This is a genomic window from Labedella phragmitis (genome assembly GCF_004078635.1).
GTDB lineage: Bacteria > Actinomycetota > Actinomycetes > Actinomycetales > Microbacteriaceae > Labedella > Labedella phragmitis.
On sequence record NZ_RZNB01000003.1, the window covers coordinates 115,344 to 173,014 of the forward strand.

Below are 57,671 nucleotides of genomic sequence, written 5' to 3' on the forward strand. Positions count from 1 at the left end.
TTGCTCGCGACGCCGGCCTCGTTCCAGCCCCACCACTCCTCGGTCGGGGCGAACCGCGCCGCCGTGTCGGAGGTGCCGCCGACCGCACCTGTCGCACCCTTCTCCACGAGTCCGGTGTACGTGCCCGGGTTGCCGAACGGACCGGAGTCCACGGCGACCGAGCCGCCCGACTCACCGAGTCGGTAGTACAGCGTCGGCTCGAGGTTGAAGACGGAGGCGCCGTAGGCGTCGGTCGGAGCGACAGGGATCGTCGACTGACGGCCGGAAGCCACGAAGTGCTCGTCGATCTGGCGTCGGGTCAGCACGGTCGGGTAGACCGCGACGTCGTCGATCGTGCCGGCGAAGAACCTGCTGGTCGGCTGGTTCGGCCAGCCGCCGAGATTGTCGCCACCCACACGCCAGGAGCCGTTGAAGGCCTGTCCCTGGGTGGTGTCGGTACGCGCCGCGACCTTCTTGGAGTCGACGTAGAGCTGCATGCCGTCCGGGCCCATGCTCGCGACGACGTGGTGCCACTGATCGTCGTTGTAGCTCGCGCCGCTCGTCACGACCTGCGTGTTGCCGGTATAGACGCCGAAGTTGATGCGGCCCGCGTTGTCCATGTAGACGTGACGGTCGTAGGAGGACGAGTCGCCGGTCTTGTTGTTGCCGAAGCCGATGATCTTGCCGCCCGACGTGCTGGTGGTCTTGATCCAGGCCTCCGCCGTGAAGGTGTTCGGACCCGGCTGGACCGCCGTGGACACCGCGAACGTGCCGTCGCTGCCCGCGAAGGACGTCGCCGTGTTCGCCGAGGCTGCTTCCTGGCCGGCGGTACCGCGGGTGACGGTCCCCGCGATGGTCAGGTCGTCACCGGCGACCCAGTCGTGACCGGCGGTGCCGGACGACTCGCCGAGGGGCCAGAACGATGCGGGGTTGTCGTCGAGGACACCCTGAGCGTACTCGCCGATGGTGCCCTCCTCGTTGGCCGTCACCGTCACGGGGTTGCCCTGTGCGTAGTTGCCGTACGGGTCGATCGCGCGGATGCGGTAGTTGTAGGACGCGCCCGGCGTGAGCCCCGTGTCCGTGAAGGACATGATCGGCCGCGTGTAGAAGTTCGAGGAGGCCGTCGTCGTGTAGACGGGCGTCGCGGTCTGGTTGTTCCGGATCACCTGGTAGGTGAGGAGCGCGTTGTCACGGTCGTGGTTCGCCTGCCAGGCGATCCGGGCCGTTCCCCGGCTGAACGACACGACGTTGGGCATGAAGTTCGTGCTGTTGAGGCGGGGGCCGTCATCGTTCGGGGCGATGTCCTTCGCCGCGAAGCGGACGAGGCCTTGCTGACCCCTGTTGTTCACGGTCGTGAACTCGCCTCCGTACAGGACGTACTTGCCCGCCACGAGGACGTCCCACGGTCCCTGGTTGCTCCCGGACGCCGCGCCCGTGTTGAAGGTCGGGAACCAGTCGAGGAGTGTCGGGGAGGGAGTACCGGCGAAGTTGTAGTAGCCGTGCGGGTCGGCGGTGAGGGTGCGTGTCGTCGCCTTCGTGAAGGCGATGGCGCGCTGGAAGCCCCACGGCTCGGTCTGCGGGTAGCCGCCGAGGTTGCCGCAGTAGTGCGCGTGCCCGGCCGTGTAGATGACGTCGGACCCGGCGGAGACCGAGTAGGTGTCGCCGTGGCAGTCCTCGACCCACTGCAGGGTCCCGCCGTTCCAGTCGGCTTTGAAGGTTCCCTCGAGGTTCCCGCCCTCGCCGTAGTGGTAGCCGGTGCCGTAGACACTCGTGCCGTCGGACGTGAGCGAGAGGATGGCCGAGTTCACACCGCCGTTGCGAATGAGCGAGTTGATCGCCCACGGCATGAGCTCGCCGGCCGTCGCGTCCACCGCGGCGAGGCCGTAGCCGGGGTTGCTCGATCCGTTCATCGTCGTGAACGATCCGCCGAGCACCACCTTGGATCCGTCAGGAGACACGGTGAGCGCGCTGACAGCACCGTCTCCGGCGCGCGGGTTCCACGGCGTGAGCTGACCGGCGCGCGTGAAGGACGCTGCTTTGAGGCGTTCCGTGGTGCCCACGGACGAGAACGCACCGCCCGCGAACACCGTGGAGTTCGTCGCCACGAGGGCCTCGACGCGACGCGTCACGTTGGGCGCGAAGGAGGACAGCGCCTGGCTCGGGATGTCGAAGGCCGCGATGTAGGAACGCGAGACGTCGTTGACGGTCGTGAAGAAGCCGCCGACGTAGAGGCGGGTTCCGTCGGGCGATGCCGCGAGGGTACGGACCTGCTGGTTGAACCGCGGCGCGAAAGGCAGGAGGGCGCCCGTCGTCAGGTCGTAGGCGAGGAAGTTCCTGCGGACGACCGTGTTCGTGCCGGCAGCGGCGCCGGAGGGACGGGCGGTCTCGAACTTGCCGGCGACGTAGACGGTGTTGCCGATGACGGCCTGATCCCAGACGACGCCGTCGATCTGCGGAGCGGGGAGCGGATCGCTCGACACCGTCTCCGGAGTCCCGGCCGGCGGCACGGTGTCCGCGGCGGCCGGCTGCAGGGAGAGCATGCTGAGCACGATCGCGGACACCGTGACGCCGACGAGCGCGACGAGCCGCGCTCCCCGTCGGGTACCGGGCTCGGATTTTGCAGTTTCGGGGACCGACAGCGATGGGGTCATGAAAATCTCGTGTCTCTGGGGGGTATGCGGGTGCACCAGCCAGCGGGGCGGTAACTCGAGAGGAACTGAGGGCCACTCACATCGGGTGATGCTAAATGGTAGCTTTCCTCACGTTTTTTTCCTTCCCCCCCATTCGGGGCGGTTTTCGCCCCGTGTCCGGGGACGGGACCACGCCGTCGGATCCGAGGGGATCCCGCGCGTTCCCGACGACGAAGGGCGGGCGGCGTCGACGATCGTCGACGCCGCCCGCCCTTCCGAGACGGTCCTCCGCGCTACTTCGGAGCGCTTCCCTCGAACACGACGGCCGGGTCGGCGGCGGCGTAGTCGACGGTGATGCGCACACGATCGCGTTCACCGGTCGGGACGTTGTACACGAACGTCCCCGTCGCACTCTTCCCCGGGGCGACCTCGGTCGGAAGCGCCTTTCCACCCGGCTCCGCCAGTTCGATCGCGGGGATCTGGTCGTCGCCGTAGTAGACGTTGGTGACGGCAGCGACGAGCGAATACGCCTCGTCACCGTCGTTCGTGAAGGTGACGGAGAACCGCAGCGAGGGACCGGCGATCTCGCCCGGCATCGACGCCTCGCCGTCGACCGACTCGAGGTCGGACACCGCGACCGTCACACCCTCGGCGACCGGCGCCTCGTCGTCGAATTCGAGGATGTCGTCCTCGACCTCGCCGGCCTGTGCCGGCACTTCCTCGTCCGGGGTCGGCGACGCCTCGGGATCGGCTGACGCATCCTCCGAGGGCCCGGCCGACGACGTCGGTTCCGAGCCCGGGGCCGACGAGTTCGCCGACGTGACCGACCAGATGATGAGTGCGGTCACGAGGGCGAGCACCACGACGGACACGAGGATGACGAGCGCTCGGCGCCGCGAGTGCGCCTCGGGCGCATCCGCGACCTCGGCGCCGACGGGGACGGGATCGACGGAGTCGTCCACGGGGGCCTTGTCGCTCATCGCGCATCTCCGATCTGCGGGGCGTCGAGTGCCACCATGTCCTTGAACCATTTGACGGCGGCGAGCAGGAGGAAGCCCGCGTTGGCCGCGAAGAGGAGGGCGTAGACCCCGAAGAAGACGAGGGGTGCGCCGAGGAGCGCGAAGACGAGGCAGAGGAACCCGTAGTCGGTCGGGATGACGAGGAACGACCGCAGGCGGGAGCCGCCCCCCGCCTCCGCCGTTCCCTTCCGTCCGCGCACGTACTTGAGCTGATCGTTGAGGATCATCGCGAAGAACGTGACGTTCGCGACGATCGAGAAACCGATCGGGACGAGCAGCCACGCCGCGGTGGAGAGGTCGAAGAACCGGAACGCGGCGATGAGCACGGCGAGGTGCAGGCTCGAGATCTTGAGGGCGTCGACGACGTGGTCGAGCCACTCCCCCGCGGCCGAGCCGCCGCCGCGCAAGCGCGCCACCTGGCCGTCTGCCGAATCGAAGGCGTAGCCGACGGCGAGCAGCAACCAGACGAGGACTCCGGACCACCACACGGGCGGGACGGTCGCGATGATCGCGATACCGGAGAAGGTGAACGCGGCACTCACTGCGGTGACGGCGTTCGGCGTCATGCCGGCCCGGTACGCGGCCGCGGCGATCAGGCGGCCGACTCGCCGGTTGACGTAGATGGAGTAGGCGGGCGCGCCGCGGGCCGCGCCCTTCTGGGCGGAGGCGAGTCGCGCGACCGTCGCACGGTATCCCTCCACGGGTCGCTCTGTCGTGGTCATGATCGCTCCCTCATCCGTTCCGCAGCATGGTGATGCGCCGATGGAGGCCAGACTACCGGCGCGAAAAGCGGTTTAACGAGGATCCCTCATTTCATACTCCCCCCAGTTCACGGGGTTTCTTCCCCGATCGGAGCCCGCGTCGCTATCATCATGAGTGTCCCTCACCTGAGGAACACTCGACTTTCCGGTGCGCTGTCCGCTGCACCGTCGTCCCACTAGAGCAGGGGGTGCAGCGTGGTCCGAATCGGATACGCGGCCGGTGCGTTCGACCTCTTCCACGTCGGCCACCTCAACATCTTGAAGCACGCCAAGAGTGCGTGCGACTACTTGATCGCCGGAGTCGTCAGCGACGAACTCCTCATCTCCCGCAAGCGCGTGACGCCCGTCATCCCCCTCGCCGAGCGCATGGAGATCGTCGGAGACATCCGGTACGTCGACCAGGTCGTCGCCGAGGACCTGCCGTCGAAGATGGAGATGTGGGAGCGCTTGCGCTTCACGACCTTCTTCAAAGGCGACGACTGGCGCGGCACACCCCAGGGTCTCGAGCTCGAGCGCCAATTCGCCGAGGTGGGCGTCGAGGTCGTCTACTTCCCCTACACGATGTCGACGTCGAGCACCGCGCTGCGCCGCGCCCTCGCTTCGCTGGAGGCCGGAGCCATCGTGTCCGAGCCGGTCGCGGCACGCGGCTGACGATCAGGTCGCGACGCCGCCGTTGACGGCGAGCCGACCGCTTGTCGTTCGCGGTAGGCGTTGACGTTCATGCGGTTACCGCAGTTCCCTACGTCGCAATAGCGCTTCGAGCGATTGCGCGACAGGTCGATCAGGACCGCGTCGCAATCGGACGCCTCGCACACGCGCATCCGCTGCCATTCATCCGCGCGGATCACGTCGACGAACGCCATCGCCGCCTCCACCTGCAGTCGCGTCACGACAGGCGCCTCCGCCTCGGTCGCGTGGATGTGCCAGTCGAAACCGTCATGGCGCCGCAACTGCGGAAGCGCCGAGCCCTCACTCAGGAGGGCGTTGATCTCATCCACAGCGGCGTCGCGTTCGCTCGTCCAGATCGCGCGGAGCCGCGGACGGAGCGCGCGAACCGCGTCGATCTCCTCCTGCGTGCCCGACCGCGACCCCGTGAATGCCTGCCCGTCGAGGAACGCGAGCAAATCGGCGCTCGTGGCGAGCTCGTCCTCGCCGGATTTGGACGCCGACGGCACGGTGTTGACGAGCGCGGCGGCGCAACTCAACGACAATTCCGTGTCATGAGTGAAAATCATGTTGACTCCTGACAGCTCGCGGACATAGTGTCAGGATCATCATAGCTTTTGACTCCTGACAGGACCCCTCATGCGCTCGACGACAGCACCCACGGCCGGAATCCTGATCGGGATCGTCTCGGCCCTGGCGTTCGGGGCGAGCGGCCCCTTCGTCAAGACGCTCCTCGAGGCGGGTTGGTCCCCCGGGTCCGCCGTGTTCCTGCGGACCCTCGGAGCGGCGGTCGTGCTCGCGCCGATCGGTCTCCTCGCGCTCCGCGACCGCTTCACCCTTCTCCGCACCGAATGGCGCCTCATCGTCGGGTTCGGACTCGTCGCGGTCGCCGGAGCGCAGCTCTGCTACTTCGCCGCTGTGTCACGGATGCCCGTCGGGATCTCGCTCCTCATCGAATACCTCGCGCCAGTACTCCTCGTGATCTGGGCCTGGGCGCGGAGCCGTCATGCTCCGACGCGGCTCACGACGCTAGGTTCGGTCGTGAGCATCGGGGGGCTCGTGCTCGTCCTCGACATCGCCGGCGCCACTCCCGACCTCCTCGGAGTGATCTTCGCCCTCGGCGCGGCCGTGTGCCTCGGCGGATACTTCGTCCTCTCGGCGAGGCCGACCGAGCTCCCGCCCGTGGCGCTCGCGGCCGGCGGGCTGCTCGTGGCATCGCTCGCGCTCGGCACCGCCTTGCTCGTCGGCGTCCTGCCGGCGTCCGCCCCGCTCGTCGACGTCGACCTCCTCGGCACGATCGTGCCGTGGTGGGTGCCCATGCTCGTGATCGTGCTCGTCGCGACGGCCTTCGGCTACGTGTCCGGGATCATCGCGGCGAGCCGGATGGGTGAGCGGCTCGCGTCGTTCGTCGGGCTCTCCGAGGTCCTCTTCGCCGTGCTCATCGCCTGGCTGCTGCTCGGGGAGGTGCCGGCCCCCGTCCAGGCCGTCGGCGGAGCGCTCATCGTGGCGGGAGTCGTGCTCGTGCGCCTCGACGGCGGGCGGGCCGCGACGACCCGTACGGCGGAACCGGTCCCCGCCGCTCGAGCGCGCGCCTGACGCTCCCCCCGGCCGGCAGCCACGGCGACGGGCGACGTCCGATCAGGACGTGAGGCTCGGGCGGCCCGGCTTCGCGAGCGACTTCTCGTCGACCGGCGCGTCCCCCGATTCGCGCAGGGCGCGCTGGTAATCGCGCGCCTCGTTCTGGCGGTCCGCTTCCGCGCCCGACGTGATGGCGGCGCGGACATGTCGCTGCTCGTAACCGAACGCGTGGACGAGGTCGAGGGCGTGCGGGCGGAGCCTCGCCACGAGACGGTTGATGTAGGCATCGACGGCGGCGGCGCGCTGCGGCGAGAGCCGGCCGTGGATGAGGTACCACGCGAGGTGCTTCTCGAGCAGCGAGAGCCCGAACAGGTCGCGCAGCCACGTGAGCACAGTCTTCGAATCGGGGTCCTCGATCTTCTCGACCGCCTCCGTGAAGGCCTCCCACTCGAGCAGCTCACCGTGCGCGCGAGCCGCCTCGATGAGCTCGTTCTGGTGCGCGTTGAAGAGAGCGGCCGCCTCGGCCTTCCCGAGCTTGCTCGCCGGCCGGAGCTGTTGCGCGACCTCCGCGATCATCGTCTCGACGCGATCGGTGAGGAGCTCGCGCTGCACTTGCGTCTCCCGCAACTGCCCGACGGACCGACGTACGCGGCCGAAGTCCTTGAGGGTCTGTCCGAGCGACCGCAGGCCGGAGCCGTGGTACGCGCGATCGGCCGCCTGCTCGACGACGAAGCGCGCGAGGGCACCGGCGTCCGCCCCCCGGAACCGCTTGGAGTAGTCGGAGAGGAGACGCTTCGCGACGAGTTGGAGGAGCACGTTGTTGTCGCCCTCGAACGTGACGTACACGTCGAGGTCGGCCCGGAGTCCCGTGAGGCGGTTCTCCGCAAGGAACCCGGCTCCGCCGCACGCCTCGCGCGCCTCCTGGATGGTGTCGAGCGCCGCCCAGGTGGAGAGCGGCTTGAGAGCGGCCGCGAGGGTCTCGAGATCCTGTCGGTCGACGTCGGTGTCCGCGGCTCCGCTGAACACCGCGTCGAACTTCACGAGCAGTTTGTCGTGCGCGAAGGTGTGGGCGTAGGTCTGGGCGAGTCGCGGGAGCAGCCGGCGCTGGTGGCGTTGGTAGTCGAGCAGCACCTCCTCGTCCGTGCCGGATCCTGCCGTGAACTGCCGCCGCTGCGAGCCGTATTCGATCGCGATCTGGAGCGCGAGCGCCGAAGCCGCCGTCGCGGCACCGTCGAGCGAGACGCGCCCCTGCACGAGCGTGCCGAGCATCGTGAAGAAACGACGTCCCGGACTCTCGATCGGGGAGCTGTAGGTGCCGTCGGGCGCGACGTCGCCGTAGCGGTTGAGGAGGTTGGTGCGGGGCACCCGCACGCCGGAGAAGTGAAGTCGGCCGTTGTCGATGCCGTTGAGCCCGCCCTTCAGCCCATCGTCCTCGCCGCCGATGCCCGGGAGGAACGCACCGTCCTCGCCGCGGATGGGGACGTAGAGGGCGTGGACGCCGTGGTTGACGCCCTTCGTGATGAGTTGCGCGAACAGCACGGCGGCCTTGCCGTGCACCGCCGCGTTGCCGAGGTAGTCCTTCCACGCGCCACGGAAGGGCGTATCGATCACGAACTCCTCCGTCACGGGGTCGTACGTCGCGGTCGTCCCGATCGAGGCGACGTCGGAGCCGTGTCCCGTCTCCGTCATCGCGAAGATCCCCGGGACCTCGAGCGACATGATGCCGGGCAGCCACGCGTCGTGGTGCGGTCGCGTGCCGAGGTGGAGAACGGCGGCGCCGAAGAGTCCCCACTGCACCCCCGACTTGATCTGGTGCGAGGGGTCTCCGACGACGAGTTCCTCGAACCCCGCGATGTTGCCGCCGTGGTCGTCGCGCCCGCCGAGGTGGGTCGGGAACGCGCGGTGCACTTGCCCGTTGTCCACGAGACGACGCAACTGGTCGAGCGCCCGCTCGCGGTGCTCCGGATACGGGAGACCCTCGATCTTCTGCATCTCGGGGGTCGCCGCGAAGTCGCGCGAGGCGATCCGCTCCTCCGGCCACGTGCCGAGGAGCAGTCGTCGGACGGCCCCGATGTCGATGCGAACGCCGTCGCGGTCCTCGACGGGCCGCGTGTCGATGGGACCCGTGTCCACGCGCTCCGTCACGTCCGCGACCTCGGCGGCCTCGGCGTTGGTGTCCGTTCGACCGACGGTGTTCGACATCGACTCTCCCTCAGGCTCTCATCGCGCCGACGCGGCCGGATCGCGGTCGGATCGACCGCACCGTCGCCGCGTCGCGTCTCGCGTCGATTCCACGGTACGAAGCTGCGGCGTCGACGGGAAATGAGCCGTCCGCCGCTCACAAACCGTGCGCCTCGGACACCGTCGACCTTTGTGTGAAGCCACAACGCGACGCGAACGGGGCGTCAGACGGCGTCGGACACCGGCCCGTGCGCGTGGGCCTCCACTACGGCGATGAGTGCGTCTCCGAAGCTCGCGCGCTTCTTCTCCCCGATGCCCGAGATGCCGTCGAGTTCCGCGACGGATCGCGGCTTGGCGAGCGCGACGGCCCGCAGTGTCGCGTCGCCGAAGACGATGTACGCGGGGACCCCCGCGCTCTTCGCCTCTTCCCCCCGCCAGGCGCGGAGCGCCTCGAAGAGCTCGCGGTCCGCGACGTCGAGATCGGCGGCGGCGGGTCTCGCGGCCTTCGACCGCGTGACGCGAGCCGTCTCCGTGCGCATCGAGACCCTGCGCCCGCCCGAGAGCACATCGCCGCTCGCCTCGGTGATGACGAGGGTGCCGTACTCGCCGTGCGTGGCGAGCAGGCCACCCGCCAGGAGCTGACGGACGACGCTGCGCCACTGCTGATCGGAGAGATCCGCTCCGATCCCCCACGTCGCGAGCGCGTCGTGGCCGTGCTGGCGCACGCGGGGCGTCTCGTTGCCGCGCAGGATGTCGATGAGGTGGCCCGCGCCGAACTGCTGGTTCCGCTCGCGCTTGAGGCGGACGACGGTGGAGAGGAGCTTCTGCGCAGGGACGGTCCCGTCCCAGACCTCCGGCGGAGTGATGCACGTGTCGCAATTGCCGCACGGGGTCGACTCCTCGCCGAAGTAGCGGAGCAGGTTGACCCGACGGCAGTCGACGGTCTCGCAGAGCGCGAGCATCGCGTCGAGGTGAGCGGAGAGCCGCCGGCGGTGAGCGAGGTCTCCGGGGGACTCGTCGATCATGCGGCGCTGCTGGACGACGTCGTTGAGTCCGTACGCGAGCCATGCGACGGACGGCTCGCCGTCGCGCCCCGCTCGACCCGTCTCCTGGTAGTAGCCCTCGACCGACTTCGGGAGGTCGATGTGGGCGACGAAACGCACGTCGGGCTTGTCGATGCCCATGCCGAACGCGATCGTCGCGACGATGACGACGCCATCCTCGCGGAGGAACCGCGACTGGACGCGTGCCCGCTCCGACGCCTCGAGACCCGCGTGGTACGCGAGGGCGTCGACGCCGTTCGCCCGCAGGAACTCCGCCGTCTTCTCGACCGTGTTGCGGCTGAGCGCGTAGACGATCCCGGCACTGCCGTCGCCTTCGGTGCGGATGAACTCGAGGAGCTGCTTCCGCACCTCGTTCTTCGACACGATGCGGTATTGGATGTTCGGTCGGTCGAAACTCGAGACGAAGTGGCGCGCCCCGCCGAGCGAGAGGCGCTCGGCGATCTCTCGGTGCGTCGCGGCCGTCGCCGTGGCCGTGAGGGCGATGCGTGGGACGTCCGGCCACCGCTCCGCGAGCTCGCCGAGCGCCAGGTAGTCGGGGCGGAAGTCGTGACCCCACTGCGAGACGCAGTGGGCTTCGTCGATCGCGAAGAGCGAGACGCGCCCACGTTCGAGGAACCGCTTCGTCTGTTCGGACGACAACCGCTCGGGCGCGATGTAGAGGAGATCGAGCTGGCCGGCGACGTAGGCGCGCTCGACCGCGTCGCGCTCGTCTCGGCTCTGGCTGGAGTTGAGGAATTCGGCCCGGACGCCGACTGCGCGGAGCGCCTCGACCTGATCGTGCATGAGGGCGATGAGCGGGGACACGACGATGCCGGTGCCCGGACGGAGCAGCGAGGGGATCTGGTAGCAGAGGCTCTTACCCCCACCGGTGGGCATGAGGACGATCGCGTCGCCGCCGACGCTGACGTGCTCGACGATCGCCTGCTGATCGCCGCGGAACGACTCGTAGCCGAACACCCGGTGCAGCACCTCGCGAGCGGTCGGCGCCTCGGGCATGATCGTCGTCTCCACGCCCTGCACCCTACCCGCCCCCGCCGACATCGCCGAGCCGACCGTGTCCGATCGATCGCCCCGAGTCGTCACCGCTCGCGCGGTGGACGACGGATTCACGACGTCCGCGCACACCGCCACGTAGGCTCGTGCCCGTGCTCACCGTGATCCTCGGGCTCGCCGGAGCCCTCGTCTACGGCGCCGCCGACTTCCTCGGGGGACTCGCCGCCCGTCGGATCGACGTGCTGCTCGCCACGGCGATCTCCGCCGTCGCGGGACTCGCCGCCCTCGCGGTGTTCTCCGTCGTCGTCGCGGGCGAGTGGTCGATCGAGGCCGTCGTCTGGGGCGCGCTCTCCGGCCTCGCTGGCACCGTCGCGGTCGCCCTCCTCTACGCGTGCCTCGCCATCGGGCCGATGAGCATCCTCTCTCCCCTCACGGCCGTCGTCTCGGCGATCGTGCCCACGACGTGGGGACTCCTCGGCGGGGAGCGACTCGGAGTGCTCGCGATCGCGGCCGTCGCCGTCGCGCTCGTCGCCGTCGTGCTCGTGGGATTCGTCCCCGAGAAGGGCGCCGTCCGACCGTCCGTGAGGGGACTCGCGATGGCCGTCGGTTCCGGTCTCATGATCGGAACCTTCCTGATCCTCGTGGACCGGTCGCCCGTGGACTCCGGGCTCGTGCCGCTCCTCGTCAACCGCGTCGTCAGTTCGATCGTGATGTTCGCCGCCTTCGGCGTCGCCGTCCTCCTCGTCCGCGCCCGGTCCGGCTCCCGTCGGGTGGCGGGCGTCCCCGCCCGAGCCACTGCTCCGAGCGTCCGTCGCGCCGGTCTCGCGCTCGCGGTCTCGTGTGGAGTGCTCGACGCCACGGCCAACGCCGTCATCCTCTTCGGCCTGCGGATCGGCGAACTGAGCGTGATGAGCGTGCTCGTGGCGCTGTACCCGGCCGGAACGATCCTCCTCGCGGCCGTCGTGCTGCGGGAGAGGGTCGCGCCCGTCCAGTGGATCGGTCTCGTCCTGGCCCTCACGGCCGCGGGAATCCTCGCCGTCGCGTGAGCGTTCCCCCCGACACGACGCGGTGCGAGAATCGGACGACGAGGCCGACGCGGGCGTCGGGAGACGAGGACGACGTGAGCAACCACACCACCGACGCACCCGACGAACGACGCATCGTCGACGACGAGAGCGCGCGACGCTACGAGTTGTTCGTCGGCGACGACCGCGTGGGCTACTCCGCCTATCGCCGCGAACCCGGGCGCGTGACGTTCACGCACACGGTCGTCGATCCGGCCTTCGAGGGCCACGGCTACGGGAGCGCGATCGCGCGCGCGGTCGTCGCCGACGCCGTCGAGCGCGGTGAGACGATCATTCCGCGCTGCCCCTTCATCCGGTCCTGGCTCGAGAAGCACCCCGACGCCGCGACGGGCATCGAGTGGCCGGACGCGCCGTGAGAACGGCGATCGAGTCCCGATGAGGGCCGGCCGATGACGACGCGCCGACGATGACGCGCCTCGATGCAGAGGTGGAGGACGCACCGCTCGCGCACGATGGCGCACCCGGGCCGGTGCTCGAGCTCCTGGACGCCCGGGAGGTCCCGCTCGGCGGGGTGCGCGGCATCACCGTCCACCGCACGCTCCCGCAACGAGCCCTCCCGATGGTGGGCGCGTGGTGCTTCCTCGACCGGTTCGACCACGACAGCGCGGTGATGCGCGTGCTTCCCCACCCGCATATCGGGCTCCAGACGGTGACCTGGCCGATCGACGGTGAGATCCGGCATCGGGACAGTGTCGGCAGCGACGTCCTCGTCGCGCCCGGGCAGCTCAACATGATGACCGCAGGATACGGGATCTCGCACTCCGAGTTCTCGATGCCCGAGATCCCCGCCGAGATGCACGGGCTCCAACTCTGGACGGCCCTCCCGGCGGCCGACGCCCACGTCGCGCCCTTCTTCGAGCAGCACACCGACCTGCCCGTTCACCGCACGTCCGGCCTCGCGGTGACCGTCATGCTCGGAAGCGTCGCGGATACCACCTCACCCGCCACGATCTTCTCCCCCCTCGTCGGCGCCGACGCCGTCCTCGAAGCCGGTGCGCACGCCACCATCCCGCTCGATCCGGGCTTCGAGCACGCGGTGCTCGTGATCCGCGGGTCCCTCACGGTCGCGGGCACGGCGCTCGAGTCGGGTCCCCTCCTCTATCTCGGGACGGGACGGGACGACCTCGAGGTCGCGAGCGACACCGGTGCCCGCTTCGTCCTCCTCGGCGGCGAACCGTTCGACGACGACCTGGTGATGTGGTGGAACTTCGTCGGCCGCAGCCATGACGAGATCGTCGAGGCGCGCGAGGAGTGGGAGGGCGCGAGCGATCGCTTCGGCACCGTCTCGGGGCACGGCGACGCGCGCATCCCCGCTCCGCCGCTCCCCACGGTGCGACTCACACCGCGGCGTCGACGCCGCGGCTGACGGTGTCCGCGCGTCCCCGTCCGAGGACGAGGACGGCGATCGCGAGGAGGACGCTCCCGAGGATCGCGATCGGCAGGTCCATGTACCACTCCATGACCGCGAACGGCGGGACGAAGGCGAGCACGGTCGCCGCCGCGACGACGACGGTGCTCGGCGTGGCGCCGAGCATGCGCGGCGCCTCCCACCGCGCGACGACGAACGACACCGCGAACACGAGGGCGAGCACGACGACGAAGGCGATCGGACGCGACCACCACCACGCCGGGCTCGCGGGCGCCGGACTGGCCACGGGCACGAGGAGCGCCGCTCCCGAGACGATGAGGATGACGGGGAGGTGCCACAGGTACACGGTCATGAGCCGTGTACCGAGCACGAAGACGACGCCCCGCGCCGCGTGCGTGTTCATGATTCGGGCGAGCACCGGCCGGAGCAGTCGGAGGACGCACGCCTGCGCGACGGCCAGCGCGACGAGCGGGAGGGTCGGCGGGTTGAGGTTGCCGAGCATGTCGATCGAGTACGGCCCGGCGTCGGTGAGGGGGACGAGGGCGGCGTAGGCGATCGCCGCCATGAGAACGAGGGTCCACCAGCGCCGCGCGGCGAACCAGCCGTCCGCGTACCAGAATCCGATCTGCTGGACGAGCAGCCAGACGAAGAGGAGATTGAGCAGACCGATCTCGGTGACGGCCGTCGAGTACCGGGCGGCGTCCACGACGACGACCCCGACGAGGAGCACGCCGAGCGTGGCCCGAGGGGCCCGCGTGTGCCACCCGGCCATCCACGGCACGAGGGCCTGACAGAGCGTGTAGGAGGCGAGGAACCAGAGGGGCGAGGCGGCACCGACGACCGCGACGTCGACGAGCGACGGGTCGACATCGAGCAGTCGAGCGCCCCCGATGACCACGACGTAGAACACGAAGAGGGGAAGTGCCGGTTGCGCGAGCCGCAGCACGCGGTTCCGCACGTAGTCGGTGCCCGAGCCGCCCCTCCTCACGAGACTCCGCCATGCCGTGATCGAGGCGAAGCCGCCGACGACGAAGAAGAGCGGCATGATCTGACCGGCCCAGGTCGCCGGCGCGAACCACGGCTGCGCCTCGAGCGGTCGCGAGACCTCGATGGCCCCGTCGCTCCCCGCCCCGACACCGACCATCAGCAGATGGATGACGACGACGAGCAGGACACAGAAGACCCGCGCGAGGTCGAGTGTGAGGTCCCGCTTGGAGACGTCGATCGACGAGGCGCTCGCGGCGGCGGTCGGTCTGGTGGTCGACGGTCGGACGTCGGCGGCCTCGCTCATGCAGTCAGCATAGGAGGAGCGCAGGACGCTGCGCGCAGATCGCGCACCCCGTTCGGGACGGGGTCTCCCGACTCGCGTTCTAAGGTATGCCTTACTAAACTCGATACCGGACCCGCCCGAGCCGACGGACCCGGATCATCACACGAACCCGGAGTACACCGCGACATGACCTTCTTCAGCACTCGACTGCTGCTCACGTGCGCCGCGATCGGCGTCGGCGGCGGGCTCGCCTTCGGGGTCGTCGGGTATCTGCATCCCGTCGTGCTCCTCACCGCCCCGCTGCTCTACGGCGCTCTCATCGGCGTCTACTTCTTCCCCGGCGTCGTGGCGCAGAGCCTCCTCCGTCGCGGCGGCGTCGCCCTGATCACGGGCACGATCGCGGGGCTCGCCGCGTCGGCCCTCGACCCGGCGAACCTCTGGCGTCACGTCGGCGCCGGCCTGCTCATCGGCGCGCTCCAGGAGCTGCCGTTCCTCCTCACGCGCTACCGGTACTGGAAGGGGTGGATCTTCTCGCTCGCCGCGATCGTCGCGGGCGTCGTGATGGGCGGGCTCGTGCTGCTGGTGTTCGATGTCGACAAATTCGCCGCGGCGGCGAAGATCGTCTACATCGCCCTCTTCGTGCTGAGCCCGCTCCTCGTGACCTGGCTCGCGCGCCTCGTCGCGCGCGGCATCGACTCGACCGGCGCTGCGCGCGGCGTGCAGGGCGAAGTGGACCGCCGACGTCCGCGAAGCGAAAGCGGTCTGCCGCTCGTCATGGCGGCAGCATGACGGCGCCCGACACGTCGACGTCGGGATGACGGCGGAGACGACCCAGCCAGGTTCCGCCGTCCTCGACATCGACTCCCTCCGGATCCGGCACCACGACCGGGACGCTTGGACCCCTGACGGGGTCTCCTTCTCCGTCGCCCCCGGCGAGGTCGTGCTCGTCCTCGGACCGAGCGGCTCCGGGAAGTCGACGCTCGCCCTCGCGCTCGACGGACTCGTCCCCCACGTCGTCGCGGCCGACGTCGAGGGCGCCGTGCGGGTGGGCGGGATCGACACGGCCGACCGGACCGTCGCCGAGTTGAGCGAGCGGGTCTCGATCGTCTTCCAGGACCCGGATGCGCAGATCGTCACCGCAAGCGTCCTCGACGAGGTGTGCTTCGCTCCGGAGAATCGCCTGCTCCCCGTCGAGGCCGTGCTCGCGCGCGCCGAGGACTCCCTCCGCCGCGTCGGGTTGTGGGAGCGACGCCACGACGATCCCGGCGTCCTCTCTGGCGGGGGCAAGCAGCGTCTCGCGATCGCCGCGGCGCTCGCGTCGGGGAGCGATGTGCTCGTCCTCGACGAACCCACCGCGAACCTCGACTCCGCCGGTGTCGAGGACGTCTACGACGCCCTGCGCGAGGTCGTGGCCGACGGTTCGCGTTCCGTCGTCCTCGTCGAGCACGACCTGGACGCCACGGTGTCGCTCGTCGATCGCGTCGTCGTCCTCGACGGAACCGGCTCGCTCGCCGTCGACGGGCCCGTGCGCGACGTCCTCGCCGGGCGGGCCGCAGACCTCGAGCGACTGGGCGTCTGGCTCCCCACCGCGACGACCGCCGCTCTGCGGCTCGCACGTGCGGGGGTCTCATTCGACCGCCTGCCGCTCACGGGCGGCGAACTCGCGCTCGCGCTCGACGCCGTACCCGAGTTGCCACGGCCGGTCCAGCGGGCCCAGGCGTCGACGCCGGTCGAGTCGGAGGCGGCCGTCGTGGTCCGGGGGCTCTCGGTCAGCCGCGGTCGGGGACGCCGGGCGCGATCGATCCTCGCAGAGGTCGATCTCACGATCCACTCCGGCGAGTTCACCGCGATCGTCGGCACGAACGGCGCCGGAAAGACGACGCTCGTCCAGGCCATCGCCGGAGTCGTCCGTCCGCCCCGCGGCGCGGTCCGGGTCGCGGGGCTCGATCCCGCGACGGCCACGGCGGGTGTTCTCGCGGGCCGCGTCGGATTCGTCTTCCAGAACCCGGAGCACCAGTTCGTGACCCAGTCGGTGCGTGACGAGCTCGCGTACGGACCGCTCTCGACGGGGATGGATCCCGCCCTCATCGACGAGCGCGTCGACGGTCTCCTCGAACGCTTCGGGTTGACGGAGGCCGCGCACGTCAATCCGTTCCTCCTCTCGGGGGGCCAGAAGCGTCGGCTCTCCGTGGGGACGGCGCTCATCGGCGGAGCCGACGTGCTCGTCCTCGACGAGCCGACGTTCGGGCAGGACCGCGCTCGTGCCGACGAACTCGTGGGTCTCCTCAGCGACCTGCATCGGTCGGGGACGACCGTCATCGTCGTCACCCACGACATGCAGCTCGTTGCCGATGCGGCGACGAGCATCGCCGTCGTGGCCGAGGGGCGACTGCTCGCCCATTCGCCCGCTGAGACGGTTCTCGGCGACGATGAACTCCTCGAACGCGCAGGTCTGCGCCTCCCGCCCCTCGCCCAGGCCATGCGGCGCGTGCGACGGCACCCGGAGTGGCGCTCGGTGTCGCGGCTCTCCCAACTCCCGGGGGCGGCCTCGTGAGCAGCCTCGGCGTCCCGCGCCCCGGATACCTGCACGGGCTCAACCCCCTCACGAAGATCGCCGTGGTGATTCCGGCGATGGCGGCCGTGATCGTCTCGCGCGAACCCGTCATTCCGCTCGCCCTGCTCGCGCTCGCCCTCGTGACCGTATTCACGGGCACGCGGCTTCCCGCCCGGACGGTCGTGCTCCTCCTCGTGGCCCTCCCCGTCGGCGTCGCGATCGGTGCGATCGGATTCGGGTTGTGGACGGACCCCGCGCGAGTGGATCGCGCGATGGTGCTGCTCCAGGTCGGCGACTACCGGCTCTACGTCGGGTCGCTCGTCGCGGGGCTCACGGCGTCGCTGCGTCTCGCCGCCCTCCTCATGCTCGCCCTCGTCTCGGGGCTCACCACGAGCGGACCCGACTTCGTGCGCTCGGTCGTCCAGCACCTCCGCGTGCCCTACCGGATCGGGTACACGGCACTCGCGGCGTTCCGGTTCATCCCGCGCTTCCGCCATGATCTGGACCTCATCCGGCAGGCGCACCGCGTCCGGGGCACCGGGGGTCGTCGGGGGCCCCTCGCCGCGATCGGTCGACTCGCCGGCGCGATCGTCCCCCTCCTGGCCGGCGCGATCCGTCACGCGGAACGGGTCGCTCTCGCGATGGACGCTCGAGCCTTCGGCGCCCATCCGACGCGGACGGAGCGGCACTCCGTCCCCCTGCGCCGCCGGGACGCCGTGTTCGCTGTCGTCTTCCTCACCGCATCCGGGGCGATCGTCGTCGCGATCGTCGTCTCCCGCTGACCATCGGACCGACGGGTCCGGCCGTCGTCAGATCAGGTCGTCGCGGCGGTTCGCGAGAACGGGGAGCGTCCTCCTGGCGTCATCGACCGCGGTCACGTCGAGGTCGACGACGAGCAGTTCCGGTGCCGGCCCCAAGCGGTGCAGCACCTCGCCGAACGGTGAGACGACGAGACTGCCGCCGACGCCCGTGGGGGCTCCGTCGACGACGTCGACGCCCGCGGTGATCGGGTCACCCTGGCCCACAGCCAGGACGATGCTCGTCGTGTCGAGAGCGCGCGCCCGCGCGAGCAGTTCCCATTGCTCGAACTTGCCGGGACCCGCGCCCCACGAGGCAACGACGACCTGCACGACCGCGCCCGCTCGAGCGGTCGCCGTGAACAGATCGGGGAAGCGGATGTCGTAGCACGTCGCGAGGCCGAGAGTGGTGCTCCCGACGTCGACCGTGACGACCTCGTCGCCGGGCGTGACCGTGCGGGACTCGGCGAATCCGAACGCGTCGAAGAGGTGGAGCTTGTCGTACGTCGCGGTGCCGGCCGGACCGGCGACGAGCAGCGTGTTGCGCACACGACGCCCGTCTCCCGGCGTGAACATGCCGACGATGATCGTGATGCCGAGTGTCTCGGCGAGACGTCGGACGGCGGAGGCCCACGGCCCGTCGACCGGCTCGGCGATCTCGCGCAGGGGATGCCCGAAGGCACGCATCGTGGCCTCGGGGAAGACGACGAGTTCCGCCCCACGCTCCGCCGCTTCCTCGGACTGCTCGGCGACGAGCCGCAGGTTGGCCGCGGGATCCTCCGAGCTCACGATCTGAGCGAGCGCTACGCGCATGTCGACCTCCTCGTTCCTGCGGGCAACGTTACAGCGGCATCCCCGGGCGAGTGGAGATGGGGTGCACGATATTCGAACGTATGTTCTAATGGACCGCATGAGATGGAGTGAGCAGGGACTTCGAGTCGAGGAGCCGTCGACGCTACCCGGTCTGGCTCGCATCAACACGGTCGTCCGCAGTGTCACGACTCCGGAGTTTTCCGGGGTCACGTTCCACGAGATCCTCGCGAAGTCGGCGCTCAACAAGGTCCCGACGGGATCGGGCATGCCGTTCGGGTGGACCATCAATCCCTACCGGGGCTGCAGTCACGCGTGCGTGTACTGCTTCGCACGGCCGACGCACACGTACCTCGATCTCAACGCCGGCACCGATTTCGACACCCAGGTGATCGTGAAGATCAACGTCGCGGAGGTGCTCGAGCGCGAGCTGCGAAAACCGAGTTGGCAGCACCACCCGGTGGCGCTCGGCACGAACACGGACCCGTACCAGCGCGCCGAGGGTCGCTACGAGCTCATGCCGGGCATCATCGGAGCCCTCGCCTCCTCTGGCACTCCGTTGTCGATCCTCACGAAGGGAACGCTCCTCCGTCGTGACATCCCGCTGCTCGTCGAGGCCTCTCGGCAGGTCCCCGTCGACGTCGCGATGTCCATCGCCATCTACGACGACGAACTGCAGAAGTCGATCGAACCGGGCACGCCGAGCGCCGCGGCACGACTCCGCACGGTCACGGCCGTCCGCGATGCGGGTCTCGATTGTTCCGTCTTCCTCATGCCGGTGCTGCCCTGGCTCACCGATTCGAAGGCGCACCTCGACGACGCCCTCCGCCGCGTGAAGGCGGCCGGGGCGACCTCCGTCCTCTACTCAGCGCTCCATTTGAAACCCGGCGTGAAGCCGTGGTTCATGCACTGGCTCGAGCGCACGCATCCAGAACTCGTTCCGCGTTACCGCGAGCTCTACTCGGCGGGCACCTACGCCCCGAAGGCGTACCGGCAGTGGCTCTCGCACCGCATCAGACCTCTCATCCGCGCCCACCGGCTCGACGAAGGCACCGAGGCGCCCGCCACCGGCGGCGTGCGGTCGAGCGCCCTCGGCCAGTTCCGTGACGGGGACGGCGAACGACGGCCCTCCCGGTTCACGAGCGAGGATCGTCGGCCGGCGATCTCGGCAGCCCCGCCGGCCGACCGCGCGCCGACGGCCGTTCAGTTCGAAACGGCCGACGAGCCGACCCTGTTCTAGAGCATCCCCGACCTACGCTCGAGGCATGGATCGGGTGCGAGCCGCCGAATCGCGCTGACTCCGGCGGAGCAGGTCTCTTGAGCCTCTCCTCAGCACACCCTCGTAGGCTGACCCGAGACCCCAGGAGGAACCCATGCAGTGCCCCACAGACGGCTCCACTCTCGTGATGTCCGAGCGCAGCGGCGTCGAGATCGACTATTGCCCCACGTGCCGCGGCGTCTGGCTCGACCGTGGCGAACTCGACAAGATCCTCGATCGCGCCGCCTCCGAGATGGCCGGGCGACCCGCTCCGGCGACCCCGGCCGCACCCTTCGTCGGCGACGGTTTCAGCGGTCCCGCGTCCGGCTTTTCCGACAGCCGTGGCTACGACAACCGCGGGTACGACAGCCGGGGCTACGACGATCGTGGATACGGCGACCGCGACCAGCGCGACGGACGCGACCGATCGGATCGGGACGGCTACGGCCGGGGAGCGTATGGTCGCGATGGCGACGCTCGGGGCCGCAAGAAGCGCGAGAGCTGGCTCAGCGACCTCTTCGACTGAGCGATCCGCCGTCGCGCATCACGACAGCGGATCAACGACGCGTGGAGACGAGCCGCCCCTCGCGGCGGCTCTCCACCGGGAACCATGCTCGCGGCTCCAGCAGCCAGCGCAGCCGCGATCCGAGGATCCAGCCTCCGACGAGGCGACACGCGATGATCACGAGGATCGCGGCGACCGGCGGGACGATCGTTCCCCACAGCTGTGGGTTCTCGCCGAGGACGGTGTCGAGGCCGACGATGCCCACGACGCCGCTGATCGCCGAGATGGCGAAGATGTGGAAGATGTAGACGGGTAGAGTCATCCGGCCGACGGCGCCGAAGCCGCGGAGCACCGGAGTGCGCATGTCGAGGAGCGCGAGAGCGTTGAGGGACACCCACAAGGCGATCACGGCGAGCACGAACCTGCCCGGTCCGAGGAGCCCCGTCGCGGCGAGGAGCGCATAGACGGCGGCATAGCCGACGACTCCCCCGGCCAGACGAAGCACGCTGGCCCGCTCCATCGCGGCGAGCCAGAGCGGCCGGCCGACGACCCCGAGGACGAACCAGACGGCGTTCTCCGCGACCGAGCCGAGCTTGAGCGCGTCCATGGGATCGGTGAGGACCCCGAGCGTCGCGTCCTCGATCGACTGACCCTCGATCGAGAGCACGGCGAGCGGCACGAGCGCCCAGGCCGCGTGGCGACCGAGCACCTTCTGCAGACCCCACGCCAGGAGGAAGAACGCCGGCAGCGCCCAGAGATACCAGAAGGACGTCGGCAGGATGAGGCTCAACGCGAGTTCGCCGGCGGTGGGGGCGTCTCCACCGCCGCGCGCCGCGGGGAGGAAGAGACGCGAGAGGAAGAGGAACGTCCACAGCGCGTAGACGACGTAGAGCCCGATCGTGCGCGCCTGGCTCGAACGCAACGGTCGCGACAACGCCCGGACGGCGAGGAAACCGGAGAGGAAGAAGAACAGGGGCATGCGGAGCGGCGAGAGGATCTCGCTCACCGTCCACCAGATCGCGGCGGAACCGCGGTTGATCTCGCCCTCGAACCAGAGGGAGAAGTGACGAAGCACGACGAGGGCCATGCAGATGCCCTTGGCCACGTCCACCCAGAGGTAGCGCGCTCCGACGACACCCGCCTGTTGCTCGCGCATGGACCCTCCCGCCACCCGACGGTCGGGCTACCCACACGATACGCGACGATCCCTCACGTATCCAATCCCCCGCTCGGGGGCCGAGCGGGGGAACGGACGGGGTTCAGCGGGTCGCGAGTTCCTCGAGCAACTCGTCGCCCGGCTGCGTCTCCTCGAAGTCCGCGTCGATCTCCGCTCGCTCGAGCAACTCGCTCATGCGACGCTGACGACTGCGAGTGATGAGGGTGACGACGGTTCCCTCCTTACCGGCGCGGCCCGTGCGCCCCGACCGGTGGAGGTACGTCTTGTACTCGTCGGGAGCGTCCGCCTGGACCACGAGGGTGATGTCGTCGACGTGGATACCTCGCGCGGCGACGTCCGTCGCGACGAGCACGTTGACGCGACCGGAGGTCAGCTTCTCGAGGTTCCGGGTGCGGCGGGCCTGGTTGAGGTCGCCGTGGAGCGCGACGGCGAGGATGCCGGCGTCCTCGAGCTGGTCCGTGAGACGCTCGGCGTACGCGCGGGTACGGGCGAAGACGAGGGTCTTCTCCTCGCGGCTCGCGAGCCGCTCGATGACGGCGTCCTTGTCGCGGTGCTCGATCACGAGGACACGGTGGTCGATCGTCGACGACGCCTGGTCCTCTCCCGCGACCTCGTGCACGGTCGGCTCCTTGAGGAACTCGTCGACGAGCGCGGCGACGCCGCGGTCGAGGGTCGCCGAGAAGAGCAGTTTCTGGCCGCCCGACGCCGTGCGACGGAGGATGCGCTGGACCGGCTCGAGGAACCCGAGGTCGCACATGTGGTCTGCCTCGTCGAGGACGGTGAGAGTGACCTCGGAGAGATCGAGTCGCCCCTGCTCGATGAGGTCCTCGATGCGTCCCGGCGTGCCGATCACGATGTCGACGCCACGCTGCAGCGCACCGACCTGTCGTCCCTGCGGCACTCCGCCGTAGATCTGCGTCGTGAAGAGGCCGACGCTGCGGGCGATCGGCTGCACCGTTCCGTCGATCTGGAGCGCGAGTTCGCGCGTCGGTGCGAGGATCAGGGCGCGAGGCTTGCGGCCCATCTGGCGCTTCTTGCCGCCACCGTTCTCCATGAGCTTCTCGACGAGAGGAGCGCCGAAGGCGATCGTCTTGCCGCTGCCCGTGCGTCCGCGCCCCAGGACGTCGCGACCCGCGAGCACGTCGGGGATCGTCGCAGCCTGGATGGGGAACGGCGTCTCGGCGCCGAGTTCGACGAGGGCACGCGTGATGTTGCCGCCGAGGCCGAGGTCCGAGAAGGTCACTCCGTCGACGTCTGCCGCCTGGATGGCCTCGGCCTCGAGGCGCTCGAGCACGACGTCGTCGGTCGGCGTGTATCGGTGCGCGTCGTCGCGGCGAGGCACTGACGAACGGTCGGAGCGACCGCTCCCGCGGTCGTCGCGGAACGAACGGTCGTCGCGACGGGGACGCTCGGTCCGCGCGAAGCGGTCGTCGCGACGGCCCCGGTCGTCGCGACGGCCCCGGTCGTCGCGCTGGGGACGGTCGTCCGTCGAGAACCGGCTTGTCCGACCGGTCGGGCGCTCCTCGCGGCGCGAACGGTCGTCACGGGAGAAGCGGTCGTCACGACGAGGGCGCTCCTCACGGGAGAAACGGTCGTCACGAGCGGGACGCTCGGAACGACTCGGACGCTCGTCACGGGAGAAACGATCGTCACGACGCGGACGGTCGTCACGGGAGAAACGGTCATCACGCGACGGACGGTCCGAATGCGCCGAACGGTCATCCCGACGCGGACGGTCACCACGAGCGAACCGGTCGTCCCGCGCCGGGCGGTCCGAACGGGCCGGACGCTCGTCACGCGAGAAGCGATCGTCACGACGCGGACGGTCGTCACGGGAGGAGCGGTCATCACGCTGAGGGCGATCCGAACGTGCGGGACGCTCGCCTCGAGGCGAGCGGTCGTCGCGGCGGGGACGCTCATCGCGGGAGAACCTGTCGTCGCGAGCGGGGCGATCCGACCGGGAGCCGCGCTCCTCGGCACGAGCCGCACGCTCGTCGGCGTTCCACCGGACCTTCGTCGGCACCTCCTCCTCGCGGAAACCGCGGTGCTTCGGGCTGCGACTGCCGGGTCGGGCGGTCGAGCGCTTCGAGGCGTAGGAGGGATCGAAGTTGCGGGCGGGGCGACCGCCGGCGGGCTTCTTGTTCTTGGGCATCGTGTGCCTTCCAGGGTTGTTCGCGTCAAACAGCGTCGTCGCACCGTGGCGGAACGCCACGCTCGAACACCCGGGCTGCCGATGGCCGGGGACCGTTCACTCGATGTGATCTCACCAGCGTTTTCGCTGGGAACCGGTCCTCCGGACGAACAGTGACGCACGCGGGGGTAGAGAAGCCGCGCCGTCCAGAAACCGACCTCCCAACGTTACAGCATGGAGACGCGAAGGTCACGCGCCCCTCCGTATCGACATACCGCGATTCGTCCGCTTCCCGCAAGGCCCCTACCCGTGTACCCGGGTACCCCTAGGTTGGGTGGCGCGGTCGAGGTTCGACCGCTCGCGGTGGTGCCACACGACGGACCGCCGCACCAACATGGAGGTGTGACACATGGGATTCCTCGGATTTCTCCTGCTCGGATTGATTGCCGGCGCGATCGCGAAGCTCATTCTTCCCGGCCGTCAGGGCGGCGGATGGCTCATCACGCTCGTCCTCGGAGTCGTCGGAGCTCTGCTCGGTGGCTTCATCGGTAGCCTGCTCTTCGGCCGCGGTCTCGAAGAGTTCTTCGACATCGGCACCTGGCTCCTCGCGATCGGTGGCGCGATCATCGTGCTCCTGATCTACGGCGCCGTCACGGGCCGCAAGCGCGCCTGACGCGTCTGACGTAAACGACAGCGCCTCCCCGGTTCTCCGGGGAGGCGCTGTCGCGTTGTGCTCGGGGTCGACGCAGCCCGCGGGGCCGACACGACCGAGAGAGTCAGCGCGCTCCGACGATCGCCTCGACCTCTGCGGCGTCTACCTCACCGACGAACCGGGGGCTCCAGGCGGGAGCGAAGTCCTTGTCCACGACTTGAGCGCGAACCCCTTCCGCGAAGTCAGGCCGTGCGAAGAGCGCCATCGATACGGAGAGGTCGCGGGCGAGAACACGCTCGAGGTCGTCGTCGAGAGCTGCTCGTTCGATCGAACGCAACGTGACGGCGAGGGACGTCGGCGACATCCGCTCGATCGCCTCAGCGGCTTCCGCTGCTCCTGGCTCCGGCCGCGAACGCAGGTTGTCGAGGATCGTGCCGACGGAGTCCGCGTCGTAGGAGGCGTCGATCCAAGCGCGTTGCGCGGCGAGGTCGGACGCCGGAGCACCGACCGCGACTCGCGCAACGACTCTCGCCGCGTCAGGGCCGGGGACGATGAGCCCGTCGACGAGCTCCAAGAGATCGCGCGAGGGGACGAAGGCGTCGGCGAAACCCGTCGCGATCGCGTCGGCGCCCGTCATCGTCGCGGCCGTGAGCCCGAGGTGGAGACCGAGGAGTCCGGGAGCGCGAGCCAACAGAAGCGCTCCCCCGACATCCGGAGCGAGTCCGATGCGCACCTCGGGCATCGCGACGCGCGACCGTTCCGTCACGACGCGGATCGCGGCGTGGCCGCCCAGGCCGACGCCCCCGCCCATGGTGATGCCGTCCATGACGGCGACGACGGGTTTCGGGTAGCGGGCGATCTGCAGCACGGTGGCGTACTCGAGTTCCCAGAACGCTCGGGCATCGTCGGTACCGCCGTCGGCGATCAGACGCACGTCTCCACCCGCGCAGAAGGCGCGGTCGCCGGCGCCGTCGAGGAGCACGGCCTCGACGGCAGGATCGTCCTGCCAGGTCGTGAGCGCGTTCGACAGCCGGGAGAGGATCGCGGGCGTCAGTGCGTTCAGGCGCGAAGGCCGATCGAGCGTGATGTGGCCGAGGCGGCCCTCCACGCGGATGTCGACACCGTCGTCTGTCATGTGCCCAGAGTATTGCCCCGGGCCGGTGGGACGAAAACGGGCGTCGTTACCCGCCGGAAACGACCGTGCACGATGCTGGAGACATGGCACACCAACCGATCACGGTCTCGATCGAGCGAGCGGTCGATCCCGCTCGCATCACCGAGGCCACAGCATGGGTCCAGACCGGGATCCAGCTCGCGAACAAGTACCCCGGGTTCCTCGGCTCCGGCTGGGTGAGGGCCGGAGAGCAGTCCGCCACGTGGCACATGCTCTACCGCTTCACCGACGAGGCCACCCTCACGGCGTGGGAGGACTCCCCCGAACGACAGTGGTGGCTCGGAACGGGCCGCGACTTCGCCCGGGAGTCGCGCGTCGAACGCCGGACCGGCATCGAGGGCTGGTTCGACACCCCCGTCGAGCGATCTGTCGAGCTCGAGGGTGCCCCCGAACCCGTCGAGCGCATCGTCCCGCCGCGGTGGAAGCAGGCGGTGAGCATCTGGCTCGGGTTCTTTCCCGTCAACCTCGCGTTCAGTCTCCTCGTGGGCCTCGTCCCCGGCTGGGACGGGGTCGCGGTGTTCTGGCGGGTGCTCATCACGACCCTCGTCCTGACCCCGATCATGACCTTCTGGGTGCTTCCCGCGGTCACCCGGATCATCCGCCCCTGGTTGCACGCGAGCTGACCGCCACGGGCCGGGGCGCGAGCACCGTGCGGACTAGGATCGCTCCATGGATGCGATGTCGCGCACGCTCGAGCGACGGACCGTCGCGGCGTACGCGGTCGGATCGATCGCGACGGGCGGCTTCGCCACTCTCCCCGGCCTCGTCCTGGTCTATTACCTGACCGACTCCCTCGGCGTCGCGGCGATCGCGGCCGGCGCCATCGTGACCGTCGCCAAGGTGTGGGACGTGCTCATCGATCCCGTCATCGGCGCGCGCAGCGACCAGAGCCTCGCACGCACCGGCAGCCGACGGCGCTTCATGGTGTGGGGCGCTCTCACGATCCCCGCGTTCTTCGCATTGACGTTCGCGGCCCCTCCGGACATCGGCCCCGTTGCGGGCGGCTCGTGGGTGCTCGTGGCCTTCGTGCTGTGCGCGACGGCGTTCAGTCTCTTCCAGGTGCCCTACGTCGCCCTGCCGGCGGAACTCGTCGCCCGCTACGACGAACGCACGCGGCTGCTGACCTGGCGCGTCGTCGTCCTCACGGTCGCGATCGTGCTCTTCGGCGCCGGTGGTCCCGTGCTCCGCGGGCTCGGATCCGACGTCTCGTCCGGCTACCTGCTCATGGGCTGCGTCGCGGGGGTCCTCATCGGCGTGGGCATGTTCGTGGCCTCCCGCGTCGCCCCGACCGACGTCCCGCGCGCCCACGTGCGGCCGACGGCGTCGCTCGCCCAGAACTACTCCGGCGGGATCGACGCCCTCCGGCGCAGCCGGGCGTTCCGGAGCCTCCTCGCGACGTACATGCTGCAGGGGCTCGCGACGGGACTCATGCTCGCGGGAGCGCAATACGTCGCGACGTGGGTGCTCCGGTCCGAACTCGCCGTGACGCTCCTGTTCGTCGCGCTCATCGGTCCGGCCATGCTGCTCACGCCCGTGTGGGGAGCCCTCGCCCGCCGCATCGGAAAGGAACGCGCTTTCGTGCTCGCGAGCATCGTCTTCGCGATCGCGGCCCTGCTCCTGCTCGGGCTCCTGTGGATGCCGGGTCCGTGGGTGTACGGCCCGATCGCGATCGCGGGCGCCGCGTACGCGGGGATGCAAGCCCTCCCCCTCGCGATGCTGCCCGACGTGATCTCGGACGACGCGCGCCGTACGGGCGTCCGTCAGGCCGGTGTCATCGGGGGCCTCTGGACCGCCGGTGAAACGGCCGGCATGGCGTTCGGCGCGACCCTCCTCACGGTGACCCTCGCGGTCACCGGTTACGTCGAATCCACGGCAGGCGTGAGCGTCAACCAGCCCGGGTCTGCGGTCGTCGGCATCGTCGTGGCGTTCAGCCTCGTGCCCGCGGTGGTCGTCGCCGCGAGCCTCGTGACGCTCCGGCGCTACCCGCTGCGACGCATCGACGTCGACGGGCCCATGGATGACGGGGTCGACGAGACGCCGACCCCGGCACGGGAGCACGGCACGTGACGGCGGCGGACGCCCTCGACGACGGGTCTCGGGCGGTCCTCGAGCACTTGGGCCGCCTCCGATCGGCGGACGCTCCGACACACGGCGGGCATGTCCTGTCCTACGTCTACGACTCCGGTCTCGCCGAGCTCGACGCGCTGGCTCGGGAGGCGGGGGCGGCGGTCCAGCCGATCAACGCCCTCGATCCCACGACCTTCCCGTCGGTGGCCGCCCTCGAGCGCGGCGTCGTCGGGTTCGCGCGCGACATGCTGCGCGGCGGCGACGACGTCGTCGGAACCGTGACGACCGGGGGCACCGAGAGTTGCCTCCTCGTCGTCAAGACGGCACGCGACCTGTGGAGGGCGGCAGGAGGGGACGGCGTCCCGACCATCGTGGCGCCCGCGACCGTGCACGCGGCGTTCCACAAGGCGGCCCAGTACTTCGGGCTCGACCTCGACCTCGTTCCCGTGTCGGCGGACGGCAGCGTCGACGCCGGTGCCGTGGTCGACCGACTCGACGCACGGACGGCCATCGTCGTCGTCTCCGCACCGTGCTACCCGTTCGCGACGCTCGATCCGATCGAGGAGATCGCGAGCGCCGCCGCGGTCCACGGCATCGCGTGCCACGTCGACGCGTGCATCGGCGGTTGGGTCCTGCCATGGTGGGGTGACGACGTGCCGCCATGGGACTTCCGCGTCGCCGGCGTCACGAGCATCTCCGCCGACGCGCACAAGTACGGCTACGCCCCGAAGGGCGCTTCCGTCCTCCTCCACCGCGGTCCCGACCGGCTCGCGTCCCAGTTCTTCACGACGACCGACTGGCCGGGCTATCCCGTCGTGAACGCCACGATGCTCGGCTCGCGCTCCGCCGCGCCGCTCGCCGCTGCCTGGGCGATCACCCAGCGGCTCGGAGCCGACGGATTCGCGGACCTCGCCGCACGTTGTCGCCGCGCGTCCGAGACGCTCGTCGATACCGTTCGGGCCATCGACGGCTTGCGTGTCGTCGGATCGCCGACGGGCCCTCTCGTCGCGGTCGCCACCGATGACGCCGTCCCGGCGGCGCGGCGCGTCGACCCCCATCACTGGGCGGACGAGGCCCGGAGCCTCGGGTGGGTCCTGCAGCCGCAACCGGGACACGTCCAGTCGGACGGCCCGCGGCTCGCGGCGACGACCCACCTCACCGTCACGCCCGTCACGGCCGACGTGCTCCCCGAGTTGATCGCCGCACTGGTGGCCGCAGCGGACGCCGTGCGCGGCGTCCCCGCTGCCACGGCGACCGATGCGCTCGGCACCCTCTCGTCCGATCTGCTCTCGGCGGGCTCGCTCGACGCGGCCACCGCCGACGCACTCCTCGGCGCCCTCGGGCTCGGCGGCGCTTCCCCGCTCCCGGACGGGATCGCGCCCGTCATGGCGCTCATCGAGGCCGTCCCATCGTCGCTCGCGGAACGGCTCCTCATCGCGCTTCTCACGCGGCTGTCCCGCCCGTGACCTCCTCGTCGTCCCATCCGGACGACGACGACTCAACCGGCGATGGCCGTCGGCAGCGCGACCGCAGAGAGGTCCTCGACGACGCCGCGATAGTCCTCGACCATGCGGTCACGACCGAAGCCGGGGCCCGCGGCGACGGCGGCCTGGCGCAGGTCCGAGCGGCGAGCGAAGACGTCGTCCCACGCCGATGCGATCTCCCTCTCGTCATGGCTCGTGACGACCCCGATCCCCGCGACCCGACGAGCGGCGTCGCCGACGTCGGTCGTGACGGGGGTGGCTCCACACGCGGCCCCCTCGACGAGGCACAGCGGTGACGCCTCGCCGAAGGCGCTCGTGAGCGCGACGATGTCCGCGATCCGATAGAGGGAGGGCATATCGTCGCGGATCCCGAGTGCGTGGACGCGACGCGACGCGACGACACCGGATTCCGCGGCGAGCGACCGGAACGCGGCGTTGTCCCACGTCATGCCCGCTCCGCAGAGCACGTAGTGGGCGTCGGGGCGACGAGCGGAGTGCTCGGCGACCACGCGGAGGAAGAGGCCCGGGTCCTTCATCGCGTCGAAGCGGGCGGCGAAGACCACGACGGGTGCACCCGCCTCGATGCCGAGCAGTGCGCGCGTCTCGGCGACCTCGTCGGGCGTTCCCGGGCGGAAGCGCTGCGTGTCGATGCCGTTGTCGATGACGTAGCGGCTCCCGGCGCTCACGCCGGCACGAGCGTAAGCCTCGCTCGTGGACTCGGCGCAGGAAACCGTCGCCGTGACCAGTCCCGTCGCCGTGGCCTCGACGAGCCAGCCGAGCGCCGGGCCCGAGTGGAGCGGGTCCGATCGGTGCAGGCACGCCGCAACCGGCACGTCGGGCATGAGGCCGCGATCCGCGAGGGCGAGCAGCACACCGATCGGCTGCTCCTTGAGGGAGAGGACGACGTCGGCGTTCGCGACCGCCGCGCTCGCGATCCGCAGTTCGTCGTCCGTGAAGGACGAGCGCTCCGGAGCCTGAGCGCCGGCGACCCGGCCGAGCGCCTCGATGGCGACCCCGCGCTCGGAGAGCCGGCGATACCGGAGGTCGTCCTCCATGCGCTGGATCGTTCCCTCGCGCTCCGCCGCCGAGGCGATCGACAGGACGCTGTGCTCGTGACCGCCGGTTCCGTGGAGTCCGGCGACGACATCGGAGTGCAGGATTCGGGCGCCCCCCGCGAAGAAGCCTTCGTAGAGCGACAGAACGCGGAGGGGACGGGTCATCGAAGGGCCTCTCGGGTCGGGGAGCTGCGCGGCGGCGACGCCGAGTTCCCCTTATGCTCCGATCCCGCGCTTGAGATATCGATAAACGGCATGTGTGCAGCGGGTGAACAGCTCCGCGCGAGCCGCGAGCACGACGACGGAGCGCCGGGGCTCTCGAGCGACCGAGTGCCTCGGCGCTCCGGCCGCAGGATCGCCGATCAGGCGGATCGGGCTGCCCGCCGCGCGGCTCGCCGATCCCGCGCTCCCTCGACGAGGTTGTAGAGGCTCGGGAGCACGATGAGCGTGAGGAGTGTCGACGAGACGAGACCGCCGATCACGACGATGGCGAGCGGCTGCGAGATGAAGCCGCCGTGGCCCGTGATCCCGAGCGCCATCGGCACGAGGGCGAAGATCGTCGCGAGCGCCGTCATGAGGATCGGGCGGAGCCGTCGGACGGAACCGTGCTCGACGGCGTCCGGGACACTCATGCCTCGGCGACGGTACTGGTTCACGAGGTCGACGAGCACGATCGCGTTCGTCACGACGATGCCGATGAGCATGAGCACACCGATGAGCGACGGCACACCGAGCGGAACGCCGGTGATGACCTGCAGGCCGATCGCCCCGGTCGCCGCGAACGGCACCGAGACGAGGAGCAGGAGGGGCTGACGCAGCGAGCGGAACGTCGCGACCATGACGATGTAGACGATCAGGATCGCCGCGAGGAGCGCGAGGCCGAGCTGTGTGAACGCGCTCGACTGGTCGGACGCGACGCCGCCGAGGCTCGCGGACGCGCCGCCGTCGAGGTCCGCCGCGTCGACGACCTGCTGCACCTCGGCGCTCGCGGTGCCGACATCGTCGCTCGACGGCGTGACACTCACGGTCGACGAGCGGAGCCCTGAGACGGTCGTGATCGACGCGGGGCCGTCCACCTCCTCGACCGTCGCGAGCGTGTCGAGGGCCACGACGCCCGTGGGCGTCGGGACCTCGAGCGCGGCGAGCTCGTCGCGCGTCGCGGGCGGGTCGTCGCTCGCGATGTAGATGGAGAGGGTCGTCTCGTCGATGACGATCGAGCCGACGGTCTGCGGCTGCATCGCGCCCGAGACGATCGCGCCGAGCGCGACCTCCGAGTAGCCGGCCGCCGCTGCGTCCTGACGGTCGACCGAGACGGCGATGTACGGCCGCGTCTCGCTCAGGTTGTCGGTGACCTCGGACACGACGTCGAGCTCCCGGACGGCGTCGGCGATCTCGTCGGTCGCCGTGAGCAGCGCGTCCTGGTTCGGGGCCGTGACGTCGACCTCGATGTCGCTCGATCCGCCGAAGCCGCTCGAGACCTGGACGCTGATCTCCCCGACGCCGTCGATCGCGTCGAGCTCCTCACGGACGTCGGCTTGGAGGGCGTCCTGGTCCGCGTCCTCGTCGGTCGTGATCGAATACGTGATCGTGCCCTCGCCGCCTCCGCCGAAGAGCGCCTGGATGCCGCTGCCGGACGAGCCCATCGAGAGCTGCACCGTCTCGACGCCCGCGGTGTCGACGAGCACCTGCTCGACGTCCTGCGACGCCGCGTCGAGTTCCGCGAGACTCGTGCCGACCGGCAGGGTCTGCGTGACGCTGAACGTGTTCTGGCCGGCGCTGCCGAGGAAGTTCGTCTTCATGAACGGCACGGCGAAGCCGGTGCCCACGAGAACGAGGAGCGCGAGCACGAGCGTGATCGCCGAGTGCTTGAGGGTCCAACGGATGATGGGGATGTAGCCGCGCTGGAGGAGCGTCGGGCGCTCGACGTCGTCGTCCGCGATACTCTCGCCCCGGCGAGCGCGGCGGCTCACGGGGGCTGCACTGTTCCCGAGGACGGGCTCTCGCTCCGGTCGGGCCCGCTGATCCGGGGACGACGCGGTGTCGGCCGCCTCGGCCTCCGGTGCGCTCTCGTCGACGACCGCGACGGGCTCCGGGACCACGACGGCGGCCGGAGCAGCGACGGGGGCTGACCCGGCGACGGGCTCTCCACCGGCGGCCGACGAGTGCTCGGGAACCGAGTCCGAGGGGAGATCCGTCGTGCCGGCGGCGTGCGCGTCGAGCTCCGCAACGGGCTCGTCGTGACGAGCGGGGCCCACGATCCATCGGGGCTCGACGATCGCGGGCGCCGCCGCGACGCCCGCGGGCGGTGAGGTGGGGGACTCGGTGATCTCACGGTCTCCGGTCGCGGGCTCGGCGCCGTCGTCGGCGGTGCCGTCGCGCTCCTCATCGTGCTCGCGCACCTCGGGAGCCGGCTCGGCCGCGGCCGCGGTCGCATCGACGGGCTCGAAATCGGCCGCGTCGTCCGAGCGTCCGGGCTCGGGAGTCGGGCCGGTCGAGGGGAGTTCGCGGGCGCCGTGGTGCTCGTCGGAAGAGGTGGCCACGAGGCCGGGAGCCGTCGCCTCGGGGCCGACGGCCGCGGGAGCGTCGGCGGAGGCGCCGTCCGCCCCGGTGACCGCCTTCTCCTTCTTCGGCTTGGGCGCGCGCAGGAACCAATAGGCGAGCACGGGCACGATCGTGAGCGAGACCAGGAGCGACGCGAGGAGCGCGATCGTCACGGTGAGCGCGAACGGTCGGAAGAGCTCGCCCGAGATGTCGCCGACGAAAGCGAGTGGGAGGAAGACGGCGACCGTCGTGATGGTCGAGGCCGTGATCGCTCCGGCGACCTCACGGACGCCGCGCAGAATCGCGGCGGCACGGCCGTCGGCGCCGCTCTCGCGCCCGACGATCGCGAGGTGGCGCTTGATGTTCTCGATCACGACGATCGAGTCGTCGACGACGCGACCGATCGCGATCGTCAGGCCGCCGAGCGTGATGATGTTGAGCGTGTAACCGGTCGCCTGCATCCCGATGAACGTGATGAGCACCGACGTCGGGATGGAGATCGCCGTCACGAGGGTCGCGCGCACCGACAGCAGGAAGACGAGGATCACGATGACCGCGAAGCCGAGCCCGAGCAGGCCTTCGGTCGCGAGGGCCTCGATCGACTGCTGGATGTAGGGCGCCTGGTCGAAGACGATCGTGAGCGTCGCGTCGGTCCCGAGGGTCTCCTCGAGATCCGGGATGAGAGCGCGAACGGCGTTCGAGACGTCGACCGTGTTGGCGTCGGGGAGCTTCGTCACGGCGATCGTGAGGGCCGGTTCGCCGTCGACCCGCGAGATCGACGTCACCGGGTCGTCCGTGAGGTCGACGGTCGCGACATCGCCGATCGTGAGCGGCGCGCCCGCGGCCGTCTGGCCGACGAGCGGGATGCCGGAGACGTCGTCGACGCTCGAGAGCCGCGATCCGGCCTGGACGGCGAGGGTGCGACCTCCCTCGGTGATCTCGCCGGCGGGGATGAGCACGCCGTTCTGGTCGAGCGCGTCGGTGATGTCGGTCTGCGTGAGACCCGCGGCGAGCAGTTCCGCCTGGTCGGGGACGATCGTGACGCGCTTGCCCGTCTCACCGGAGAGCGAGGCGTCGCGCACGCCATCGAGTTCGCGGATGTCGGCGAGGACCGAGTTGTTGATCGCGGCGGACAAGTCGTCGGTCGTGCCGCCGCCGGTCGCGGCGATCTGGATGACCGGGAAGTCGTCGATGCCGCCCGTCAAGGTCTGGGGATCGACGTCCTCCGGCAGCTCGGACGACAGCCGGTTGATCGCGAGGGTGACCTTCTGCTCGGCGCTCGCGAGGTCGGTCCCGTAGGCGAAGGTCACGGAGACGAGGCTCAGGTTCGTGCTCGACGTCGCGGTCGTCGACTCGACGCCCGAGACACCCTGGACGGCCGTCTCGATCGGGGTCGAGACATCCTCCTCCACGACGGCGGGGGCCGCGCCGGGATACGTCGTGACGATCGCGAGCTGCGGGAACTCGACGCTCGGAGCGAGCTCCTGCTTGAGACTCGTGAGCGCGATCCCGCCGAACACCGCCGCCACGATCGTGACGAGCGCGATGAGCGCGCGGTTCTTCATGCTGAGGACGGCAAGGATGTGCACGGAGGTCCCTCGATACGGCCTGGATCAGGCGAGTGCTGTGACAGCGGTCGATGCATGTCCGCCGACGTGTGGAGGGCGGACGGCGGCGCTCGGGCCGCACGCTCCCGATTCTTCCACAGGGATCGTTCAGCCGACTGTGGAGCGGCTGTGCAGGAGCGCGCGTCAGACGACCGCAGCGAGGTCCGGCATCACGGGGACCGGATCGCGGACGAGCGACCCCCACGCCCGGCGCAGTGCCTCGACTCCGCGCTCCGTCTCCGCGAGCGAGTAGGTGATCGGGATGCGGAGGAAACGCTCGAAGGCCCCGTCGATCCCGAAGCGGGGACCCGCGGCGATCACGAGCCCCTGCGACCGGGCGGCGAGCGCGAGTTGCGAGCTGAGCGGAGCGCCGATCCCCGCCCAGACGGCCAGGCCGCCGCGCACGTGCGGGACCTCCCACCGCGGGAAGTGCTCGGCGAGCAGCTGCTCGAGGCGGAGCCGGGTGGCACCGAGTTGCGACCTGCGCAGGTCGATCACGTCGTCGAGCCGCGGGAGGAGCTCGAGGCTCACGAGCTGCTCGAGGATCGGCGTGCCGAGGTCGCCGACGGACCGCGCGACGACGAGCTTCCGGATGGTCTGCCGATCCGCCCGGATCCAGCCGACACGCAAGCCGCCCCAGACCGTCTTCCCGAGCGACCCGATCATGATGATGCGCGCGCCCTCCGAGTTGTCGGTGGCGAACGGACGGTGGGCCTCGGTGCGATCGATCGACAGGTCGGCCGTGGTCTCGTCGATCACGAGGATCGTGCCCGTGCGTGCGGCGGCCCGCCGCACCGCCGCACGCGTGCGCTCCGACATCGAGGCGCCCGTCGGGTTGTGGAAATCGGGCATGAGATAGGCGAGCACGGGATTCGTACGCTCGAAGGCCTGGGTGATCTCGGCGTCGTCCCAGCCGCCGTCGCTCGTGACGGTCACGGGGACGAGGCGCGCGCCCACCGCACGCAAGGCGTCGTGCGCGTGCGGGTAGCTCGGCATCTCGAGGAGCGCACGGTCGCCTCGGGCGACCATCGTGCGCGCGAGAAGACCGATCGCGTGCTGGGCGCCGAGGGTCACCATGATCTCGTCGGGCGACGTCGGCAACCCCTTGTCGCTGTAGCGCTCGGCGATCGCGCGGCGGAGCTCCGGGAGTCCGACCGGGTCGTAGTCGAACTCGCTCAGGTAGCGCGGGAGACGCGCGGCCGCCGCCACGGAGGCCTCCGCGACGATCGCCGAGGCGGGCATCGCCGCCTTGCTGAAGTCGAGGGCGCCGTTCTCCCGCAGTGGCACGACGTCGGGCGACGCCCCGGGGAGGCGGGCGACGCTCCCCGAGCCGCGCAGACTCTCGAGGTACCCGCCCTCGCGGAGTTCCCGGTAGGCCGCCGTGACGGTCGTGCGGCTGAGGCCGAGCCGTTCGGCGAGGTCGCGCTCCGCCGGCAGTCGCGTGTCCGTCGGGACCCGACCGTCGAGGATGAGCAGTCGCACGCGATCGGCGAGGCCGCGGTAGGCGGCGTCGGGGCCGCGCCAGTCGCCGAGGAGTGCGGAGAGGGCGCGCGCGGTGATGTGAACATCGGCCATGCGGCCACCGTAGTCCGATTGGACTCTTGATCCAATGCCAAAATCACAATTGGATACTCGATATGACCCGACGCATCGTCCAACTGCTCGTGGGGCTCGTCCTCTACGGCATCGCCGGCGCCCTCATGATCCGCGCCGTGCTCGGCGTCGACCCCTGGACGGTGCTCGCGCAGGGCCTGTCCGTCCGGACGGGACTCGGGATCGGCATCCTCACGAACATCATCGGTGTGCTCGTCCTGCTGTTGTGGATCCCGCTCAAGCAGAAGCCGGGCGTCGGCACGGTCCTCAACATCCTCATCATCGGCCCGTCGATCGAGCTCGGGCTCTGGCTCGTGCCACCGATGACGGTGCTGTGGGCGCAGATCCTCGTCTTCGCCGCGGGCCTCGTGCTGCTCGCCGTCGCGAGCGGACTCTACATCGGTGCCCGAATGGGACCCGGACCGCGCGACGGTCTCATGACCGGCCTCAACCGACGGTTCGGCGTTCCGATCTGGGTGGCCCGGACGAGCGTCGAGATCACCGTCCTCACGATCGGCTGGATCCTCGGCGGCAACGTCGGCTTCGGCACCGTCGCGTTCGCGCTCCTCATCGGACCGCTCTGCAACATCACGCTGCCGCTCTTCGCGATCCGCGACCCGAGGGACCGCGGGGCCGCCGCCGACGCGGCGGTCGACCGGACGCCAACGGCGCCCCTCCCGACGGCGACCCCACCCGGAGCCTGAGCGGGTCGCGCACCGACATCGAGTCGCCGACCCGAGCCGCTCGGTGCCGTGCGGTGCCCAAGCGTCGAGGTCGAGGTCGTCCTGACCGGCATCAGCCGGGAGTAACGCGATATATCTTGACTGCGCCCACGTCGCGACATATCGTGAGTGTCACGGCAGTGATCCGAGACGGAAGGCGGCACGACCATGGCACTCGAGAAGTGGCTCATCGGAGCAGGAGAGACGCGCGTGATCGACCTGGAGGTCGTGAGATCGCTCAAGGTGAGCCTCATCGGCGGCCAGATCGACATCATCGGGCACGACGAGCCCGGTGCTCGCGTCGAGGTCCACTCGGTCACCCACCGCGAGCTCAAGGTCGCCATCGAGGGTGATCGCCTCGAGATCGACCACCCGCAGTTGCGGTGGGACAACGTCGTGGACCTCCTCGGCGCCTTCGGGCGGAACTCCGCCAAGGCGTCCATCAGCGTGCTCGTGCCGCGCACGGTCGCCCTGACCCTCGGCTCGGTCTCCGCCGACGCCCTCGTCACGGGACTCTCGAACGACATCCGCCTCAGCACCGTGAGCGGAGAGATCCAGACGGACGGACTCGAGGGGGACCTCGTCCTCCACAGCGTCTCCGGCGAGCTCAGCGCGCAGAACCACCGCGGCCCCGTCTCCGCGGATTCCGTCTCGGGCGACATCACGCTGTCCGGCGCACTCGACCGCATCAAGGCCGACACCGTCTCGGGCGACGTCTTCGCCGACGTCGACGGCCGCTGCAACCGCATCCGCGTCAACAGTGTCTCGGGTGCACTCACCGCACGCATCGACCGTGAACTCGGCGCCGCCTACACCGTCAACACCGTGAGCGGCACCCTCCAACTCGACGGCCGGGTCATCCGCGGAATGCGCGGGCGCGGATACCAGGACACCATCCCCGGCGACGGCGACGGCGACGTCACCGTCGAGGTGCTCGCCAACACCGTCTCGGGAAACGTCTCCGTGATCCGCCGCGAGGCGCGCACCGCGAGCACACCGGCGGGCACGGCCTGGACCCCGCAGGGGACCACCGGCGACGACAGGGGCCCGATGACCGGTGGCACGACTCCCGGCGAGGACGACGCACGATGACCCCGCCCGTCTTCTCCCACGGCAGCCTGCGGCTGTACCTCTTGAAGCTCCTCGCGGAGACGCCGCGTCACGGCTACGAGATCATCCAGGCTCTGACGGACCGTTTCGGCGGCACCTACAGCCCGAGCGCCGGCACCATCTATCCTCGTCTCGCGAAGCTCGAGGAGGAGGGGCTCGTCACGAAGTCGAGCGACGGCCGGAAGACCGTCTACAGCATCACCGACGCGGGCCGGGCGGAGCTCGCGGAACGCGAGGACGAGCTCGGCCGCGTCGAGTCGGAAGTGACCGACTCGGTGCGTCGCCTCGCCCACGAGATGCGGACGGACGTGACGACCGCGATGCGGAGCCTCAAGGCCGACCTCGCCTCGGCGGCTCGCGATGCACGGCTGTCAGCGACACGCGTCCCCCCGGTGTCGACGACGCCGCCCGACGACCGCAGCACCTCGCGACTCGCGCTCCACGAGGCCGAGCTGCTGCTCAACGAGTTCCGTCACAACGCGAGGACGGCGCTGCGCACCCACATCGCCTCGGGCCGGTCGTTCACCACGGCGCAACTCGCCGAGGTCCGGACGGAACTCGATCGCGCGGCGACAGCGCTGCGCGACCTTCTCTGAGCCCCACCCCAGGAAGCGCCCGCCCCCGCGACCCTGCGAGGACGGGCGCTTTCGTTCGTTCCGGTCGGGAGCCGGCCACAGGGCGTCAGGGCGCGAGGTAGAGCTTCCGGAGGGTGGCCGTGACCGTCCAGCGCGTGCGGGTCCCCGCTGCGAGGCGGACGAGATCCCCCGGCGCGATCTCGAGCGACCGATCGGCGTCGAGCAGGTCGATCCTGCCGGCTCCCGCGAGCACGACGAAGAGTTCGTCGGCCTCCGTGTCGGTCGCGACCCCCGGCTCCATCTCCCAGACCCCGATCTCGACGGATCCGAACGATCCGAGTTCGCGGAGCCACGTCGGCGGGGCGCCGGCTCCCGCGTCGATCGCGTCGAGGGCGACGGTGTGCAGCGAGAGCACCGAATCGGGATCGAGATCGAGATGGGGCACGGGCAACCTCCGGGACCTTCGGACACGTCGGAGTAACGGTATCAGTGGCGGGATGGCACGTTCGCAAGCGTTTCCGTCGAATGGTGGCAATTCGTTTACCGTTTCGATTGTGTAAATCTCTCCGTCGGGGGTATTCCCTTTCCGGCACGCAGCCAACAGAATTCCGGTACTGCGCGAAACGCACGATCCACGCGTTCCGCCGACGGAAAGGTCTCGCATGCACCACGGTCGCACTCCCGACGCGATCCTCATCACCGGTGGGCGGGTGTTCCTGGACGGTCATGTCCAGGAGGCGCCCGTCGCGCTCGTCGACGGAAAGATCGCGGCGATCGGCGGCGACGCCGTCGACGCGCTCGCCACCACGCCGTCCGAGACGATCGACGCGGCCGGCGGCCTCGTCGTGGCCGGCTTCCAGGATTCGCACATCCACCCCCACCACGCCGGCAACACCCTCGTCACGTGCGATCTGTCGGAGGAGGACTCCATCGAGGGGTACCTCGACCGGATCGCGGCGTACGCCGCGGCCCACCCGGAGCGCGAATGGATCACGGGTGGTGGCTGGGGCATGGATCAGTTCCCCTCCGGTATCCCGACGAAGGAGCTCCTGGACCGGGTCGTCCCCGACCGGCCCGTCTACCTGCCGAACCGCGACGGCCACGGGGCGTGGGTCAACTCCCGCGCCCTCGAGCTCGCGGGGGTGACGCGCGACACGATCGACCCGATCTCGGGACGCATCGAACGGGACGCCGACGGCGAGCCCATCGGCTGCCTGCAGGAGGGCGCGATGGAGCTCGTCTCCGCTCACGTCCCGCCGCTCGGCGACGACCTCGTCGACGAGGGCTTCCTCCTGGCCCAGCAGCAGCTCTTCGCCTGGGGTGTCACGGCGTGGCAGGACGCAATGGTCGAGTCCGGCGACCGCGGTCTCGACAACCTGGCCTCGTACCGCCGGCTCGACGCAGACGGCCGGCTCCTCGCCCGCGTCGTCGGAGCGCAGTGGTGGGAGCGGGAGAAGGGCCTCGACCAGATCGAGGCCTTCGTCGCCCAGCGGGACGCGGTCACCGGCGAGCGCTTCAGCGCGGGCAGCGTCAAGATCATGCAGGACGGCGTCGCGGAGAACTTCACCGCCGCGATGCTCGAGCCCTACCTCGACGGCTGCGGGTGCTCCACTCAGAACACGGGCAAGAGCTTCGTCGAGCCCGGGATGCTGACGGAGGCGTCCGCCGCCCTCACCGCCGCCGGGCTGCGCGTCCACTTCCACACGCTCGGCGACCGCGCCGTGCGGGAGGCTCTCGACGCGATCGAGTCGACTCCCGGGATGGTGCGCCCGCTGCTCGCGCATCTTCAGGTGATCCACCCCGACGACATCGCACGCTTCGCCCCGCTCGACGCCGTGGCGAGCATCCAGCCGCTGTGGGCGCGCCACGAGTCGCAGATGGACGAGCTCACGATCCCGTTCCTCGGAGCGACCCGCTCCGCGTGGCAGTACCCCTTCGCGAGCCTGCGTCGCGCCGGCGCGACCCTCGCCCTCGGCTCGGACTGGCCCGTCAGCACGGCGAACCCGCTCGAGATCATCCACACCGCCGTCACGCGCTGCCCTCCCGGCCTGAGCGCGAACCCGCTCGGCGGTGAGCAGGCCATCTCCCTCTCGGACGCCGTCGTCGGGTACACCGAGGGCAGTGCCTATGCGAACGCCGACGAGCACCGGACGGGACGCATCGCCGTCGGCTACGACGCCGATGTGACGATCCTCGACCGCGACATCTTCTCCGCCTCGACAGCGGAGATCGCCGACGCCTCCGTGGCGTACACGATCGTCGGCGGACGCGTGGTGTTCGAAGCACCCACGACGGGCGGGAACGCCTGATGGAAGGACGACGATGACGACACACCTGGTCGACGAGGCCCGAGCCGGAGAGGTGACCCTCCGCGGCGTCTCCCGCGTGTACGGGAAGAACTACGCGGTGCGCGACCTCGATCTCCACGTCGAGGCCGGCGAGTTCATCTCGCTGCTCGGACCGAGCGGGTGCGGCAAGACCACCACGCTCCGCATGATCGGCGGCTTCGAGTACCCGGACACTGGCTCGATCTCGATCGCGGCCAAGCCCGTCGAGGCGCTGCCCCCGTACAAGCGCCCCGTCAACACGGTCTTCCAGGCCTACGCGCTGTTCCCGCACCTCTCGGTCGCGCAGAACGTCGCCTACGGGCTCCGCTATCAGAAGACGCCGAAGAACGAGGTGCGCGAGCGGGTCTCCGAAGCGCTCCAGATGGTGCGCATGGGCTCCTTCGCGGAGCGGATGCCGGCACAGCTCTCCGGTGGGCAGCAGCAGCGCATCGCCCTCGCGCGGGCACTCGTCAACCGCCCGGCCGTCCTCCTGCTCGACGAGCCGATGTCGGCGCTCGACCGCAAGCTCCGCGAGGAGATGCAGATCGAGTTGAAGCTCCTCCAGCAGCAGCTCGGCACGACGTTCGTCTTCGTGACGCACGACCAGGAGGAGGCCATGACGATGAGCGACCGCATCGCCGTCATGAACCAGGGTCGCCTCGAGCAGATCGGTCCGCCCGACGCCGTTTACGACGCCCCGACGAGCGCGTACGTCGCCGGCTTCATCGGCCAGCAGAACTTCTTCACCGGCGAGCTCTCCGGCGGGCCGGGCGCGTGGAGCGTCACGATCCCCGGCGGCACGGTCGTCTCGACGCGTGAGCCCGCCGGCTCCCCCGTCGTGGGCGGCGTGACGGAGGTCGCCGTCCGGCCGGAGCATGTGACGGTCTCGGCAACCCCCACGGGTGGACCGAACGAGGTCCGCTCCACGCTCATGAGCGTCAGCCAGCTGGGCTCCGCCCTCCAGATCGTCACCATCACGCCGGAGGGCCTCAAGATCATGGCCCGCTCACCGCGCGGAATCGACCTGCCGATGACGCCAGGAGTCGACGTCTACTGCTCGTGGCCGTCCGACGCCGTTCACATCTTCCCGACCACCACAGCAACCGAAAGCGAGTGACCATGTCCGACAAGCCCGTACGTGTCCTCCTGCCAGAAACGATGGCGAGCGCCTTCTCGAAGGGCCTCTCGCGCCGAGCCCTCCTGGGCGGTGCACTCGGCCTCGGCGTCACCGCGACGCTCGCGGCGTGCTCGACCGGTGGAGGCGGAGGCGGAGGCGGCTCCGCCAGCGGCCTCAACATCTACACGTGGGGCGAGTACGACGACCCCGCCGTCCTCAAGGACTTCACCTCCGAATTCGGGCCCTCGATCACGATCGACAGCTACGGATCGAACCAGGAGATGATCTCCAAGCTCGTCACTGCGAGCGGCACGAGCGGCTACGACCTCTGCGTCCCGACCCACCAGTACATCCCACAGATGGCCGCGTCGGACCTCCTCGAGGAACTCGACCACTCGAAGCTGCCGAACATGAAGAACCTCGACGCGGCGTACATCGACCAGGAGTTCGACCCGGGCAACACGTACTCGGTGCCGAAGGACTGGGGTTCCACGGGCTACGTCTACGACACGACGGTCATCACCCGCGAGCTCACGAGCTGGGCGGACTTCTGGGACGCTGCGCAGAACGAGGCGAGCGGCAAGCTGTCGCTGCTCGAGGACCCGGGCGAGATCGCCTACTCCTACTTCCTCGCGAACGGGATCGACCCCAACACGACCGACGAGGGACACCTCGAGGACTACCGCGTCTTCATCACGGAGACGATCGCTCCGCACGTGCAGGCGTTCGAGTCGTACCCGAGTGGCACGATCGCGCAGAACGGCCGCGTCCTCGCCCACGCGTGGAACGGGGACGCCCGACAGGGCATCCTCAACAACGAGGACCCCGCCCGCTACAAGTACGTCACGCCGACCGAGGGCGGCAACCTCTGGCAGGACAACTGGGCCATCGTGAAGGGCGCGCCGAACGCCGACGCCGCTCACGAGTTCATCAACTACGTCCTCGATCCCGAGGTGTCTCTGCAGGAACTCATCTACATCGGCTACCACACGGCCGTCCAGGGCATCGAGGAGGCGGCGACGGAGGCGGGCGTCGAGCTGCCCGAACTCATCTTCTTCACGCCGGAGCAGGTCGACAAGCTCGTATTCGCCAAGCTCACCGACGCCGAGCAGACGATCGTCTCGATCTACGACGAGCTGACGGCGGCGGCGGGACAGTGACGGCGGTCGCCACGGCTCCGCCGCGTGCGCGACGGCGGTTCACCGGATCGGTGGGGCTGCTCGCCCTGCCGATCGCGGCGTGGCTCGTCTTCTTCTTCATCGTGCCGTTCGGCCTCATCCTCTGGTACAGCTTCGGGGAGAAGCCGAGCCTCTACGTCACCCACTCGAACGACGTCCTGTCTCTCGCGCGCTACGTCGAGGCCCTCGATCCCGCGTTCCTCACGACGTTCTGGCGGACGACGCAGATCGCGATCGTCGGCACCGCACTGTGCCTGCTCATCGGCTTCCCGATCGCCTATTGGATGGCCGTGAAGCTCTCGCCGCGGGCGCGAGGGATCGTCCTCGCCCTCGTGCTCGTGCCGTACTGGACGAACTTCCTCGTGCGCACGATCGGGTGGCAGATCACACTGAGCCCCGAGGGCTTCCTGTCGGACTTCCTCAACGGCATCGGCGTGCTGAACGGACCGCTCCAGGTGCTGTACACGCAGCAGGCCGTGCAGCTCGGTGTCGTCTACAACTACCTGCCGCTCATGATCCTGCCGCTCTACGTCGCGCTCGAGCGGATGGACCACCGCTTGCTCGAGGCGAGCCGCGATCTCGGCGGCAACTGGTGGTCGAGCTTCTGGCGCGTCACGATCCCGCTCGCCCTCCCGGGGATCATGTCGGGACTGCTCCTCGTGTTCGTCCCGCTCATGGGCGACTACATCACACCGAGTGTGCTCGGCGGGGCCTCGGGCAGCATGGTCGGTCAGATGGTCGCGGGCCAGTTCCAGCGCGCGCAGAACTGGGCGCTCGGCTCGGCGATGGCGATCTGCCTGATGCTCGCGATCCTGCTCGTCGTGATCCTGTTCGGCGTGCTCTTCAAACTCATCGGCGTCGCGCTCGCGCGATTCCGTCATCTGGGCGACCTGGACAGGGCGGGGGCGATCTCATGACCACGACGGTGGACCGGCCGACGGAACGCGCGGCGGAGACGCGCGACGAACCCGTGGCGCGCAAGCACCGGACTCCGCTCGGCGATGTCGTGCTCGGCATCTGGGGTGTCGCGGGGCTGCTGTTCCTCTTCTTCCCCGTGCTCGTCATCGTGGCGTACTCGTTCAACACCGGGCGGCAGTTGCAGTCGTGGGACGGCTTCGGCCTGGACTCCTACGCGAATGCCTTCAACAACCCGACGATCGTCGCGACGATCCAGGTCTCGTTGATGGCGGCGGCCGGTTCGGCCGTCGTGTCGACGATCCTCGGCTCGTTCGCCGGCGTCGCGCTCGCGCGTCGCGGTGGGCGGTGGGCCGTGTGGCTCGTCGCGCTCCTCGGTCTCGCGATGGTGACGCCCGAGATCGTCAACGCCGTGTCGCTCCTGCCCTGGTTCGTCACGCTCGGCGCCGATTGGGGGCTGTCGATCTTCAACCTCGGCCAGGTGCGGCTCGTGATCGCGCACTCGCTCTTCGCATGCGCCGTCGTGACGTTCATCGTCCGGGCGCGGATGGCGGGGCTCAACGAGTCGCTCGAGGAAGCGGCTGCCGATCTCGGCGCTCCGCCGGTCCAGCGGTTCTGGACGATCACGTTCCCGCTCATGCGGCCCGCGGTCATTTCGGGTGCCCTGTTGTCGTTCACGTTGAGCCTCGACAACACGGTGCTCTCGAGCTTCGTGTCCGTCGCGGGCTCGACGCCGTGGCCCGTCTACGTGTTCGCGTCGCTGCGCTCGACGCTCAGGCCGGAGATCGCGGCGATGTCGACCGTCATGCTCCTGCTGACGCTCGCGGTGCTCGCCCTCGTGGCGATCGTCCTGAGCCGGGCGAGCAGGAAGACGGGCGACGGCAGCGGACTCGCCCAGACCCTCGCCGGCGGCTGACCTCCCCCTCCCCCCATTAATTTGGCGATGGTGCACGCAACTACGCGCACCATCGCCGAATTGATGGGGTCAGGAGTCGAAGCCGAGGCCGAGGGCGTCGAGCGTCTTGAGGAGGACGTTGCGCCGGCCGCCGTTGTGGTCAGCGCGGTCGAGCGACCATCGCGTCGCATTGACACCGATCGCCGCAGCGGGCTCCGGGGGGAACGGGAGCGGCTTGCGGCGCACCATCTCGAGTCGCGTGCGGTCGGTCTCCTCGCCGGAGAGCAGGTCGAGCATGACGTCGGCGGCGAATCGCGTCGCGCCGACTCCGAGACCTGTGAAGCCCGCGGCGTATGCGACACGACCGCCGTACGCGGCTCCGAAGAACGCGGAGAACTGCGTGCTCGTGTCGATGACGCCGGCCCACGTGTGCGAGAACCGGATGCCCTCGAGCTGCGGGAACGTCGTGAGGAAGTGCGACGCGAGCCGCTCGAACGACTCCGGGCGGCGCTCGTACTCTGGGCGGATCCGACCGCCCGCGTGGTACACGGCGTCGTACCCTCCCCATAGGATGCGGTCGTCGGCCGACTGCCGGTAGTAGTGGAACTGATTGGCGAGGTCGCCGACGCCCTGACGACCGTCCCAGCCGATGTCGGCCTTCTGAGCCGCGGTGAGCGGCTCCGTCATGAGCACGTAGTCGTAGACGGGAACGGTCATGAGCCTGTTGCGCACGAGGAGCGACGGGAACGCGTTCGTGCCGAGCGCGACCTGCTGCGCACGGATCGTGCCGCCGGCCGTCCGCACCTCGACGGCATCGGTCGAGCGTTCGAGCCCTCGGACCATGGTGTGCTCGTGGATCGTGCCGCCGAGTTCCACGACGACGCGGGCGAGTTCGGTCGCGAGCTTCGCCGGATTGACGAGCGCCGAGTCACGCGGCGGGACGACGAGTCCCGCGAGGTAGGTGGGCGAGTTCACGAGCGAGCGCATCTCGTCCTCGCCGACGAAGCGCGCCCCGCCCTGACCGTCCGACTCCGCGAGCCACGGCACCTGGTGCGGTTCCACCGCGACCGAGAGGTATCCCGTGCGCTCGAATTCGCACTCCATCCCGTATCGCGCGACCGTCTCCTCGATGCCGTCGAGGTTCTCGACGCCGAGACGTTCGAGCTCTTCGAGCTCGTCCGGCCAGCGGCGTTCGCCGTTCTCGCGGCCGTGGGTGAGGCTCGCCTCGCAGAATCCGCCGTTGCGGCCCGACGCCGCCCACCCGACGGTCTTGGCCTCGACGACGACGACGCGGAGCGACGGCTCGCGCTCGAGGGCGCGGAGGGCGGTCCACAATCCGGTGTAGCCACCGCCGACGACCACGAGGTCGGCCGTCGCATCGCCGACGAGGCGCGGGTACTCGACACGCCGACCCAGGTCATCGAGCCAGAAGACCGCGTGACGACTTTCCGACAGGGAGTGCTCGACGACCGAGCGGTGCGGAGGTCGTCTCTCGAAGACGGTGGATCCCATGGCCGCTTGCCCTTCCCTTCCCCACCCGCGACGGGGCTCCTGCTGTCATCCCCGTCCCGCCCACGACGGGTCGGGATCACGCCGCCCGCGGCAGGGGGAAGAGAACTCGGTCGCGGAGTCGGCTGTCAGCAACTCTAACGATTTCCGCCGTGCGGTGCGATGTTTCCTACGGATTCGCTTGCCGAGGCATCAGTAAGCTGACAATATGGCGGGATGAGTGCGCGAGACGGCCGGACGTCCCTTGATGACACGTCGAAGGCCATCATCGAGCAGTTGCAGGACGACGGCCGACGTTCGTACGCCGAGATCGGCAAGGCCGTCGGCCTCTCGGAGGCCGCGGTCCGACAGCGCGTGCAGAAACTCGTGGACGGCGGCGTCGTGCAGATCGTGGCGGTCACGGATCCCCTGCAACTCGGTTTCCTCCGGCAGGCGATGATCGGCGTCCGCGTATCGGGAGACACGCGCGAGATCGCCGACACGGTCGCCGACATCCCCGAGGTCGACTACGTCGTCCTGACGGCCGGCAGCTTCGATCTCCTCGTCGAGATCGTCTGCGAGGACGACGAGAAGCTCCTCGACCTGCTCAACGAGAAGATCCGCAGTCTCGACGGCGTGCTCTCCACCGAGACGTTCGTCTATCTCAAACTCCGCAAACAGCTCTACAACTGGGGGACCCGATGACACTGTTCCGTTCCGAGACGCGCACCGACCCGACGGGAGACCTCGTGACCTTCGACACCGACGCGCTCAACGCGAAGGCCACGGACCACTTGTGGATGCACTTCGCGCGCCAGTCGTCGCTCGCGAAGGGCACGGTGCCGATCATCGTCAAGGGCGAGGGTCACCACATCTGGGACAGCAACGGCAAGAAGTACTTCGACGCGCTCTCCGGCCTCTTCGTCGTCGCAGCCGGTCATGGCCGCCGCGAGCTCGCCGAGGCCGCGGCCAAGCAGGCCGAGACGCTCGCGTTCTTCCCCATCTGGGGCTACACGCACCCCGGCGCGATCGACCTCGCCGACCGGCTCGCGGACTACGCTCCCGGCGACCTCAACAAGGTGTTCTTCGCCACGGGAGGTGGCGAAGCGGTCGAGTCGGCTTTCAAGCTCGCGAAGCACTACTGGAAGCTCCAGGGAAAGCCGATGAAGACGAAGGTCATCTCGCGGGCCGTCGCCTACCACGGCACCCCGCAGGGTGCTCTCGCGATCACCGGCATCCCCGCGATGAAGGCGATGTACGAGCCCGTCACGCCCGGGGGCTTCCGCGTCCCGAACACCAACTACTACCGCTCCGACGAGATGGGCTTCACAGGCACCGAGGAGGAGTTCGGCCTCTGGGCGGCCGATCGCATCGAGGAGATGATCGAGTTCGAGGGGGCCGACACCGTCGCGGCCGTCTTCCTCGAGCCGGTCCAGAACTCGGGCGGGTGCTTCCCGCCGCCGAAGGGCTACTTCCAGCGCGTGCGCGAGATCTGCGACAAGCACGACGTCCTGCTCGTGAGCGACGAGGTCATCTGCGCCTTCGGCCGCATCGGCCACATGTTCGCGTGCGACGCCTACGGCTACGTGCCCGACATGATCACGTGCGCGAAGGCCCTCACGAGCGGGTACTCCCCCCTCGGCGCCACGATCGTGAGTGACCGCGTCTACGAGCCGTTCGCGCACGGACAGACGTCGTTCGCGCACGGCTACACGTTCGGCGGCCACCCCGTCTCGACGGCCGTCGCGATGGCGAACCTCGACATCTTCGAGCGTGAGGGCCTCAATCAGAACGTGCTGCAGAACTCGGCCTCTTTCCGCTCGTCGCTCGAGAAGCTCCTCGACATCCCGATCGTCGGCGACGTCCGCGGCGACGGCTACTTCTTCGGGATCGAACTCGTGAAGGACAAGAAGACGAAGGAGACGTTCGACGCCGACGAGTCCGAGCGACTGCTCCGCGGCTTCCTCTCACGAGCCCTGTTCGACGCCGGTCTCTACTGCCGGGCCGACGACCGCGGCGACCCCGTGATCCAGCTCGCCCCGCCGCTCACCACGGGCCCGAAGGAGTTCGACGAGATCGAGCAGATCCTCCGCGGCGTCCTCACGGAGGCGTCGAACCTGCTCTAGCCGTGGGCTCGCGCCGCCGCCACCGATCGAAGGGCATCGCCGCCTCCGAAGCACGCCGGCTCCCCTTCGACAGGCTCAGGGACCGGTATCGCCGATCCCGAGCCTGATCCTGGGAAGAAGACGACATGACCACGCGCCCGTACCGCGAGACCTCCTTCTGGTTCGACGCCCTCGCCGAGACGGGGACCGATGAGCTGACGCCGCGCCCCTTCGCCCCGGACGGGCTCGACGTCGACGTCTGCATCGTGGGCGGCGGGCTCACGGGCCTCTGGGCGGCGTACTACCTGACGCAGAACGACCCGGAGCTCTCCGTCGTCGTGATCGAGAAGGAGATCGCCGGCTTCGGTGCCTCGGGACGGAACGGCGGGTGGTGCTCGGCGCTCTTCCCGCGCGAGACCTCGTCGCTCGTCTCCGAGTACGGGCACGACGCCGCGCGACGCATGCGGCAGGCGATGATCGACACGGTCGACGAGGTGGGGCGCGTCGTCGCCGCAGAGGGCATCGATTGCGACTTCTCCAAGGGCGGCACCATCTCGTTCGCGACGTCGGACGTCCAGCGGACGGCGGCCCTCGCCGAGGTGGACGCGAACAACGCCTTCGGCGTCGACCGGCGCGAGTTCTGGGACTTCGCCGGGCCCGAGTCGGGCAAGGCCCACCCGGAGAAGGCCATCGCGGCCTCCTTCAACCCCGATTGCGCGCGCGTCCAGCCGGCCAAGCTCGTCCGGTCGCTCGCCGAGGTCGTCGAGGCCCGCGGCGTCCGGATCTTCGAGCAGACGGCCGCGGCATCGTGGACCGAGGGCGAGGTGGTCGCCGAGACACCCGTGGGGCGGACGACGATTCGAGCGGGATCGATCCTGCTCGCCACCGAGGCCTACGGCTCCCAGCTGCCCGGGATCGGTCGGCGTGTCATGCCGCTGTACTCCCTCATGATCGCGACCGAGCCGCTCGACGACGCGTTCTGGGAGGCCGCCGGGATCGAACACGGCCAGACGTTCACCGACTACCGCCACCTGCTCATCTACGGCCAGCGCACGGCGGACAACCGCTTCGCGTTCGGCGGGCGCGGCGCACGTTACCACTGGGGCTCGACGATCTCGGACGCGTACGACCGCGTCGATCGGGTCTTCGATCACCTCCACCACACGCTCGTCGACCTGTTCCCGGCGGCGGCCGAGGCGGCCGTCACCCACTCGTGGGGCGGGCCGCTCGGCGTCCCGCGGGACTGGCACGCCACGGTGAGCTACAACCGCCGGACCCACGTCGGCCTCGCCGGCGGTTATGTCGGTGACGGCGTCGGCACGACGAACCTCGCGGGCCGCACTCTCGCAGACCTCGTGACGGGCACCGACTCGGACATCGTCTCACTGCCGTGGGTCGGGCACGTCTCCCCGCGCTGGGAGCCGGAGCCGCTCCGGTTCGCCGGCGCCAACCTCGGACTCGTCGGCACGACGCTCGCCGACGTCGAGGAGGCGGTGACGGGTCGACGCTCGATCGCCGCTCGTCTGCTGGCGCCGCTCACCGGGCACTGAGGCTGCTCACCGGACTCTGACGCCGCATTCCGGGCGATCGACGCCGCGTTCCGGGCGCTGACACCGTGCATTCCGCTGCGCGTACGCGTCGCATCGGAGAGCCGCGAGAACCGCGAGAGCCGCTGATCCTCGACATCATCGGCATCGGTCCGACCGTCCTCGCGGCGGGCTGGCACGCGGAACCTCACCGGAGTAGAGTCGCCGCTCGTGACGACAGATGGTCGCGTCCCCGAGACCGAGGGCCGCTCCCCGAAACGCTGGATCATCGGCGATCCCCTCCCGTCCGAGAAGCTCGACGGACAGCTGCTCCCGAAGAAGCTCGCGCTGCCGATCTTCGCCTCCGACGCACTCTCCTCCGTGGCCTACGCGCCGCAGGAGCTGCTCATGATCCTGCTGCTCGGTGGCCTCGCCTTCCTCTCGTTCGCGCCGTGGATCGCCGCGGCCGTGATCGTGCTCCTCGTCGTCGTGGTCCTGAGCTACCGACAGCTCATCAAGGCGTACCCGTCCGGCGGAGGCGACTACGAGGTCGCCCACAAGAACCTCGGCGAGAAGGCCGGCGTGATCGTCGCCTCGGCGCTCCTCGTCGACTACGTCCTCACGGTCGCGGTCTCCGTCGCATCGGGCGTCGACAACATCATCTCCGCGATACCCGAGCTCAATCCGCTCCGCGTCGAGCTCGCGGTCGGGTTCGTCCTGATCCTCATGGCCGTCAACCTGCGCGGCGTGCGCGAATCGTCGCGCGCGTTCGCGATCCCCACCTACCTGTTCATCGCGAGCGTCGCCCTCATGATCATCACGGGACTCACGCGCGCCCTGCTCGACGACACCCCCGTCGCCTCGAGCGCCGGGTACGTCGTCGAGGGCGACGACCTCAGCCGGACCGCGTTCATCCTGCTCCTGCTGCGCGCGTTCTCGAGCGGCTGCAGCGCGCTCACCGGAGTCGAGGCCGTGTCGAACGGTGTCCCGGCCTTCCGCCAGCCGAAGGTGCGCAACGCCCAGCAGACCCTCGTCATCATGGGCGGCACGGCGATCGCCCTCTTCGCGGGACTCACGGCGCTCGCCCTCATCGCGGGCGTCCACTACGCCGAGGACGCGTGCGACCTCGTCGGCTTCGCGAACTGCGAGACGGCCCCGCAGCCGAGTCTCATGGCGCAGGTCGCGGCGGCGACCTTCGGCGCCGGCAGTATCCCGTTCTTCGTCATCCAGGCGGCGACGGCGTGTGTGCTCCTGCTCGCCGCGAACACCGCATTCAACGGTTTCCCGCTGCTCGGTTCGGTGCTCGCCCGCGACGGCTACGCGCCGAAGGCCCTCAACACCCGTGGCGACCGGCTCGTCTTCTCGAACGGCATGATCGTGCTCGGCCTCGCGGCGAGCGTGATCCTCGTCCTCTATCAGGCGAGCCTCACGCAGCTCATCCAGCTCTACATCATCGGCGTCTTCGTCTCGTTCACCCTCGGGCAGCTGGGCATGGTGAAGCACTGGCGGAGGCTGCTGCGCGAGGGAACGGACAACCCGAATGCCCTGCGCGCGAGCCTCGCGATCAACACGGCGGGAGCCGCTCTCACGGGGAGCGTGCTCATCGTCGTCACGATCACCAAGTTCACGCACGGCGCGTGGCTCGTCTTCGTTCTCATGCCCGTCCTCTTCATCCTCATGGTCGGCGTGAACCGCTACTACCGCGACGTCGAGCACGAGATCCGCGTCGAGGACTGCCCCACGTTCGGCGCAGAGGGCGACCACGCGATCATCCTCGTCGGGAAGCTGCAGAAGCCCGTGCTCAAGGCGATCGACTACGCGGTCGCGGCGAAGCACGCGTCGATCGCCGCGCTGCACGTCGGGGTCGACGAGGAGTCGACCGAGAAGCTCGTGAAGCAGTGGGCCGAGTTCGGGATCGACGTCCCGCTCGTCATCGTCGAGTCGCCGTACCGCGCGTACGCGCAGCCCGTCACCGCCTACATCGAGGCGCACCGGAAGAAGCACGGCCCGGAAGTCGTCACCGTCTACCTACCGCAGTACATCGTGGGTCACTGGTGGGAGTCGTTCCTGCACAATCGGCGGGCGAAGCGCATCAGCCAGCAGCTCATGCTCGTCCACGGCGTGACGATCACGCTCGTGCCCTGGCTGCTCGACTCGTCGGAGCTCATCTACGGCCGCCGATCCCGGCCGCTGCCCGGCGAGGAGCGTCGGGGCGAGTACCGCTCGGAGGACGCGCGGCCCCGCTCACTCGCGAGCTGACCGGCGCGGAACGCGGCTCGAGGGACCCCGACCGACGGCACCGTCCACTCGCTCGGAGCAGGGATTTGGGCCCCTGCTCCGAGACGAGGTGGACCGACCGCCGTCGATGTGAAAGCCGTCGGCCGGTGAGCCGTCCCGAGCGGGGGTTCAGGGATCCCTCTCGGTCCGGCTCCCGCTCCTCCCCTCCCAGGGAGTGGGCTCGATCGAGATCGAGACGGGAAGGAGCAGCTCCTCGACGGCGACGGGATCGCGACCGGCGTCGGCGAGGAGACGACGGTCCCATCCTCGGTCGCTCCGTGCCCGACACGGCCGTCAAGCGCCGCTTTTGGTCCGTACAGTGGTCCCCTGCCGAATCCGCGAGCCGATCCGGCAGGACGCCGAAGGCCCCACCGGTGAGCGGTGGGGCCTTCGGCATCACGGACGAGGGCGGCGACGACGAGCGCCGCGGCGACGCCCTGCTCGTCGCCGTCATGGGCCGCCTCCACGTGGAGGAGAGCGCCACCCGGGCCGAGGAGGGGGACCCGACCCGGGTGGTGACCGGTCAGCTCATCGGAGCGTCGGAGCCCGGACGGACGCCCTCGAGCGCGAGCCGACGCCGACGCGCCACCTCGACCGCGAGCGTGCCTCCGAGGATCAGCAGGATGACGAGAGCGAGGCCTCCCAGCCCGAGCTCACCACCCGTGATCGCGAGGGGCGGCGGTGCGATCGTCGGGTTCGACGTGCACAGCGGGTTGTCCGAGACGCACCGCTCCTCCGGCTCGCCGCCGCTCAGGCCCAGGAAGTTGTCGAGGATGTGGTTCCCCTGACGGTCGTAGGCCATGACGGTGACGCTGTACGTGACCGTGGCCGTGACGCCGGCTGCGAGGGTGCCGCCGATCATCAGGGTGTCGTCCGCGAGGTCGAGCTCGAGCGACGGGTCGTCGCTCGACGGCCCCCGGGTGAGGGTCGCGTCGTCCAGGACATCACCGAGGTGATCCGTGTAGTCGACGACGGCGGCGCCCGTTCCCGTGTTGCGGAAGGTGAGCGTGTAGTCGAGCACCTGCCCCTGCCGCACGTCCGTTCCCGTCTTCGGATCGACCGACTTGGTCGCCGCGATCTCCCCGATGGGGTGGACCGTGCAGTCGGCGTCCTCTCCGTCGACCGGTTCGCAGGAACCGTTCTCGCCGGGCGGGTCGCCCGGCAGGACGAGCCAGTTGCCGAGGACGTGATCGCCCTGCTCGGCGAACGGTCGCACCGTCACCGAGTAGGTCACGGTCGCCGACTCGCCGGGCTCGAGCGAACCCTCGATGTGGATCCGGCCGTCGCTCGGCTCGGACACCACGAGCGAGTCGCTCGACGCGGCCGGCGCCGCCGTCAGATCAGCGTCGTCAAGGACTCCCGTGAGGACATCGTCCTTCGACACGTCACCGGTCGCTGCCCCGTCGTTCCGGAAGTGCAGCGTGTAGGTGACCTCCTGACCTGCGGCGATCGGTGTGCCCGAAGCGGGGTCCGCCGACTTCGAGTCCACGATCCGGGGAACATAGTTCTCCGTGCAGTCGCCGTCCTCGCACTCAGTGTCGGGTCCCGGCGGCTCCTCGTCCGTGTCGAACAGGAAGTTCGTGAGGACGTCGTCGCCGCGCTCGGCGTCCGGCAAGACCGTGAGCGTGTACGTGACCGTCACCGTCTGGTCGGGCTCGAGACGTCCGCCGATCACCAGTTCGGTCCCGTCGAGCACCGCGGTCACGTTCGGGTCCGAGACCGTCGGTCCGCCCGTGAACTCGGCATCGTCGAGGACACCGTCGAGGTAGTCGATTCGGTGCACGGCACCCGCCGCTTCACCCGAGTTCGTGAGGGTCAGCGTGTAAGTGAGCACGTCTCCGGGCAGCACCGTCGACCCGCTGGTGGGGTCCACGGACTTCGACGAGTCGATCTGCGGCAGTGGCGTGACGGTGCAGTTCGCATCGTCCTCCGCGCACTCCGTCGGGGGTACCTCGCCGGAGTCGAGGAGGACGTTGCTCGCGACGTTGTCGCCGCGCTCCGACTCCTCCTTCACGGTGACCACGTAGACGACCGTGACCGTCTGACCGGGAGCGAGGGAACCGCTGACGGAGATCGTCACGCCGTCTCGCGTCGCCGTGAGAGCACCGTCGGAGGAGACGGGCTCGCTCGTGATCGTCGCGTCGTCGAGCACGCCCGAGAGGTCGTCGACCTTGTCCACCGTGACAGCGGCTTCCGACTGGTTGTCGAACGTCAGTGTGTAGGTGAGTGTCGTGCCCGACTCGATCGGGTCGCTCGAGGCGGAGACCGCCTTCGAGGTGTCGAGGCGCCCGATCGGCGTGACGGTGCAGTCGGGCTCCTGGACGTCCGTCGGCTGGCAGACCGGGTCTGTCGGGGGTGTCGGCGGGTCCTCCGGGTCGTCGGGCACGAGGAAGTTGCTCGCCGTGTCGTCGCCCCGCAGGTCGTCCGCCTTCACCGCGACGGTGTAGGTGACCGTCGCGGACTCACCCGCGGCCAGCGACCCGGTGATCGTGATGGTCTCGCCATTCCGCGTCGCCGTGAGCGACTCCGAGGTCGGCTCGCTCGTCACGTCGGCGTCGTCGAGCACGTGGGTCAGGAAGTCGATCGCGTTCACGGCGACCGTTCCCTCCCCGCGGTTCTCGAAGTGCAGCGTGTAGGTGAGTTCGGTACCGGCAGCCACGGGCGTCTCGGACGCCTCGACCGACTTCCAGTCGTGCAGCTCACCGACGTAGGTGACCGTGCAGAGGGGGTCGCCCTCCTCGCACTCCTCCCCCGGCGGCGGCGGGATCTCGCCCTCGGGGACGAGCACGTTGCCCATGACGTTGTCGCCACGTTCACCGTCCGGCCGGACCGTGACCTCGTAGCGCACCTCGACGGTGGAGCCGGCCGAGACGGTGCCGACGACGGTGATGATGTTCCCGTCGAGCGTCGCTGATCCCGTCGGGGAGGAGAAGGTCGGTGCGCTCGAGACCGTTCCGTCGTCGAGGACTCCGCTGAGGTCGTCGGTGTACTCGATCGCGGCGTCGACCGCGCTCGTGTTCCGGAACGTCAGCGTGTAGACGACGACGTCACCGGCCGTCACCGTCGACCCGTCGGTCGGGGACACCGACTTCTCGGCGTCGACAGTCGGGAGCGGCGTCTCCGTGCAGCGCTCGGGCGAGCACTCGCCGCCTCCTGTGGGCAGGAGCGTGTTGTCCACCACGTTGTCGCCGCGCTCGGACTCGGGGTTCACCGAGACGGTGTAGACGACCGTGACGGTCTCTCCGGCGGCGAGGGTGCCCGTGATCGTGAACGCACCGTCGGCGATGTCCGACACAGTGAGCGAGTCCGAGCTCGACTCGGGGACGTCGACGACCGTGGCGTCGTCGAGGACGCCCGCGAGGGTGTCCGTCTCGTCCACGTCGGCCGACGCGTCACTCGCGTTGGTGAAGCTCAGCGTGTAGGTGAGAATCGACCCGACGCCGATGGGCGTCTCGTCCGCCTCGACCGTCTTCGTGGCGGTGTAGCTGCCGATGGGGGTGGTGGTGCAGTCGGGCTCCTCCGCGTCCGTCGGCTCGCAGGCCGGATCGGTCGGCGGTGTCGGCGGATCCTCCGGATCGTCGCGTACGAGGAAGTTGCTCGCCGTGTCGTCACCGCGGGCGCCGTCTGCCTTGATCGTCACCGTGTAGGTGACGGTCGCCGACTGACCGGGCTCGAGCGAGCCTGTGATCGTGATGGCCTCGCCGGCTCGAACGGCCGTGAGGTCGTCCGAGGTCGGCTCCGTCGTTACGTCGGCATCGTCGAGCACGTGGGTCAGGAAGTCGATCGTGTTCACGTCGATGCTCCCTTCCCCGCGGTTCTCGAAGTGCAGCGTGTAGGTGAGCTCGGTACCGGCGGCCACGGGCGTCTCGGACGCCTCGACCGACTTCCAGTCGTGCAACTCACCGACGGGGTTCTCCGTGCAGAGAGGCGAACCCTCGACGCACTCTGTCGGAGGCTCCTCGTCGCCGGGGACCAGGACGTTCCCGAGGAGGTTGTCGCCCCGCTCTCCGTCCGCGAGCACCGTGACCGTGTAGGTCACCGTGACCGTCGCACCGGGGGCGATCGTGCCGGTGACGGCGATCGTGTCGCCGTCGAGGACCGCGGACACGTTCGGATCGGACGAGACGGGTGCCGAGGTGATCCCGGCGTCGTCGAGGACGTCACCGAGGTGGTCGGTGTGGTCGACTGCCCCGACCGCGCCGCCGTCGTTCGTGAAGGTCAGCGTGTAGGTCAGGACGTCACCTGCGGCGACGGACGTTCCCGACACGGGGTCGACGGACTTCCGTTCCGACACGTCCGGCAGGGGTGTGCTCGTGCAGTTCGGGTCTCCCGGGACGCACTCGGTCGGGGGCAGCTCGGTGCTCTCCACCAGGAAGTTGGTCGCGACGCCGTCTCCGCGCTCGGCCTCGTCCTTCACCGTCACGACGTAGGTGACCGTGACGGTCTGGCCGGGAGCGACCTCACCCGAGATCGACAGCACGCCGTCGATGATCGGCGACACGGTGACGGCCGGGTCGGACACGACGGGGAGTGACGTCACGTCGGCGTCGTCGAGCACGCTCGACAGGTCGTCGATGTGGTCGACGATAGCCGCTGCCTCCGACTGGTTGTCGAACGTCAGCGTGTAGGTGAGTGTCGTGCCCGGCACGATCGGGTCGGACGATGCCTCCACCGACTTGCCCGTGGTCAGCTGACCGATGGGGGTGACGGTGCAGTCCGGCTCCTCCGCGTCCGTCGGCTGGCAGATCGGCTCGGACGGCGGCGTCGGTGGGACGCTCGGGTCATTCGGGACGAGGAAGTTCGCCGCGATCGAGTCGCCGCGCTCCCCATCGGCCTTCACCGTGACGGTGTAGACGACCGTGGTCGACTCGCCGGGCGCAAGGGTGCCCGTGATCGTGATCGCCTCACCGTTCCGCGTCACCGCGAGGGCGTCGGAGACGGGCTCTGCCGTGACGTCCGCGTCGTCGAGCACGTGAGTGAGGAAGTCGACGCGGTCCACCTCGACGTCGCCCTCGCCGCGGTTCTCGAAGTGCAGCGTGTACGTGAGTTCCGTGCCGGCGGCGACGGGCGTCTCGGACGCCTCGACCGTCTTCCAGTCGTGCAGCTCACCGATCGGGTTCTCCGTGCAGAGAGGCGAGTCCTCGACGCACTCGGCCGGTGGCACTTCGTCACCCGGGACCAGGAAGTTCCCGAGGAGGTTGTCACCGCGCTCACCATCCGCACCCACCGTGACCTCGTAGGTCACCGTGACAGACGCTCCCGCAGCGATCGTGCCCGCGATGGCGATCGTCTCGCCGTCCAGGGTCGCGGTCACTCCGGCGTCGGACGACATCGGGCCGCCCGTGACGGTCGCGTCGTCGAGGATGTCGGCGAGGTGATCGGTGTGATCGACCGCGCCCGTCGCGTTCCCCGAGTTCGTGAACGTGAGCGTGTAGG

Annotated in this window: 43 protein-coding genes (2 of these 43 cut by a window edge); 26 read left to right on the plus strand and 17 right to left on the minus strand. The window is 69.7% G+C overall.

Features of this window, described 5'->3' with window-relative positions:
* The 3 genes from ELQ90_RS17090 to ELQ90_RS08670 all read right to left on the minus strand — a co-directional run.
* Nucleotides 1–2,630 carry the beginning of a PKD domain-containing protein gene (locus ELQ90_RS17090; RefSeq protein ID WP_128494886.1) on the minus strand. The gene continues 2,761 nt to the left of window position 1, outside the view, so only the first 2,630 of its 5,391 coding nucleotides appear in the window; it begins with the start codon at nucleotides 2,628–2,630; its stop codon lies off the left edge, out of view.
* A 272-nt stretch (nucleotides 2,631–2,902) separates the two neighbouring features.
* On the minus strand, nucleotides 2,903–3,589 hold the full coding sequence (locus ELQ90_RS08665; protein ID WP_128494887.1) for a DUF4352 domain-containing protein: 687 nt from the start codon (nucleotides 3,587–3,589) through the stop codon (nucleotides 2,903–2,905).
* On the minus strand, nucleotides 3,586–4,350 hold the full coding sequence (locus ELQ90_RS08670; protein WP_128494888.1) for a CDP-alcohol phosphatidyltransferase family protein: 765 nt from the start codon (nucleotides 4,348–4,350) through the stop codon (nucleotides 3,586–3,588). Before ELQ90_RS08670 ends, ELQ90_RS08665 begins: the two co-directional genes overlap by 4 nt.
* A gap of 234 nt (nucleotides 4,351–4,584) precedes the next feature.
* Between ELQ90_RS08670 and ELQ90_RS08675 the strand changes: the two genes are divergently transcribed.
* Nucleotides 4,585–5,040 (plus strand): FAD synthase family protein, encoded by a 456-nt coding sequence (locus tag ELQ90_RS08675; protein WP_128494889.1) that lies wholly within the window; start codon nucleotides 4,585–4,587, stop codon nucleotides 5,038–5,040.
* On the opposite strand, the gene ELQ90_RS08680 is transcribed toward ELQ90_RS08675, so the two are convergent.
* Nucleotides 4,944–5,624, minus strand: a complete 681-nt coding sequence (locus ELQ90_RS08680) for a CGNR zinc finger domain-containing protein (RefSeq protein ID WP_128494890.1) — start codon at nucleotides 5,622–5,624, stop codon at nucleotides 4,944–4,946. The genes ELQ90_RS08675 and ELQ90_RS08680 overlap by 97 nt on opposite strands.
* 70 nt (nucleotides 5,625–5,694) lie before the next feature.
* On the opposite strand from ELQ90_RS08680, the gene ELQ90_RS08685 reads away from it, so the two are divergent.
* The gene (locus ELQ90_RS08685; RefSeq protein WP_128494891.1) at nucleotides 5,695–6,651 is read left to right on the plus strand and encodes an EamA family transporter; all 957 of its coding nucleotides are present in this window, start codon (nucleotides 5,695–5,697) and stop codon (nucleotides 6,649–6,651) included.
* A 42-nt stretch (nucleotides 6,652–6,693) separates the two neighbouring features.
* Here ELQ90_RS08685 and ELQ90_RS08690 read toward each other — a convergent pair whose 3' ends face one another.
* Nucleotides 6,694–8,835 carry an acyl-CoA dehydrogenase family protein gene (locus tag ELQ90_RS08690; RefSeq protein WP_128494892.1) on the minus strand — a complete coding sequence of 714 codons (2,142 nt, stop codon included), beginning with the start codon at nucleotides 8,833–8,835 and terminating at the stop codon, nucleotides 6,694–6,696.
* A 203-nt stretch (nucleotides 8,836–9,038) separates the two neighbouring features.
* Nucleotides 9,039–10,919 (minus strand): DNA helicase RecQ, encoded by a 1,881-nt coding sequence (gene recQ / locus ELQ90_RS08695; RefSeq protein WP_128495192.1) that lies wholly within the window; start codon nucleotides 10,917–10,919, stop codon nucleotides 9,039–9,041.
* 104 nt (nucleotides 10,920–11,023) lie between these two features.
* On the opposite strand from recQ, the gene ELQ90_RS08700 reads away from it, so the two are divergent.
* From ELQ90_RS08700 to ELQ90_RS08710, 3 genes are all read left to right on the plus strand, one after another.
* On the plus strand, nucleotides 11,024–11,917 hold the full coding sequence (locus tag ELQ90_RS08700) for an EamA family transporter (protein WP_128494893.1): 894 nt from the start codon (nucleotides 11,024–11,026) through the stop codon (nucleotides 11,915–11,917).
* Between the two features lie 74 nt (nucleotides 11,918–11,991).
* A complete protein-coding gene (locus ELQ90_RS08705; protein WP_208020609.1) occupies nucleotides 11,992–12,312 on the plus strand; it encodes a GNAT family N-acetyltransferase in 321 nt (106 codons plus the stop codon).
* A 50-nt stretch (nucleotides 12,313–12,362) separates the two neighbouring features.
* On the plus strand, nucleotides 12,363–13,322 hold the full coding sequence (locus ELQ90_RS08710; RefSeq protein WP_128494894.1) for a pirin family protein: 960 nt from the start codon (nucleotides 12,363–12,365) through the stop codon (nucleotides 13,320–13,322).
* Here the strand turns inward: ELQ90_RS08710 and ELQ90_RS08715 are convergent.
* Complete coding sequence (locus tag ELQ90_RS08715; protein ID WP_128494895.1) at nucleotides 13,294–14,616, minus strand: acyltransferase family protein; 1,323 nt, start codon at nucleotides 14,614–14,616, stop codon at nucleotides 13,294–13,296. The genes ELQ90_RS08710 and ELQ90_RS08715 overlap by 29 nt on opposite strands.
* A gap of 165 nt (nucleotides 14,617–14,781) precedes the next feature.
* Between ELQ90_RS08715 and ELQ90_RS08720 the strand changes: the two genes are divergently transcribed.
* From ELQ90_RS08720 to ELQ90_RS08730, 3 genes are read left to right on the plus strand one after another with little or no spacing between them, the layout of a single operon-like run.
* The gene (locus tag ELQ90_RS08720) at nucleotides 14,782–15,384 is read left to right on the plus strand and encodes an ECF transporter S component (RefSeq protein WP_166408935.1); all 603 of its coding nucleotides are present in this window, start codon (nucleotides 14,782–14,784) and stop codon (nucleotides 15,382–15,384) included.
* A 25-nt stretch (nucleotides 15,385–15,409) separates the two neighbouring features.
* Entirely contained in the window at nucleotides 15,410–17,149 is a 1,740-nt protein-coding gene (locus tag ELQ90_RS08725; RefSeq protein WP_128494897.1) for an ABC transporter ATP-binding protein, read from the plus strand.
* On the plus strand, nucleotides 17,146–17,931 hold the full coding sequence (locus ELQ90_RS08730) for an energy-coupling factor transporter transmembrane component T family protein (RefSeq protein ID WP_128494898.1): 786 nt from the start codon (nucleotides 17,146–17,148) through the stop codon (nucleotides 17,929–17,931). The genes ELQ90_RS08725 and ELQ90_RS08730 overlap by 4 nt, the downstream gene beginning before the upstream one ends.
* A gap of 27 nt (nucleotides 17,932–17,958) precedes the next feature.
* On the opposite strand, the gene ELQ90_RS08735 is transcribed toward ELQ90_RS08730, so the two are convergent.
* Complete coding sequence (locus ELQ90_RS08735; RefSeq protein ID WP_128494899.1) at nucleotides 17,959–18,759, minus strand: carbon-nitrogen hydrolase family protein; 801 nt, start codon at nucleotides 18,757–18,759, stop codon at nucleotides 17,959–17,961.
* 97 nt (nucleotides 18,760–18,856) lie between these two features.
* Here ELQ90_RS08735 and ELQ90_RS08740 point away from each other — a divergent pair, with 97 nt between their 5' ends.
* Entirely contained in the window at nucleotides 18,857–19,996 is a 1,140-nt protein-coding gene (locus ELQ90_RS08740) for an Rv2578c family radical SAM protein (protein ID WP_128494900.1), read from the plus strand.
* A gap of 133 nt (nucleotides 19,997–20,129) precedes the next feature.
* On the plus strand, nucleotides 20,130–20,540 hold the full coding sequence (locus tag ELQ90_RS08745; RefSeq protein ID WP_128494901.1) for a TFIIB-type zinc ribbon-containing protein: 411 nt from the start codon (nucleotides 20,130–20,132) through the stop codon (nucleotides 20,538–20,540).
* A 31-nt stretch (nucleotides 20,541–20,571) separates the two neighbouring features.
* Here ELQ90_RS08745 and ELQ90_RS08750 read toward each other — a convergent pair whose 3' ends face one another.
* A complete protein-coding gene (locus ELQ90_RS08750; RefSeq protein ID WP_128494902.1) occupies nucleotides 20,572–21,675 on the minus strand; it encodes an acyltransferase family protein in 1,104 nt (367 codons plus the stop codon).
* A gap of 103 nt (nucleotides 21,676–21,778) precedes the next feature.
* Nucleotides 21,779–23,848, minus strand: coding sequence for a DEAD/DEAH box helicase (locus tag ELQ90_RS08755; RefSeq protein WP_128494903.1), 2,070 nt, complete (start codon nucleotides 23,846–23,848; stop codon nucleotides 21,779–21,781).
* A gap of 388 nt (nucleotides 23,849–24,236) precedes the next feature.
* Between ELQ90_RS08755 and ELQ90_RS08760 the strand changes: the two genes are divergently transcribed.
* The gene (locus tag ELQ90_RS08760) at nucleotides 24,237–24,500 is read left to right on the plus strand and encodes a GlsB/YeaQ/YmgE family stress response membrane protein (RefSeq protein WP_128494904.1); all 264 of its coding nucleotides are present in this window, start codon (nucleotides 24,237–24,239) and stop codon (nucleotides 24,498–24,500) included.
* A 103-nt stretch (nucleotides 24,501–24,603) separates the two neighbouring features.
* Here ELQ90_RS08760 and ELQ90_RS08765 read toward each other — a convergent pair whose 3' ends face one another.
* Complete coding sequence (locus ELQ90_RS08765) at nucleotides 24,604–25,614, minus strand: enoyl-CoA hydratase/isomerase family protein (protein WP_128494905.1); 1,011 nt, start codon at nucleotides 25,612–25,614, stop codon at nucleotides 24,604–24,606.
* An 83-nt stretch (nucleotides 25,615–25,697) separates the two neighbouring features.
* Between ELQ90_RS08765 and ELQ90_RS08770 the strand changes: the two genes are divergently transcribed.
* From ELQ90_RS08770 to ELQ90_RS08780, 3 genes are read left to right on the plus strand one after another with little or no spacing between them, the layout of a single operon-like run.
* Nucleotides 25,698–26,276: an antibiotic biosynthesis monooxygenase gene (locus tag ELQ90_RS08770; protein ID WP_128494906.1), complete on the plus strand. Its 579-nt coding sequence runs from the start codon at nucleotides 25,698–25,700 to the stop codon at nucleotides 26,274–26,276.
* Nucleotides 26,277–26,322: 46 nt separating this feature from the next.
* Nucleotides 26,323–27,720: an MFS transporter gene (locus tag ELQ90_RS08775; protein WP_128494907.1), complete on the plus strand. Its 1,398-nt coding sequence runs from the start codon at nucleotides 26,323–26,325 to the stop codon at nucleotides 27,718–27,720.
* Complete coding sequence (locus ELQ90_RS08780; protein WP_128494908.1) at nucleotides 27,717–29,186, plus strand: pyridoxal phosphate-dependent decarboxylase family protein; 1,470 nt, start codon at nucleotides 27,717–27,719, stop codon at nucleotides 29,184–29,186. The genes ELQ90_RS08775 and ELQ90_RS08780 overlap by 4 nt, the downstream gene beginning before the upstream one ends.
* 32 nt (nucleotides 29,187–29,218) lie before the next feature.
* On the opposite strand, the gene ELQ90_RS08785 is transcribed toward ELQ90_RS08780, so the two are convergent.
* From ELQ90_RS08785 to yczR, 3 genes are all read right to left on the minus strand, one after another.
* Nucleotides 29,219–30,424 (minus strand): glycosyltransferase, encoded by a 1,206-nt coding sequence (locus tag ELQ90_RS08785; protein WP_128494909.1) that lies wholly within the window; start codon nucleotides 30,422–30,424, stop codon nucleotides 29,219–29,221.
* 197 nt (nucleotides 30,425–30,621) lie between these two features.
* Nucleotides 30,622–34,389 (minus strand): efflux RND transporter permease subunit, encoded by a 3,768-nt coding sequence (locus tag ELQ90_RS16965; RefSeq protein WP_243696084.1) that lies wholly within the window; start codon nucleotides 34,387–34,389, stop codon nucleotides 30,622–30,624.
* A 162-nt stretch (nucleotides 34,390–34,551) separates the two neighbouring features.
* The gene (gene yczR / locus ELQ90_RS08795; RefSeq protein ID WP_128494910.1) at nucleotides 34,552–35,982 is read right to left on the minus strand and encodes a MocR-like transcription factor YczR; all 1,431 of its coding nucleotides are present in this window, start codon (nucleotides 35,980–35,982) and stop codon (nucleotides 34,552–34,554) included.
* A gap of 62 nt (nucleotides 35,983–36,044) precedes the next feature.
* Between yczR and yczE the strand changes: the two genes are divergently transcribed.
* The 3 genes from yczE to ELQ90_RS08810 all read left to right on the plus strand — a co-directional run bounded on the left by yczE (nucleotide 36,045) and on the right by ELQ90_RS08810 (nucleotide 38,428).
* The gene (gene yczE / locus ELQ90_RS08800; protein WP_243696085.1) at nucleotides 36,045–36,704 is read left to right on the plus strand and encodes a membrane protein YczE; all 660 of its coding nucleotides are present in this window, start codon (nucleotides 36,045–36,047) and stop codon (nucleotides 36,702–36,704) included.
* 186 nt (nucleotides 36,705–36,890) lie between these two features.
* Nucleotides 36,891–37,814 carry a DUF4097 family beta strand repeat-containing protein gene (locus tag ELQ90_RS08805; protein WP_166408937.1) on the plus strand — a complete coding sequence of 308 codons (924 nt, stop codon included), beginning with the start codon at nucleotides 36,891–36,893 and terminating at the stop codon, nucleotides 37,812–37,814.
* Nucleotides 37,811–38,428 carry a PadR family transcriptional regulator gene (locus tag ELQ90_RS08810; RefSeq protein WP_128494911.1) on the plus strand — a complete coding sequence of 206 codons (618 nt, stop codon included), beginning with the start codon at nucleotides 37,811–37,813 and terminating at the stop codon, nucleotides 38,426–38,428. Before ELQ90_RS08805 ends, ELQ90_RS08810 begins: the two co-directional genes overlap by 4 nt.
* A gap of 85 nt (nucleotides 38,429–38,513) precedes the next feature.
* On the opposite strand, the gene ELQ90_RS16970 is transcribed toward ELQ90_RS08810, so the two are convergent.
* Nucleotides 38,514–38,852 (minus strand): cupin domain-containing protein, encoded by a 339-nt coding sequence (locus ELQ90_RS16970; protein ID WP_243696086.1) that lies wholly within the window; start codon nucleotides 38,850–38,852, stop codon nucleotides 38,514–38,516.
* A 217-nt stretch (nucleotides 38,853–39,069) separates the two neighbouring features.
* On the opposite strand from ELQ90_RS16970, the gene ELQ90_RS08820 reads away from it, so the two are divergent.
* From ELQ90_RS08820 to ELQ90_RS08840, 5 genes are read left to right on the plus strand one after another with little or no spacing between them, the layout of a single operon-like run.
* Nucleotides 39,070–40,716, plus strand: a complete 1,647-nt coding sequence (locus ELQ90_RS08820; RefSeq protein WP_128494913.1) for an amidohydrolase — start codon at nucleotides 39,070–39,072, stop codon at nucleotides 40,714–40,716.
* A gap of 13 nt (nucleotides 40,717–40,729) precedes the next feature.
* Nucleotides 40,730–41,851: an ABC transporter ATP-binding protein gene (locus ELQ90_RS08825; RefSeq protein WP_128494914.1), complete on the plus strand. Its 1,122-nt coding sequence runs from the start codon at nucleotides 40,730–40,732 to the stop codon at nucleotides 41,849–41,851.
* A 2-nt stretch (nucleotides 41,852–41,853) separates the two neighbouring features.
* Entirely contained in the window at nucleotides 41,854–43,011 is a 1,158-nt protein-coding gene (locus ELQ90_RS08830; RefSeq protein ID WP_128494915.1) for a polyamine ABC transporter substrate-binding protein, read from the plus strand.
* Nucleotides 43,008–43,946 (plus strand): ABC transporter permease, encoded by a 939-nt coding sequence (locus tag ELQ90_RS08835; protein ID WP_128494916.1) that lies wholly within the window; start codon nucleotides 43,008–43,010, stop codon nucleotides 43,944–43,946. The genes ELQ90_RS08830 and ELQ90_RS08835 overlap by 4 nt, the downstream gene beginning before the upstream one ends.
* Nucleotides 43,943–44,860 carry an ABC transporter permease gene (locus tag ELQ90_RS08840; RefSeq protein WP_208020610.1) on the plus strand — a complete coding sequence of 306 codons (918 nt, stop codon included), beginning with the start codon at nucleotides 43,943–43,945 and terminating at the stop codon, nucleotides 44,858–44,860. Before ELQ90_RS08835 ends, ELQ90_RS08840 begins: the two co-directional genes overlap by 4 nt.
* A 69-nt stretch (nucleotides 44,861–44,929) precedes the next feature.
* Here the strand turns inward: ELQ90_RS08840 and ELQ90_RS08845 are convergent, their stop codons facing one another.
* A complete protein-coding gene (locus ELQ90_RS08845) occupies nucleotides 44,930–46,351 on the minus strand; it encodes an NAD(P)/FAD-dependent oxidoreductase (protein WP_128494917.1) in 1,422 nt (473 codons plus the stop codon).
* A gap of 213 nt (nucleotides 46,352–46,564) precedes the next feature.
* Here ELQ90_RS08845 and ELQ90_RS08850 point away from each other — a divergent pair, with 213 nt between their 5' ends.
* The 4 genes from ELQ90_RS08850 (at nucleotide 46,565) to ELQ90_RS08865 (ending at nucleotide 52,217) form a co-directional block, all read left to right on the plus strand.
* On the plus strand, nucleotides 46,565–47,032 hold the full coding sequence (locus ELQ90_RS08850) for an Lrp/AsnC family transcriptional regulator (RefSeq protein WP_128494918.1): 468 nt from the start codon (nucleotides 46,565–46,567) through the stop codon (nucleotides 47,030–47,032).
* Nucleotides 47,029–48,453 carry an aspartate aminotransferase family protein gene (locus ELQ90_RS08855; protein ID WP_128494919.1) on the plus strand — a complete coding sequence of 475 codons (1,425 nt, stop codon included), beginning with the start codon at nucleotides 47,029–47,031 and terminating at the stop codon, nucleotides 48,451–48,453. Before ELQ90_RS08850 ends, ELQ90_RS08855 begins: the two co-directional genes overlap by 4 nt.
* A 125-nt stretch (nucleotides 48,454–48,578) precedes the next feature.
* The gene (locus ELQ90_RS08860; protein ID WP_128494920.1) at nucleotides 48,579–49,982 is read left to right on the plus strand and encodes an NAD(P)/FAD-dependent oxidoreductase; all 1,404 of its coding nucleotides are present in this window, start codon (nucleotides 48,579–48,581) and stop codon (nucleotides 49,980–49,982) included.
* Between the two features lie 207 nt (nucleotides 49,983–50,189).
* Nucleotides 50,190–52,217, plus strand: coding sequence for an APC family permease (locus ELQ90_RS08865; RefSeq protein WP_208020611.1), 2,028 nt, complete (start codon nucleotides 50,190–50,192; stop codon nucleotides 52,215–52,217).
* Between the two features lie 541 nt (nucleotides 52,218–52,758).
* Here ELQ90_RS08865 and ELQ90_RS08870 read toward each other — a convergent pair.
* Nucleotides 52,759–57,671, minus strand: the 3' portion of a protein-coding gene (locus tag ELQ90_RS08870; protein WP_166408939.1) for a DUF7927 domain-containing protein. 4,312 nt of this gene lie beyond the right edge of the window; only the last 4,913 of its 9,225 coding nucleotides appear in the window; the start codon falls outside the window, past its right edge — the gene reads right to left on this strand; the stop codon is at nucleotides 52,759–52,761.

What these genes read in the sequence shown, in the direction of transcription:
- ELQ90_RS08665 (WP_128494887.1), bottom strand. Translation starts at nt 3,589, where the DNA reads ATGAGCGACAAGGCCCCCGTGGACGACTCCGTCGATCCCGTCCCCGTC.
- ELQ90_RS08710 (WP_128494894.1), top strand. Translation starts at nt 12,363, where the DNA reads ATGACGCGCCTCGATGCAGAGGTGGAGGACGCACCGCTCGCGCACGAT.
- yczR (WP_128494910.1), bottom strand. Translation starts at nt 35,982, where the DNA reads ATGGCCGATGTTCACATCACCGCGCGCGCCCTCTCCGCACTCCTCGGC.
- yczE (WP_243696085.1), top strand. Translation starts at nt 36,045, where the DNA reads ATGACCCGACGCATCGTCCAACTGCTCGTGGGGCTCGTCCTCTACGGC.
- ELQ90_RS08785 (WP_128494909.1), bottom strand. Translation starts at nt 30,424, where the DNA reads ATGACCCGTCCCCTCCGCGTTCTGTCGCTCTACGAAGGCTTCTTCGCG.
- ELQ90_RS08810 (WP_128494911.1), top strand. Translation starts at nt 37,811, where the DNA reads ATGACCCCGCCCGTCTTCTCCCACGGCAGCCTGCGGCTGTACCTCTTG.
- ELQ90_RS08690 (WP_128494892.1), bottom strand. Translation starts at nt 8,835, where the DNA reads ATGTCGAACACCGTCGGTCGAACGGACACCAACGCCGAGGCCGCCGAG.
- ELQ90_RS08685 (WP_128494891.1), top strand. Translation starts at nt 5,695, where the DNA reads ATGCGCTCGACGACAGCACCCACGGCCGGAATCCTGATCGGGATCGTC.
- ELQ90_RS08850 (WP_128494918.1), top strand. Translation starts at nt 46,565, where the DNA reads ATGAGTGCGCGAGACGGCCGGACGTCCCTTGATGACACGTCGAAGGCC.
- recQ (WP_128495192.1), bottom strand. Translation starts at nt 10,919, where the DNA reads ATGTCGGCGGGGGCGGGTAGGGTGCAGGGCGTGGAGACGACGATCATG.
- ELQ90_RS08715 (WP_128494895.1), bottom strand. Translation starts at nt 14,616, where the DNA reads ATGAGCGAGGCCGCCGACGTCCGACCGTCGACCACCAGACCGACCGCC.
- ELQ90_RS08750 (WP_128494902.1), bottom strand. Translation starts at nt 21,675, where the DNA reads ATGCGCGAGCAACAGGCGGGTGTCGTCGGAGCGCGCTACCTCTGGGTG.
- ELQ90_RS08840 (WP_208020610.1), top strand. Translation starts at nt 43,943, where the DNA reads ATGACCACGACGGTGGACCGGCCGACGGAACGCGCGGCGGAGACGCGC.
- ELQ90_RS08825 (WP_128494914.1), top strand. Translation starts at nt 40,730, where the DNA reads ATGACGACACACCTGGTCGACGAGGCCCGAGCCGGAGAGGTGACCCTC.
- ELQ90_RS08735 (WP_128494899.1), bottom strand. Translation starts at nt 18,759, where the DNA reads ATGCGCGTAGCGCTCGCTCAGATCGTGAGCTCGGAGGATCCCGCGGCC.
- ELQ90_RS08855 (WP_128494919.1), top strand. Translation starts at nt 47,029, where the DNA reads ATGACACTGTTCCGTTCCGAGACGCGCACCGACCCGACGGGAGACCTC.
- ELQ90_RS08725 (WP_128494897.1), top strand. Translation starts at nt 15,410, where the DNA reads ATGACGGCGGAGACGACCCAGCCAGGTTCCGCCGTCCTCGACATCGAC.
- ELQ90_RS08720 (WP_166408935.1), top strand. Translation starts at nt 14,782, where the DNA reads ATGACCTTCTTCAGCACTCGACTGCTGCTCACGTGCGCCGCGATCGGC.
- ELQ90_RS08820 (WP_128494913.1), top strand. Translation starts at nt 39,070, where the DNA reads ATGCACCACGGTCGCACTCCCGACGCGATCCTCATCACCGGTGGGCGG.
- ELQ90_RS08740 (WP_128494900.1), top strand. Translation starts at nt 18,857, where the DNA reads ATGAGATGGAGTGAGCAGGGACTTCGAGTCGAGGAGCCGTCGACGCTA.
- ELQ90_RS08845 (WP_128494917.1), bottom strand. Translation starts at nt 46,351, where the DNA reads ATGGGATCCACCGTCTTCGAGAGACGACCTCCGCACCGCTCGGTCGTC.
- ELQ90_RS08805 (WP_166408937.1), top strand. Translation starts at nt 36,891, where the DNA reads ATGGCACTCGAGAAGTGGCTCATCGGAGCAGGAGAGACGCGCGTGATC.
- ELQ90_RS08765 (WP_128494905.1), bottom strand. Translation starts at nt 25,614, where the DNA reads ATGACAGACGACGGTGTCGACATCCGCGTGGAGGGCCGCCTCGGCCAC.
- ELQ90_RS08670 (WP_128494888.1), bottom strand. Translation starts at nt 4,350, where the DNA reads ATGACCACGACAGAGCGACCCGTGGAGGGATACCGTGCGACGGTCGCG.
- ELQ90_RS08775 (WP_128494907.1), top strand. Translation starts at nt 26,323, where the DNA reads ATGGATGCGATGTCGCGCACGCTCGAGCGACGGACCGTCGCGGCGTAC.
- ELQ90_RS08860 (WP_128494920.1), top strand. Translation starts at nt 48,579, where the DNA reads ATGACCACGCGCCCGTACCGCGAGACCTCCTTCTGGTTCGACGCCCTC.
- ELQ90_RS08745 (WP_128494901.1), top strand. Translation starts at nt 20,130, where the DNA reads ATGCAGTGCCCCACAGACGGCTCCACTCTCGTGATGTCCGAGCGCAGC.
- ELQ90_RS08770 (WP_128494906.1), top strand. Translation starts at nt 25,698, where the DNA reads ATGGCACACCAACCGATCACGGTCTCGATCGAGCGAGCGGTCGATCCC.
- ELQ90_RS08760 (WP_128494904.1), top strand. Translation starts at nt 24,237, where the DNA reads ATGGGATTCCTCGGATTTCTCCTGCTCGGATTGATTGCCGGCGCGATC.
- ELQ90_RS08680 (WP_128494890.1), bottom strand. Translation starts at nt 5,624, where the DNA reads ATGATTTTCACTCATGACACGGAATTGTCGTTGAGTTGCGCCGCCGCG.
- ELQ90_RS08830 (WP_128494915.1), top strand. Translation starts at nt 41,854, where the DNA reads ATGTCCGACAAGCCCGTACGTGTCCTCCTGCCAGAAACGATGGCGAGC.
- ELQ90_RS08755 (WP_128494903.1), bottom strand. Translation starts at nt 23,848, where the DNA reads ATGCCCAAGAACAAGAAGCCCGCCGGCGGTCGCCCCGCCCGCAACTTC.